We start from the raw sequence: 57,671 nt of genomic DNA, 5'->3' as shown, positions 1-57,671 counted from the left end.
ATCTGACCAAAGGGAAAATCCATATCATGGTGGATTCCACCGGACATCCGAATTATAACGTATATAAAGCGGCTCCCGCCAACCCGGCCAGTAAACCGGATAGCAGCAGCGCATCCATGAAGATCGAGCGGATACAAATTGAACACTGCCACCTCATCTACGATGATCAGTCACTACCCATGTTCGTACAGGCGAAGGAAGTGAATTATGTAGGTAAGGGCGATCTCTCCAAAGCCATCTTCGATCTTTACTCTAAAATCAATATCGGTTCACTGGACTTCACCTATAACAACACTTCCTATATCCTGTCCAAAAAATTAAATGGAGAACTGGTCACAAAAATCAATACCAACTCCCTGGATTTTGTCTTTGAAAGAAATGACCTGAAAATAAATGAACTGCCGGTAAGACTGAAAGGCGCTTTCACCTTCATGAAGAATGGCTATAAAATGGACTTCCGGCTCAGCTCCAGGGAATCGGGCCTGCATGCCATTTTTGGCGCCCTGCCGCCTGAATACCTTACCTGGATGCAGCATACCAATGTGGAAGGCACCGCAGATGTTAATGCCAGTTTAATCGGTGAATATATTGCTGAAACCAATACCCAGCCTGACCTTACGTTTAATATGCAGGTGCGCGATGGTATTATCACCAATCCCAAAGCACCAGCCCCGATTAAAAACCTGTTCCTGAATTTTCAATCCAGGCTTGCCCGGTTGAATACTGATAGCCTATACGTTAACGTAGACTCCATCTTCTTTAACATTGATAAAGATTATTTCAGCTCCGTGATACGGGTAAAAGGACTTAAAACACCAGACATCCATCTCAAACTAAATACAGACCTGGACCTGGCAAAATGGAGCAAGGCGATGGGCTGGCAGTCCTTTGACATTAAAGGCCGCCTGCAGGCGCATATGCTGGCAGATGGCCCCTATGCTGTCAGCGTTGTGAATCGTGGCCCCAGGCACCATCCGGACACCGTCATCAGCAACATTCCTTCCTTTGACCTTCAGGCCAGCTTCCGTGATGGCTACTTCAAACTGGCGTCACAGCCGGAAGCACTTAAAAACATCAGCTTCCAGGTGGCTGCTAACTGCCCGGATAACAACCTCGCACATACGCACTTTAACATTGACAATATCAACGCCAACCTGCTCAGCAACTACATCAAAGGTTACCTGCGCTTCAGCAACGCCCAGGCCCCCGTTGTAGATGCACAGCTTACGTCTGTCCTGCAACTGAGTGACATCAAACAATTCTATCCGATGGATAGTCTTGATGTGAAGGGCGCATTGCATATTGATGTCAACACCAAAGGCAGCTATGTGCCGGCAAAAAGACTATTCCCGGTAACAACTGCCAGGCTGACTATGAATGATGGTGTCCTCCAAACAAAGTATTATCCTAAGCCCATTCAGAAGATCAATGTTGATGCTACCGTTACCAACACTACCGGTACACTCAGTTCTATGAACGTAAACGTAAAGCCCGTAGCGTTTGAATTTGAAGGAAAACCATTTCTGCTAAAGGCCGGTATCAGCAATTTCGATAACATCCGGTATAATATCACGTCCAACGGTACCCTTGATCTGGGCGCCATCTATAAGGTATTTGCGATACAGGGATATAACCTGACAGGCTTCATCAAAACCAACCTGGCACTCAGCGGTACCCAGGCTGACGCCGTTGCCGGACGCTATAATAAACTAAACAACCGGGGTACCATGACCGTCAAAGATATTGTACTCCACTCAGATATGTTCCCGCTTCCTTTTTATATCAGCAACGGTATATTCCGGTTCGATCAGGATAAAATGTGGTTTGATACCTTCGTTGCCACCTACGGGAAATCTGCAGTCACCATGAATGGTTATCTATACAACGTGATCGGCTATCTTACCCAAAAGAATCAAACACTGCATGGCAACTTCGATTTCAAAAGTAAGTATGTACTCGCCGATGAGCTGATGCTGACCAATACCAATACTGCCAGTGCTACCGCCACCAAAACCACTGCTTCTTCCGGTGTTATCAGGCTCCCTTCCAACCTGGCGCTGACACTCAATGCAGCGGCAGACAGAATCCGTTTCAAAGGCATGAATATCGATAGTTTCCACGGACAAGTGGTGTTGGACAGCGGCAAAGTAGCGCTTAATAAAACCGGGTTCAATATTATCGGCGCACCTGTGGAAATGGACGCCACCTATGCCTCAATACAGCCGCAGCGGGCTACCTTCGATTATCATATCACCGCAAATGAATTTGATATCCGGCGTGCCTATAATGAAATCAAAATCTTCCATGATATGGCCAGTTCCGCTGCCAGCGCCAGCGGCATAGTTGGCATTGACTACCACCTTAGTGGAAAACTGGACGCTAATATGAATCCCATTTACCCTTCCTTGAAAGGTGGCGGCATACTATCCGTTAAGAAAATTAAACTGAAAGGCTTCAAGCTGATGAATGCAGTAAGCCAGTCCACCGGCAAATCAGACATCAAAGATCCGGATGTTTCCAAAGTGGACATTAAGTCCAGCATCAGCAATAATATTATTACCATAGAAAGAACCAAACTCCGTGTAGCTGGCTTCCGCCCCCGTTTTGAAGGACAGGTGAGCATGGATGGCAGATTAAACCTGAAAGGCCGGCTTGGCCTGCCTCCGTTCGGTATCCTGGGCATACCTTTCAACGTAACAGGAACACAGAGCAATCCGAAAGTACAACTACGCAGAGGTACGAATAAGGATCAACTGGACGAAACACCGGATACGGAAGAATAGGTCTAAAAGGAAATGTAAAAATTTCTATTTTTGAGCAGCCAAACGAAATGCGGGTGAGGATAAAATCAATACTCACTCCAAACGTCACATTGATCTAAAAATATTATTCTGCATGAACGGGCAATTAACTACACTGATTGGACAACTAAAAGACAATACCATCCAGTTCAAAGACGTGATTGAATTGATAGAAAGTTTGTATCGCCACCAGCCTGCCGCCTTTAAAAATGGAGATGCACACAACGAAGCAACACAAAATCAGGGTAGCGCGAAAGTCTTTGCTTTCGCCCAATTAAATAATCTTTCCAAGGAAGATACACTCTATCTATTTGCGGAGCACTATCAGTCAGTTCTCAATCATCCCGATGGACAGGACCACCAGAATATCAGGCAATTTATGACGCATGGATGGCTAGGAGTGGTATTTGAAGGTCAGGCGCTGGTGGAAAAACATTAAGCGCCGAAATATCCACGCAACAGGAAGTACCCGCCGCCAATTATCAAAAGATCCACCGCCACAGCCATCAGGCACAGGGGCCACCAAAAAATCCCCCAGTAGTTAAGGACCCTTACTGTATCCGGCTTACCAGGCTCGAATATAAAGGCTGTTGTCTCACCTATCTGCCATGCTGTTGCAGAAGAAGATCCCACGGAATGCCCGTATGTAATTGTCTCATGCTGGCGGGTAGGGATATCGAAAACCGGGTAGTAAAATGTACCGTCATCATCTTTTTCTTTAACAAGCCGGACAACAGTCCCCACAACCCGTTCTCCATTTTTTACAAATGCCAGCTTGCCCTTCAGACTCACTAAAGCACCGGCCAGCAATAAACCGCCAACAACTATAAAAATGAGGTATATGATCATCTGATTAGCTTTAAATAGTTCTGTGTAATTACCCAAAACGCCTGTTCACTTTTCAGGCATAGCTTTCATCCGGCACTTTTGTGAATGGACGAAGAAGATAATAACCGGCACCCACAATAATCAGTGGAATAGCAATAGCCATTAAAACGATCGCCCAGCTGAAAAGCCAGAAGTAACTCATCATTGTGGCGGAACTTGGGTTTGCAGGATCATACAAAAAGATGGCTTCTTCTCCTACAGCCCAGCTTGATGGTTTGCTCGCAGACGCATGATGGTAAATGATGTGACCATTCTCTCTTGTCTTTACCTCAAAAACCGGTGCATAGGCGCCATCAACGTCTTCCAGCGAAGTAACCGTGCCAATAGCCCGTTCACTCCTGCTGATGAAAGCAACAGACTGCTTCAATTGGTATAATGAAACGGCAAATAATATGAGACCGGTTAACAGATATAGCATGTATCGCATAGGACGAATATAAGTCCACTACAAGATAGCAACAAATTTTGGAAAGTCATGGAATAGAAAAAGCCTCCGGATCCTGCGATCTGAAGGCCGATAAATTGAACAAGTCTTTTTCTTAATTCCAGTTGTCGATCTTAATGTCAATAGGATCAGGATTGCCTTTCCCTGTTTCTACCAGCGACTTCAGGCTCATCAGAAATATGGCCCACTTGGTACTGCAATGATGCATGAACTCTATAGGCTCCTTCCAGTTCAGGTGCTTAAACAGTAGGATTACATAATCGCCCTCCTGTTTCAGCTCAAAATTGATGGTGGTACCTAACCATTCTTCAGGCCCCTCTGCTACTTCCCATTCTACCTGATGCGGAGCATTGAGCTTTTTTACTTTCATATCGAACCCTCCTGCGCCAAATCTGAATGCTATGATATTCCCAACCTGGTCACCTTCTCCCTTAGTATTGGTTGTCCACCAGCCAGCGAGACCATCCCTTGTAGTCAATACACGGTAAACGTCATCTATCGATGAAGTTTTGACTCCTATTCGGTGTAAGATATCTGCCATATGAAATTGTTTCTTCAAAAATACTTGTTAACGCAAACTTTCACAGGGTGTAAAATGGACAATATTCAGTGGTGATTTGGGCAACCGGATGAATTACCATTGGACCCCATATACCCGACCGCGCAAAGCTGTATGTAAGCATTATGGTAACAATCTTAAATTCTGCTTTTAATTACTTATATTGGAGTATTACCATAAAATATGACTAAATCCCTGACACCAAGGTTACAAGAACCCAATACCAGGTCAGAAACAAAGCTGATTGCGGGACTCACAGATAGCGGTAAATAACGTATTCGGAATACCGCACACATTAAACCATTTTGTTTATTTCATCATACAACAATGAATACTATTGCCAATAAAATCGTTGACCTGAGCAGACAAGATTTACAACTCAGAAATGAGCTTATTACCAAGGGAAAGCTTTCGAACGGATATGATAAAGCAATGGAGGAGTTGCATAACAGGAATGCGAAAATACTAAATGACATCATAGACGTCATTGGTTATCCTACCATTGACAAAGTAGGTAAAGAAGCCAGCGAAGCCGCCTGGTTGGTTATCCAGCATGCAATCGGGCAACCTGGCTTTATGAAAAGATGCAGGGAGCTTTTGGAGAAAGCTGTACAAGAAAATAATGCAGACGGTATAAATTTAGCCTACCTGACTGACCGGATAGCAGTACTTGAAGGAAACCCACAACTTTACGGAACTCAATTTGACTGGGACGAAAACGGAGAATTATCTCCCAATCCCTTTGACGATCTGGCCAAAGTCAATCAAAGACGAAAATCCATCGGACTAAATACGCTGGAAGAACAAACAGCCGTTATCCGGCGCCGGGTAAAATCAGAAAATCAAACGCCACCCAAAGATTTCGACAAAAGGCAATATGAATTTGAGGAATGGAGGAAAAAAGCGGGCTGGATAAAATAACTCCCCGTTAGGTGTGGTAAAGTGAGACTACGCACTAAAAAGGCATAATAATTACAAAATCGCGTACCTTTGCGCCTTTTTAAGCCATCCTTTCAAGGCTGGCAATGTATGCCACAAGCGTGTATATGACCGATGTAGAAGACGATTATTCATCTGTAACAGAACAGGAACAACAAACTGCCGCTGCCTTCTGTCGTTTTAAGAACCAGGAAACTGCCAGATTAATGGCCGGACCCCTTGCCTTTAACCTGGATGGCGACCTTCATCCGCTTTGTGAAATTGCCGTTGCAGAGCTTCAGCAACATCTTGGCTCGCAAAATGAGTGGAAACACAATTTTGGTTTGAGCAACAATGGCAATGGCGCCGTTATTGGTAAAATGTTTGGAGTACTTGTAGTACGAACCCGCTATGGAACATTGGGCTATTTGTCAGCATTTTCCGGTAAGCTGGCAAATGGAAATCATCACAGCAGGTTCGTAGAACCAATATTCGACGGACTTAAGACAGGCAGCTTTCTAAATGCGGGTATGATCCGCTTATCAGAAATCAACAGTGAAATTGCGTCTCTCTCCCGGGAAGATACCATCCTTCATCAACCGGCCATTGCACAATTAAAGGAACTGCGTAAAACCCATTCCAATAGGTTACAACGAAGACTCCTGGAGCAATATAACTTCATAAATAAGGCAGGCCACACTAAGAACATGGTAGATATCTTTACCGCTCAGGGTTACAAACAACCTCCTGCCGGCGCCGGAGAGTGTGCTGGTCCCAAATTACTGCAATACGCCTTTCGTCATCAGATGGAGCCCCTGGCTTTAGCGGAATTCTGGTGGGGATTATCACCCAAGTCTGCTACATGGAAACATGGCGCCTATTACAAGCCATGCAAGGAAAAATGTGCGCCTATCCTGGATTATATGATAAGCGGGTAGTGTATTTGCGTCACCGTTAGTTGTCAGACAACTCGTTCGGGCTTTCTCCTGCCATCATGGCCAGTATTTTATTTCCTTTTAGAATCATCATGATTCCATAGCCAGAGGTGGCAAATGCACACCCGATACTTATAACCGACGTTGTTACATATGCCGGATATCCGTTGCCGGCTAACACAAAGCCTGCTATAGCAATCATACAGACAAAGGCGCCCATATAATAATCAAACTTACGGTTAAACACTTTTGCCAAAGGGAAAAAATGTATACCTACAATCAATGCAACGGCAGGAATGAACAAGTTATCATGACCGGTATTCGCCAACACATTTTTCACTACTAATATTCCAACACCCTCGGCTATAAAAATAGTAGTAAACCGCTTACTCTTTGCCTTTTCGTCGGCGCTGCCAACAACTGATTCTTTGGGTAATTTCTTAGCTGTGGAATAAAACTTTACATAAAAAACTAAAAAAGATAAAACTATAAGGGCAAACGTAACTCCTATAAGCCAATGATCGCGACCATGCAATGTTACTTCGCCGATTATCATCCACGCTGCAGTAAATATGATCATGAATGACAATCCTCCCAAAACACTTTCCAGTTGATTCCTTGGACTACTTGCCGTTGTTGGATAACTCATAGATAATAGGTACTTAAATTATTAACAATGCAGTAAATATAATGAGAAAGTAGATAAAATAGTATTGTCTTGCAGATTCCGGCCAAAGGAACTGCCTCGTACCATTTTTCCACTATTTCTATCAGATAAAATAATTATGGTCTGAATTATCATAGCAGTTGTATATGGTAATTTCATACCTCAACCTATAACCATTTTACAGAGCACTGGTCTCACTTTAAACCTCATTTTTAAATTCCCTTAAGACAAAGTTATGAGCATTAATTCCATCTACGTTGCGGGCGGGGCTGCTGTACTCCTGCTACTTGGCGCATGTACCAAGCAAATGAAAAATGATCTTTCTGATTCTCCAAAAGAAAAGCTTGCTGCCAGCGCGGCAGCAACACCTGATCCTGACGGATTAAAACTCCACACCTTCCTGAGAGACAATGGTCCGGCATTTGAAACATACACTGTTACCCTCCAGGAGAGCGCTTCCTTTACCACTAAAAGTGGCAGGAAGTATACTATTTATCGTAACGCACTGGTAAGACCTGATGGTAGCCCTGCTGTCGGCCCCATCACCTTCACCGTAAAAGAAATCAGTGATGCAGCTGGTATGATCTTCGCAGACCGGCCTACCGCTACCAACACAGGCGCGCCACTGGAATCCTACGGCGAATTCTTTGTTTCAGTCAAACAGGGTTCAACACCGCTCCAATTACGTAAAGACAGCGCCATCAATGTTCAGGCGCCAGCCAAACCCAAAGACCAGCGCATCCCTATGTGGGGAGGTGATAGTAGTATCACTGTAACTACCTCTGGTTACAACTACGTAAATCAGCTCATCACGCTATCTACAACCGTTAGCGTAAACAAAGGCATAGACTGGCAGCCAGTAGCCAATCCGGCTTCTGCATATGCACTGTTTAATGGCGCCAATGGCACCCTCAACTTCAGGCTGGACAGCCTGATCAAATGGACCAACTGCGACAGGTTAATGAGTCTGCCAAACCCTAAAACCACTGTACTTGCCTACTTCAGCTCCAATTACAATCCGGCTACCACTACCAGCTTTGGCGGCGAAGAACCAACTATGCTGTATTTCAAACCTACCGGCATCAATAGCATCATCAAATTCTATAACACCATCTTCACTCCGCCGGCCGGTTTCGAAGGTTTCCTGAGCTATCAGAACGCCATTCCAGTAGGGCAGAGCGGCACTTTCCTTGCCATCTCTTCTATTGGTGGTCAATTCTATGCCGAGCAGAAAACGGTAACTATCACGGCTCCTGCTCCAGGTAATAATTACACCACCGTAACATTCAATCCGGTTCCTGTTAGTGCAGCTACGCTGGTTTCACTGATCACCAGCATGAACACCAAGTGATCTGGTATCATAAAACAATCGTTAAAAAGGTTGATTAACGGTTATTCTTTCTGTCATCATTTATCTTTTATGTTAAAGACAGTAAAGCCACATAAATCATATGATTTATGTGGCTTTACTGTTGAGGGTTCGTATATGAAAGCCCCCCTGCTATGACTATCGCGAATACCCTATTTACTTAGTAACCGCTTGTTCACTACCTGCATCAGTAATTCACGTTGGCTGCGGCTCACTGGAAGCGTATGCCCTCCTGCCTGTACCATATTACTGTCTAGTTTACTCACCTGATGGAGATTGACGATATAGGATTTATGTATTCTCAGAAAGCTATCTGCCGGTAATTGTTGTTCCACATTCTTAAACGTCAGATAGGCGATAATTTTAGTGTGAATAGTTTGAATGATGACATAGTTCTGCATGCTCTCCACGAAAAGAATGTCAGCTAACATCACCTTTTCGTATAGCTGTTTATGTTTTACAAAGATGTAATCCACGGCGGGAGAATTAGCAGTAACAGCAGGCTGTTGACGCAGACAAAAATATTCCTGTGCTTTCAGCACCGATTGGGTAAACCGTTGCAGGGAAAGCGGTTTTAGCAGATAGTCCAGTACATTGAGCCGGAAACCATCCAGTGCATAGTCCGGATAGGCCGTAACGAGGATCGTCATCGGAGGAGTAGACAATGTTTCCAGCAGGTGCAGCCCGCTCATTCTGGGCATATTTATATCCAGGAACATCAGGTCTACAGGGGTTGTCTCCAATGTTTCCCTCGCCGAAGCCCCATTATTGCAGGCGGCAATCAGTGACAGGAAGTCAAATGTTTTGATATACTTTTTTAATCCTTCCCGGGCCAGTGCTTCGTCGTCTACGATGATACATTTAATTTCCATGCTGCAGTTTTTATCAGATAACATTGATTTTTATTTCCAGGTAAACAACAAACTGATCTGCTGTTTCTGCTATTGTCAGGAGGTGCCGGTCCGGATAGAGAAGGGCCAGTCGTTTCCGCACGTTGGCCAGTCCGATTCCTTTGGAAGAGGAAGGTACTTCAGTGGCAGATGGACCGCGTTCCTTACTGTTTTTGACTATAAAGAACAGCGTACCATCTTCCATGGAAAGATCTATACGGATAAAGTTAGATTGATCGGTAAACTGAGACACATGTTTGTACGCATTTTCCACAAAAGGTGTAAGGATCAGCGGCGGGATATAACAAAGCGGCAGATGCGAATCCCAGTTGCAGGCTACTTTCAGCTCGTTGCAGCGCCGTTTATTTTCCACATTAACATAATTCTGTAGATAAAGCACCTCCTGTTGCAACGGTATGGCGGATTTAGAGGCATCATAGAGCTGATACCGCAACATATCGGAGAACTCCAGCACCATATCGGCCGCCTGACTGGCATCTCTTTCTATCATTACATGAATGCTGTTCATCATATTGAACATAAAATGTGGATTCAGCTGGTCACGCAGTTGTGTCAGTTCTGCTTCCAGGTGGGTAGTGCGGAGCTTTTCATGATCAATCATGGTTTTAGCATATTCCTGATAAAAACGGATGCCGCAGATCGTTCCACTGGTGAAAAGTATCCCGATAAAGTAGCCGGGGAACATGGTTTGTAAACCGCACATCTGTGGAGCGGCCATTACTTTTCTGACACTGTTGCAGAACACCGGCAAACTTAAATACACCATAATCAGGCTGGTGAGGAGACAAATGAACACCACCAGCAATGCAAACAGGAACATCTTCCGGCGCTTGATAAAGAATGGGAGCAGCCAGTAACAGAGTAAAAAAGTACATAGCGTACCAGGAATTGATTCTATCAGCCCCAACTGAAGCGCTTCCCCGTCGGGAAGCCCCTGTACACGGACCTGCAAAAAGGTAAGTACCATATCCACTGCCCATATAATGAGGATGACAGGCCAGGTTTTCATCAAAAAGAATGGCTTAGGCATCAGTCAATTTTAATGCAAAAAAATAAAAAAAAACAAATTAACCACGATACCGGAGATACATTGCACACTCATTTACGGCAGATCGTATAGCATTTTTGCACATTAGTCAGCAATTCCGGTGTGATGATCAAAATTCATTTATCCGGGTAAGTATTCTCTTTTTCTTTGCACCTGTAAACCGGAAACCAGTAGCAGAGAAAGGGAAAGCAGCGCTTTCTGTATTATACCGGGCCTTGGTACCTGTGTTCTGTTAACAAACCATTTGTCTAAGTAAAAACCTAAACTACAATTTTATGAAAGACCGCAAAATGAAGCGAAGAATTAATCAGTTCAGATTATCTACGGCGCTGTTGGGAGTCGCCCTATTGGCAGGATCCGCCTGTAACAAACAATCGCTACGTGAAGGCGGCAGCGACACCGGCATCAACATCGGTGCCAGCGGGAGAAATCCGGTAACCATACCAGCTCCGGCTCCAGGCCTGCTGACCCGCATCAATCTTGGCGGCGCCAACGGACTTATTCAGCTGATCAGTTACAACAAGCTGCTGCAGCCGGCTGTTATTATCCAATATGTCGGTAATATGCTGACAGAAAAAGATTCTGTTGTGTATGATGCCAACGGTAAACTGCAAAAGGTATTGATCTACTCTCCCGATTTCCTGTCAGCTGGAAAATTCAGCTTGTCTGGTAGTAAAAAATTTGAATGGGATGCAAAAGGAAATATCTCCCGGAAAGCAAGCTATGATCAGGAAACCGGCAAGCTGGAAGAGGATGAACAATATACCTATGATGCCAGTGGTAATTTGATTACAAGCACCGCTGTAACGGGCGGCGGTACCAATCTGAAGTTTGTTACTTCATATGTTTACGAGCAGAAGAACATCAAAAAAGAAACGGTAACTGACGGCGCCAAACTAATTTCTCAATTGTCGGTGACTGGTTTTGATCAACATCCGACCTGCATCACAAATCCTTTACTGCGCTATTTACTCGAAGATTCCGGACATGAATTATTCAGCGATCAAAATCCATTGGAAACAAAGCATATTCAATATGTTACCCTCAATGGCAAACAAGATTCCATTGTAACAGTAAAGAAGAATACTTATGAGTATAACAATGCCAACCGCCCGGTAAAAGTGACCTTCACCAATACAATTTACAATATCGGTAATCAGCAGCCAACTACGAGCAAAGGTAATGTTGGCTACGAGTACAGCAAGTAGATAGAGTAGTATCAGGGACCTACAAATTAACAATATCTATTTGCAATAAGAAGAAAACCTCCTGCAGAACGGGTAAGATGCTATGATTGAACATGCGCCGCCCATTCTGCAGGAATTTTATTTCAATTTATCTGATGCTAACGGTAAAGCGCCCTTAATGCAATAACATCATTGGCGTTAAAAGGCCTGTCACTTCCATCTGAGCAAGCCAGCATCCAACTATTAGGATCTGCCGCAGTAGGGGTACCTGGAATATTGATAGCGCCTACATCAGCCTGTCCTTCATCACCTCCGGACCCGCAACTATATGCACGGTTAAAATAATCTGTATGGCGGAATCCAATAGCATGACCAATCTCATGTGCGATGATCGTAGCAAGATAGCCCTGATCGGGTGTATTTCCGATAGCATTGGAGTTTAATAAAATAGGGCTGGCTGGCTCTCCTCCATTCGAAGGGAATCCGGCAGACTGCCCAAGTACCTCGTCCCCGAGGTCCGCATATTGAATATCAATGTTTCCATTGTTAGCAACCCTCCGGAAGGAAAGACGAAGCCCCAGTACATTGTACCGTGCAATAGCCTCATCTGCAGCTGCCGTATAAGAAGGTGGTAAGCCAGAAACAGAAATGCTGATCACGCGTGGTAAATTAGTGATCAGGTTAAACGTCCGGTATTGTTCAACATTGGCCATTCATTAAATGCCAGAACTTGTAAAACACAGATAACGAAGAAATAGGATAAAAAATAAGACTTAGTATCAACCAGCGCTGTCTGAAATAAACTCGCCTTTCTCCTTAACAGCCTGATTTCCCCATTCAGTGATCGCCTCCAAAACAGGAATGAATGTTTTGCCAAAATCAGTCAGGCTGTAGACAACTTTGATAGGAGGTTTTTTACCATAGACTTTTCTTTCTACTAAACCGTCCTTCTCCAGCTGTTTTAGCTGCAAACTCAATGTCATTTCCGTAACAGAGGGCATTTCTTTACGGAGTTCATTGTATCTTTTTGCTTCCTCCTTTAGATGGTATAAGATAACAGCTTTCCACTTTCCACCCACCAGATCCATTGTCAAACTTACCGTGCAGGGGTATAGCTTGCCGTTCAGTTTTATGTAATCACCAATACATTCTGTTTTCATTTTATACTTTTTTGGCACCTATCTATTTTGATAGTTATTGCAAAAGTATTCTACTAAAAATAGTTTTGCAACTATAATATTTATAGTTCAAAAATTTCAAGTACATGACTATCAATTCAGCAATAAACAGCGCAGCAATACAAGATAAACCGCTTATTACGATCGTTGGCATTTTGGGGAAACAGGGGCTTAGTGCAGCCCGTACGCTATTAGAGTCCGGGAAGTACCGGGTACGAGGAATTACACGCCGTACTGATTCACCGGAAGCGCTTGTGCTATCTCAGCAAGGAGTTGAACTGGTGAATATCCCTCTTGACCTGGGGCACCAGGCAGCGTTTGTAAAGGCATTCCAGGGATCTGATGGTGTTTTCCTGATGACGCCCAACATCGCCCCGCCAGCCACCCATGAATTCGAATTGGGCAAACAGCTGGCAGATGCGGCTGTGGAAGCTCAGGTACCTCATATCGTTTTCAGCAGTTTAGAAAATGTTGATAAGCTTACCGGCGGGAAAAAATTCGCACCGCATTTCACGGACAAGGCAAAAATTGAAGAATATATCCGTACCCTGCCCATCAAAAGCTCCTTTATTTACATGGCATTCTTTTACACGAATCTGATGGAATTCTATACGCCTGCCTTAAATGGCGACACCCTCGTGTTTCCCATCTATTTGCCCCAAGACTTCCGTGCACCCTTTGTGGATCCCCTTACAGCAACAGGACCAGCTGTCTTGGAGATCTTTTCAAATCCGGACCAGTATGCCGGACAATCCCTGCCCGTTGTCGGTGATATTATCTCTCCCCGGGAAATGGTGGATACGTTCATCAAAGTAACCGGTAAGAAAGCCGTGTATAGCTCCGCATTCTCGCGGGAGGAGCTGCTTAGTCACTTCCCGGCATTCAGTTCAAACGAGACGTTAGTACAGGAACTTACAGGTATGGTTGAATACGCAGTGGAATATGGATATTTCAGGGACGATCGCGACTTAACCTGGAGCAGAAAAATAAACCCGGAAAGCCTGAATTGGGAACAATTCCTGCGCAGCACCGGCTGGGAAGGACAGAAACTTTCATATTGAGCTTGTTATCCATTTACCATTCATGTAAGTTTTCGGCCTTTTTTCATTAATGCTTTCGATTGCAAAACCATTTTTATATTTTGGGACAAGCAATTAACAATACACGCGATGAAGCACTACAACTCGAGAAGAGACTTTCTGAAGCAGGCGGCACTGGCAACCCTGGCCACCGCTACTCCAGGCTTGCTGATGGCTGCAGCGAAGCCATATACCCGCAAAATCGGGCCTAACGAAAAAGTAAATATTGCCTTTATTGGTATAGGCAACAGAGGCGGAGAAATCGCCCAGGCGCTCTACAAAACAGGATTGGCAAACGTTGTAGCACTCTGCGACGTAGACATGGGCGCACCGCATACCCTGGAAGTAATGAAAATGTTCCCTAACGTGCCTCATTTCCAGGATTTCCGCCAGATGTTCGATAAAATAGGCAACCAGATCGATGCTGTATCTGTCGGCGTGCCAGACTTCTCGCATTTCCCCATCACAATGATGGCATTAGGCCTTGGCAAACATGTATATGTAGAAAAACCAATGGCACGCACATTCAATGAGGTGGAACTGATGATGAAGGCAGCCCGGAAGCATCCGAAACTGGTGACCCAAATGGGCAACCAGGGACATTCTGAAGCTAATTACTTCCAGTTTAAAGCCTGGACAGAAGCCGGTATCATTAAGGATGTAACAGCCATTACCGCACACATGAACTCTCCGCGGCGCTGGCATGGCTGGAACCCAAATATAACCTCATTCCCGGCCGCGGAACAGGCACCTGCTACCCTCGACTGGAATATCTGGCAGATGGCAACACAGGGGCACTCTTATAATAAAGATTTCGTAAACGGCCAGTGGCGCTGCTGGTTTGACTTTGGTATGGGCGCACTGGGCGACTGGGGCGCACATATCCTCGATACAGCTCACCAATTCCTCGACCTGGGCTTACCATATGAGGTGAATCCGATCAAACTCACCGGTCACAATAACTTCTTCTACCCCATGTCTTCCACGCTGGCATTCAAATTCCCTAAAAGAGAAAATATGCCCGCACTGGATGTCACCTGGTACGATGGAATAGACAACCTGCCTCCAATTCCTGCCGGATACGGTGTATCAGGGCTGGATCCTAATATTCCACCTCCAAGCAATGGTCCTATCGCACCTGCTAAACTGAATCCTGGTAAGATTATCTACAGTAAGGAGCTTACATTTAAAGGAGGCTCGCATGGCAGTACCCTCTCTATCATCCCCCAGGAAAAAGCAAAAGAAATGGCGGGTAAACTACCAGTAGTACCGGAAAGTCCGTCTAACCACTTTAAGAACTTCCTGCTGGCTTGTAAAGGCGAGGAACAAACAAGATCTCCGTTCGCCATTGCCGGTCCGCTCAGTCAGGTATTCTGTCTTGGTGTACTGGCGCAATGGACAAGCGAGAAATTACAGTTTGATAGGGAAAAGAAGATCATTACTAATAATAAACATGCAAATGAATTGCTGATAGGCCCTCCTCCAAGGAAAGGCTGGGAGCAGTACTATAAAGTTTAATGAAAGGGGACTACGGTCCCCTTTTTTTGTGCGCTGCAGGAAATGCTTTTTTGATTTGCACGTGAGATTCGGGGCTGCGCTAATAAAAAGGAACACTTATAAATGGTATGAGGTCATTACTAAATCTCTCCTATTTTGACCAATTCGCATATTTTTTTTGCCCCGCTTATATTTTATTAAATAGCTAATCGATTTATCCATAATTTATTTCAACAATTAAACTATTTCTTTTACCATTCCTCAAAAAAATATTGAATTTGAAGGAATCCATTCATATTTTGTTGATCTATGATACAAAAATCGAGAGACCAATTTCTAAGCCGGTCGTGGATCGGTATTTTATGTGTATGTAGCGCAGGATTCCTACCTGGCCTGCACGCAGCCGGACAGTCCATTCCCGTAGACCTGCAAGATTTTTCAGCATTCAGAAAAGCCGGCAGCTCCTGGCGGATTGCAGGTGAGGTATCCACCCTTCCCGATAAGCCCAATACCTTTAATTTTTCTAAGGGAACAGGCATATTAGTGAACCAGCCGGACCAAAAAAATCCTGGTCAGGACCTCTACACAAGTATGGAGCATGGCGACCTGGATCTGGAGTTAGACTATATGATGGCGGCAGGCTCCAACTCCGGCATTTATTTCCAGGGCAGATACGAACTCCAACTGCTGGATAGCTGGGGAGTACGGTCACCGCGCCCCGGAGATAACGGTGGTATTTATGAACGATGGGACGATAGTAAACCAGAAGGACAAAAAGGTTACCAGGGCTATGCGCCGCGCCAGAATGCCAGCAAAGCGCCCGGCCTGTGGCAGCACCTGAAGGTTATCTTCCAGGCGCCTCGCTTCGATGCTACTGGTCAAAAAACGGAGAATGCCAGGATACTCCGTGCAGAACTGAACGGCGTGCTCATTCACGAAAATGTTGAGCTGCAAGGCCCTACCCGTGGATCCATTGGTGACGGAAATGAAAAGGCTACAGGACCGCTGCGCATTCAGGGAGACCACGGCGCAGTAGCATTCAGGAACATCCAGTTCCGCGAGTATAGCAAACCACGGCCCACCCTTGACAACCTGCAGTTTGTTGAATTTAAAGGCCGTTATCAGCCTTCTGCTGATTATACAGCAATGCAGCCGGAATCAAAAGGCCGTACTACAAGCCTCACTGCCAATGCAGGCGCCCTCTCCAGGGAATATGTGCTTATTTATAAGGGTAACCTTACGGTAAAGGAAGCCGGCGAGTACACCTTTGAGATGAACGCTCAAGGCGGACAGGGCATGATGAAGATCAACAATACTATAGCCGTTCAGCCCGGAAATAATAATCCGAAAGGAAAGATAACATTGCCAACAGGAAGCCTTCCGGTGGAAATCATGTATTCCCGCTCCGGCGACCGGGGTACACCGGCATTAGGGCTGAACATTACGGGTCCGGGTATCCGGACATTTTATACAGGTGATCCCGTTATATCCGCGGCAACTGATCCCATTCTTGTAGATGCAGCATCCAATACCATTCTCCGGAGCTTTATCGACCTTCCCGGAGAGAAGAAAGTAGTACATGCCGTTTCAGTAGGCAGCCCGGAGAATGTGCATTATACCTACGATCTTGATAAAGGCGCCATTGTACAGGTATGGCGTGGCAACTTCCTGGAGACCACGCCCATGTGGCATGATCGGGGCGACGGCACCGCGCGTCCGCTCGGAGCCTTGCAGCGCCTGGGAAAGCCGCTGCTCACACTATGCCGGCTGGCAGCGCCGCAGGCGGCATGGAGCACTGATACCACCGGCAGCGGTTATCGCCCGAAAGGATATATACTGGATGAAAATGATCGTCCCACTTTCCGGTACCTGGCTTACGGATCTACTGTAACAGATGTAATACGTGTACTCGAAGACGGACACGGATTGTTACGCGAGATCAATGTAACAGCGCCGGGAAATGACCTCTATGCACGGATTGCAGAAGGTACGCGTATAACGTTACTGGAAAAGGATATCTATGTGATTGACGACAAAGCCTGGTACCTCCAGTTAAAAGATACAGGCGATGCAAAACCTGTGATACGGAATGCCGGCGACAACCACCAGGAGCTGATCGTACCTGTCCGCAGCAAGTTGAGTTATGTTATCCTTTTCTAATTCTAAACAAATGATTGTTCGATCAGCGAAACAAGGGGCAACAGATTGCTGTATACAGAAAAATACAGCCGCACAGTTCCTTCCGCAGATTGAAAAGACAAAGCACTACCGGATGAAAAATATTATAAAGAAAGTTGCCGTCTGCCTCCTGCCCCTGTGTGCAGCATTTAGCGCATCTGCGCAGGAAACACCCAAGGAAGAAGATTATTTCAGGATAACGAAGGTAACCGCGCCAGAAGGCATTTTGCTGGAAGTAGGTGGCCTCACTGTTTTGCCCAATGGCGACCTCGGTGTATCCACCCGTCGGGGCGATGTATTTATTGTGAAAAATCCCACCAGCCGCCGGCCCTTCTTCAGCAAGTTTGCCACCGGCCTGCACGAGATACTTGGCCTTGCATACAAAGACGGGGCACTCTACTGCGCGCAGCGTGGTGAGTTGACAAAGCTTGTAGATACAAATATGGATGGAAAAGCCGATGTATATGAAACCGTATATGCGTGGCCGTTATCAGGTCATTATCACGAGTACAGCTTCGGTCCCAAAATGGCGCCTGATGGCTCCTTCTTCGTGTCCGGCAACGTTGCCTTTGGCGATGAAGAATGGTGGCGGGGGGAAAGTCGTGTTCCCTGGCGCGGATGGACAATGCATATCGCTGCAGATGGCAGCAGCATGGAACCATGGGCTACAGGCATGCGCTCTCCCTGCGGATTGAGTATGGTCAACGGAGAATTATTCTACACAGAAAACCAGGGCGACTGGGTAGGCTCCGGAGGCGTATGGCAGGTAAAGAAAGGAGACTTTGTAGGTCACCCCGCCGGCCTTCGCTGGACCAACCAACCCAACTCTCCGCTACAACTTACAACCGAGCAGCTATACGCACAGGTAGATCCCCGAAAGGTAAAAAATGCAGAAGGCCGCTACATCAAACCGGAGAATGTGGTAAATGAGCATTTCAAAACCATGTACGATGTAAAAAAAGTAATCCCTGAGCTGCGCCTGCCCGCAGTGTGGCTCCCCCATGGCATATTAGGCATCTCAAATTCGGAAATGGTCGCTATTCCTGAAGGAGTATTTGGTCCCTTTGCCGGACAAACACTGGTAGGCGATCAGGGACAGAGCAAGATCATGCGCGTGGTGATGGAAAAAGTAAAAGGCGAATACCAGGGTGTGGCTTTTGATTTCCGCACCGGTTTCCAGTCTGGAGTACTCCGCCTGGCATGGGGACAAGACGGCTCACTCTTCGTAGGTGAAACGAACCGCGGCTGGGGCTCTGCAGGTGATGCAAACGAAGGCCTGCAACGCCTCGTGTGGAGCAATCGCGTGCCTTTTGAAATGCAAACAATAAAAGCCATGCCTGATGGATTCGAGATCGAATTCACCCTGCCGGTAGATAAAAAATCAGCAGAAGATATTGCATCTTATTCAGTGGAAAGTTTTATCTATAAATATCATCCCGTATACGGCAGCCCTACCGTCAACATGGCTAAATGCGCAGTGAAAGGCGTAAAGGTTTCGGAAGATGGACTGAAGGCCCGCATCATTGTAGAAAATATGCGCCAGTATTACATTCACAACATCACGCTGGAAGGCGTCCGCTCAAGGGATAATTTCTATTCGCTGGTACACCCTTCCGGCTACTACACATTGAATAATTTCCCTGACGGCCCAAAGCTATCCCTGAGCGAAGTGAGTACGCGTAATTCTACCATGAAAGCAGCAGCGGCAAAAGTTGCAGCGATTGGATCAAAAGCCAGTCCTGGTGCAAAAAATGAAGCAAAGCCCACCACCCCGGCTACGAAGCCGGCCGTATCGAAGGCTGTTACCTATGAGGAAGTAAAACCGCTGCTGGTAAAGTACACCTGTGCGGCTTGTCATAATCCGGAAAAGAAACAGGTAGGTCCTGCATTCAAAGACATCGCGAAAAGACGCTACAGCAACGATCGTATAGTAAGCCTGATCTACAACCCCAAACCGGAAAACTGGCCTGGATACGCTACGGAAATGCCGCCGCTGCCTCAGGTACCTAAAACAGAAGCGTTGAAAATTGCCGGATGGATCAATTCCCTCCGCTGATTATTATATTATGCCATATGAACAGGGCATCCATTTTAATATCGGTATTACCGCGTTAAAGTGGATGCCTTGTCTGTCAATGAGTAAGTTAAAGGCGAAAAAGGATTTCAATTGCTTCAAAATGAGAACTATCTATCCATATTGTCAATCGATTAAACTAAAATTTTTTCAAGAAATACCATCGTCTTGTAACTTTTTGTAAATTTATAATTCCAATGCTATATCAACCGCTTTCCAAGCCAGACAAGTAGCCCAAAGACCGGCACAGGCGACCCTCATTTTTAACCCGATGCGATTGGAGTAACAAGGATATTAAACTAATAATCATTCCCCCTCAACATAACCCGGATTTCTATGAATACAGAGATAACTTCAACCCTTTCTCAAGACCAAATTCACATTAATCCGAATTTTCCCTCACTTTAAACTAAACATTATATGAATAAGGAATTCAATGTGCCTAAGCCCGTATACCCCTGGACAACCCTTCAAAGCCCCTTCGCCGGCACCTTCTGTGAAGAAGAAAAAAATTGGTATGACCAGGACTATCAATTCTTATCAAAAGAGGCAATGGCAAGATATAGAAAGATGCGATTATTCGATGTTGGGCCATTTATGATACCAGCTGCTACTGAAAGGGACAGAATTCGTCATGCAACACGTTTTGCAATTTATATGACGGTAACTGATGATTTTGTAGAGCTTTTACCGATAAAGGAGATAGCAGCATTCAGAAACCGGATTTTTGAGGTAATGATGGGCGACGATCCCCGGCCGGAGGAAAAAGGAATATTACGTCAGATGCAAACAAACAGAAAGGAGTGGATGGCGCTTGGAATGCCGGACTTCTGGCTGGAGCGGATAGCCACGAATTATAAACATCGCTTTGTTACCGACGGAATCATGGAAGAATCACCATATAAGATCAGTAAGAACATTCCCCCTATTCCCCTCTTTCATTTAATCCGTGCCAATTCAATAGGCATGATTCCATTTGTTGATCTGATTTGTCCCACAACTGGCTTTGCTTTACCGGATTTTATTTATAATCACACCGTTATCCAGCGCATTGTTATGCTACAGGCAATCATTGTAGCGCTTCAGAACGATTTTGCAACTATCGGTAAGGAGCTTGCGATAGAATCAGAGATTTTCAATATCATCACATTACTACAGCATCACCATAAAATATCTTTTGATGAAGCCTGCACAGAAGGAATGAAGATTCATGATGAGTTTGTAAACGAATTGGTAACATTATCAAACCATCTACCGGATTTCAGTCCGTATCAAAAAGAAACAGCGGAGTTTATTTTCTACATAAAACAAATGATCAGCGGTTTAAATAACTGGTATTACCAAAGCGGAACGAAACGGTATGAACCCGGTGGTTTCGCTGTGCCACCAAACGGGAGAGGTGAGACGATGGACAGAATAGAGATTAAGCACTTCTAGCGTATCCAGGGCTGCTCGGGTACCAACAGAAAAAGGTACCCGGACAGCCTCAGGAATTATTACTAAAACTCCCATCTTTCCCTTCCCGTCTCCTTTACAAGCGATAGCTCATCGATGTTCCGCACAGGTGGTTCCACGCCGAGCAGGTATCGTACGAAAAAGTCACGTTTCCGTTTACGGCCGTAAGCCCCGCCATCACTGTGCCCCATGCCGGGTATGGGCAGGAATTCGAAGTCTTTTCCCGCCTTGATCAATGCATCCGCTACACGGTAAGTGGATTCGGGCGGTACGTTGGTATCGGCTTCCCCAACGATCAGGAGCAGGCGCCCCTTGAGTTTGGCGGCATTGGTAACGTTGGATTGCTCTTCATAATGCTTTCCAACAGGATAACCCATCCATTGCTCGTTCCACCATTGTTTGTCTACGCGGTTATCGTGGCATCCACAGGCGGCCACGCCAGCTTTATAGAATTCAGGGTGGAAGAGCAATCCGCCAAGCGTGTTTTGTCCGCCTGCGGAAGTGCCGTACAGGCCCACGCGCGTGGTGTCTACGGAGGGGTATTTAGCTGCCAGGGCTTTTATCCAGAGGATACGATCTGGGAAACCGCCATCGGCAAGGTTCTTCCAGCAAACATCATGGAAGGCCTTGGAGCGGTTGGCCGTTCCCATCCCGTCGATCATCACCACAATAAAACCAAGCTCGGCAAGGCTTTGCATTTCACTATAGTGTGTGAAGGACTTGGGTACATAGGCGCTTTGCGGTCCGGCATAGATATTTTCGAGTACAGGGTATTTTTTATTCGGATCAAAATCGGAAGGCCGGCTTACGATACCCCAGATATCCGTTACGCCGTCTCTACCCTTAGCCACAAAGACTTCCGGTGGCCGCACCCCGGTTTGCTGATAACGTGAAATATCGGCGGTTTCCAGCAACAATACTTCGCTGCCGTCCGCAGTGCGGCGCAGCTTTGTCACTGGCGGTACATTCACCTGTGAGTAATTGTCGATATACCAGGCTTTATCAGGTGAGTAAGTGATATGATGATGTCCTTTTTCTGGTGTCAGATCTACACGTTTTCTACCGTTAAAGCCTATACGGTAATAGTGCAGGTGATAGGGATCTTCGTCTTCATTGATACCACCGGCACTGAACCATACTTCTTTTCTCGTCACATCAATGCTGTCTATATCCCGTACTACCCAATTACCTTTTGTGACCTGCTGTTCCTTACCGGTAACAAGGTCGGTCATGTAAAGATGTCGCCAGCCGTCCTTTTCGGATGTATAAAAGAGATAGTTGGTACCGGATGGATAGAAGGTCCATAGCCTGGATTCGTAAATGAATGTCGTGCTCTTTTCATCTATCACGGTTCTGGTAGCAGCAGTTTGTGCATCCACTTCTATCACCCTAAAGCGCTGGTGTCCGCGGTCTCTCTTCTCATACACGAAGTAACGCGGATCATTGCTGCGCCAGTGAAATTCCGGTGCTTCCAGGAAGTCGATCTCCCCTGTGTTAATCCGGGAGGCTTTCCGCTGGTTAAGGTGGAAGAGGAAAGGCGTATAGGTGGTAAAGGCGTCGCCGGGTTGCTTGTAAGGCTGCGAGCGCAGCTGGCCGCGGGTACTCCCCTGCTCGGAGGTGAGCACATAATATACTTCAGTGTCCTTAACAGGGTGGATGAGGTAACCAGCGAGGTATTTACTATCGGGGCTCCAGGCCAGATAACCATAAGGTTGTGCAGTACTCCCGTCTGTCGTGAATTGTATAGGCAGACTGCTGCTATCAGTAGCTTTTACATACACATTACCATCCTGTATATAGGCTTCCCATTGCTTGTCGGGAGAAATATTCCGGCTGTGGGGTTTCCTGTTGTTTTGTGGTGGCTGATTGCGCACGAGGCGTTGGGTGTCTGTGATAACCTGTCGAGCGCCTTTCACGGCATCTACATACATGTATTCCTTTGCTCCGCCTTGCAGGTCGTTACGATACCAGAAAGACCTGCCGTCCGGCTGCCAGTGTGCATCCACATTGGTTTTAAAGATGGTATTACGGGTAATGCTGTCCAGGCGCGTTGCACGCTGGTACCGCTTCACTATTTCCGCATGCGTAGGCTGAAAGCGCGTGATAGTTTGCGCAATGGCTGATCTGTTGAAAAACGACCAGCAAAGTAGTATGCCGAATAATATTTTCTGCGTCATACTGTAAATGTAATGTCCGCTACCCTGACAGTTTTATCAGTTTTTAGCCGATTCTGATCAGTAATTAACTGCAATTCCAACGTTGAAAGCAGCTCCTCCCCGGCCCAGGAGTAAAAGAAAGGCGTCATAAATGAAAAGACCCGGGCTTCTGGTCAGAAACCCGGGCTTGTATATTCAAACAAGGGACAATAATCAGAACTTATCCCAGAAAAGCCTGGTGGTCAGTATATCGCCACCAATGCTGACAGCTGCCATCTCACAGTTTTGAGCATTCACATTTCTTTCTCCTATCGGGTATATATAGCGTTTGGGAATATCATTGTAGATAAGTCCTGCCGGTGCATTTAAAACGGGATAATCATATCGGCGCCATGTCAGCCAGCCTTCTACTCCACGGTTATAAAATGCCAGGTACTGCTGCGTACCTATCTTCTGTTTAAAATTACCGGGCGCTTTATCATAAGCCACATCATCCCGTTGGATATAAGTGTTGTATTCATCTGCCGTGCATCCCCAGTAAAGCAGGGAGGCTTTAACGGCATTGTTATAATGTTCCGTGGCTGTACCGGATACATTGAAACCTCTTTCCTTCGCTTCTGCCAGTAAAAAGAATACCTCACTGTTATCAAATAAAAGCGCTTCAAAGTCAGGAGCCGTGATCAACGGGTTTATATGTGAGCAGGAGCCGTAAACATTGGAGGAGCCATATTTTCCGCCGGTATAACCATTGTCTTTCAGTGTAAAATAATTTTTCCTTCTCGGGTCCTGTAACTGGTTCATCAGATCAACAATTGTATTGGCCGGCACCCAATCTGTGCGACCGGCCTGAACAAGATCTGCCCATACCGGGTTATTGTTGGGCGGGGTAGCCAGGTACTTCAAGCGTGCGTTGTCCGCAGCTGTTAATATTAAGCCACCGCTATGACTAGCCGCAGATTCTGCCACTGCCCTGGCCCTAATCGGATCAATATCCGCCAATTGTAATCCCAGCCGTAATTTCAGGCTGTTGCCAAACTTAATCCATGCAGCCACAGATCCGTTATATATTATATCATTATTGCCCAGGCTGGAACCACCAGGATCAAGTCCGTTTATATCGGTATCCAGTCTTTTCAGCAGATCGGCAAAGATAATATCCTGTTTATCATATACGGGCAACATATTGCTGTTCTGTAAAGCCTGTGAATAGGGTATATCTCCGAAAGTGCTCACCAGTAATGAATAAGTATACACCTGCAGCAGATCAATGACCAGCAGCCTATTTTTAACCTCTACAGGATCGGGGTTTGCTTCCCGGGAAATCACCGTCTTAGCTTCTTCCAGATCTTTGAGCACATCACGGTACAATCCATCCCAGAAAGCGTCCGGCAATTTCCTTTCCCGCAGCAGATATCTGCTTTCTGTTGGATAAGTTGTCTGCGCCCAGTATTGCGCCATCAGGCGGAATACATTTGTAAAAGCATTGCTGTTAGTAATTACATCTGTGAGGCTTTTCTCAGCCGCTGTAACCAGCGTGGCCCCCGGCACTGTGGCGGCGCCTTTGGTGGGCGTATTCAGCTCTGTTTTGGTACAGGATAAGAGCATCATCATGTAAAGCCCTGAAAATATTATTGCTTTCTTCATGTTATTGTTTTTTAGAATCTGCACTTCAGGTTAAAACCATATGTCCGGGCTGTCGGATAGCCGCCCCCCATGTTTCCCTGCAGGTTGCCGCTACCCAGGTTATCTTCTGGGTCAGCATAAGGCAGTTTTTTATGAATGATCCACAGGTTGCGACCTATAACAGCAATATCAATTGCTTTAATCCAGCCAATCTTTGAAATCAATGCCGGTGGCAGCGAGTAACTCAACGCTATCTCCCTCAGCTTTATATAACTGGCATCATAAATAAACTCCGCATGTGGACTGGAATTAGAGCCTAGGCCCCGCTGGCCTGTATAAGGCACTCTTTTGGTGTTGGGATGCCTTTTGCCATCTGCATCAATGACAATACCGTCATAAATCACACCGCCATCGGGACCGGGATCACGTACAGATTTGCCCAGTTCATTCAGCCCGGTGGTATTGGGATACAGACCGGCGCCTGTGCCATAAAACATGTCCAGTGAAAACAGCTGACCACCTTGGCGCATATCTACAAGGAAGCTGCAGCTGATGTTTTTATATGTAAAGATGTTGGTGATCCCTCCTATCCAATCGGGATTGGGATTACCAATAATTCCATTGCCGCCCGTTTTATAATAACCACTTTCATCAACAATACGTTTTCCTGTTTCAGGATCAATAATAAAGTCCGTCCCTCTGATTACGCCGTATGGCCCGCCCAGAGATGCATTCAGGGAAGTACCACTTTGGAAATTCCCAGCTCCCAGCACTACATTATCTATACCCGCCGGCAGGGAAAGTATTTTATTGCGATTACGGGCCCAGTTCAGGTTGATTGCCCAGGAAAAATCATGCGTCTTTACAGGCGTTGCGTTCACTGTCACTTCTATGCCTCTATTTTCTACATTCCCGGCATTCACCACTTTGGTATTATAACCCGATGCAGTTGATACGGGCGCAGCAAGGATCTGGTTAATGGTATTGGTTTTATAGTACGTAATATCAAAGCCAAGGCGATTACTGAAGAACGACAGCTCAAGTCCGCCTTCAATACTTTTAGTGCGCTCCGGTTTTAAATCAGGGTTATTCAACGCCCCGGCAACAGAAAAACTCACCGCGCTGCCGAAAGGCGTGGGCTTATCATAGGTGGTAAGCACATTCAGCGGAGGCGCATCACTGCCCACTTCAGCATAGTTCAGCCGCAATTTCCCAAAGCTTAACCAGGTTAAACTCTTTAGCAGCTGCGAGAATGCAAAGCCTGCCGATATGGAAGGATAGTAATAAGTATTGTTATGTTGCGGTAAAGTGGAGGAACGATCACGCCGTATCGTCGCATCCAGGAACAACATGTCTTTATACCCCAGGTTTGCATCCGCGAAAATACCATCTACCTGCGTCTCACTGAGAAATTCAGAGGGGGCAATGATCGGGTTCACAGAATTATCGAGAGTATATAACTTAGGAGCGGAAAGTCCTCCGTTAGTAGAGGCGAAAACAGAGCTGACCTTCGTCCGCCGGATATTGGTACCCAGCACACCTTTCAGGACAAGCTGTTCTGTGAGCTTCTTATTCAGGTTCAACAGCAGGTCATAATTGTATTCACTGAAGTTGCGGTTGAAACGCTGGTACCTGGAAACACCTCTGCTGCCAACAGCAATCCTTTCCTCCTGTGCTTCGCTGTAGGAATCGAGGGAAACGCGTCCCAGTAAATCCAGCCAGTCCGTAAGCTTGTAGTTTAAAGAAACATTCCCAAAATAACGGTAGCGTTCATCATTCTCATAATTTTCGTAGCGGTTCCAGTAAGGATTATTTTCGTATAGGGGTGATGGATCGGTAGTGCTCTTCATATTCCAGGTAATATTCCTGCCAGTATTGAAGTAAGCAGCTTTCTGATCCATCATATCAACATTCAAGGCATAGAACTGACGGAAACTTCTCATAACATTATTGGCATCATACCCCGTACCATATCTGCCTTTGCCGCTTGTAAAGGTGTAGTTGATATTACCTGAAGCTGTCAGACGATCTGTTACACGATGAGACGCGCCGAAGTTCACCATATCCTTACCCAGCTTACTATTGGGCAGCAATCCCTTTTCTGTTGTTTTGGTATAGCCCAGTTTGAAGTAACCGTTGTCTCCGCCACCGTCTATCAAAATACTATTGTTGGTTGCCAGCGAATTTTCGAAAAAACTGTTGGGATCATGTTTCGGCGCAACAAAGGGGAATGCTTTACCATAAGTTGGAGAACCCTTGTAGAAAGACCGCCAGTCATAAACCATCAGATCAGGATTGTACGGCGCTCCATAAGAAGCATCTTCTGTTAAAGGCGAAATCAGGTCTTTAATACCATCACCATTCACATCTTTATAAAAGAAATACCCATCGGGAGAATCATACACATTACTGACAGGATCATAGTAACCTTCTCCAAATTGTTTCTGGTAAACAGGCAACGTGCTTTTGTCAGCCTTACCGAACACGAGCCCTGTATTTACAGTAATCCCCAGACCTTTCCGTCCTTTCTTTGTCGTTATCATGATCACGCCGTTTGAAGCACGGGAGCCATAAAGTGCCGCAGCGGCAGCGCCTTTCAACACATTTACTGATTCAACATCATCCTGGTTGATGTCTGCTGCTGCATTACCATAATCATATCCGCCGCGGCCCAGTTTCTGTGTACCGGAATTATTGTTCGTATTATCTACCGGTACGCCATCAATAACAAACAACGCCTGATTATTGAAAGAAATAGATTTGCTACCACGTAGTACGATATTGGAAGAACCGCCCATCATGTTGTTCTGGCTGACCTGCAGCCCCGCTACTTTACCTGAAAGCGCGCTTACAATGTTGCTGCTTCTTGTTCTGTTCAGTTCATCAGCGGTTACCTGCTGGGATGAATAAGCCAGTTCATTTTTTTTCCTTTTGATATTCATAGCCGTCACCACCATCTCCCCCAATGTCTTTGTATCTGGCACGAGTACTACAGTGATGTTGAGCGAATTACCCACAGTGACCTCTCGTGGTTGATAATTAATACTGTGAATCTGTATTACAGCGTCGTTACCAGGTACATTGAGCATAAACCGGCCGTCTTTGTCAGTAAGAGCCCCCGTAGAAGCGTTCTTGAGTTTTACAGTAACAAAGGGTATAGGTACTCCGTCTTCACCTTTAACTATTCCCGAAATCTGTTTCTGTTGGGCATGCGCCAGCTGTATACTTATTAAAAGTATAGTGATAACATGGATAATCCTCTTCATAGCAAATAAGTTTTTGATTTTGGTGATCACAATCTCAAGTGGCAGTAAGCATATTTAAGTTCATGGAGTTGTGGTGTCATTTCGCAATGACAACAAACAGGTCATACATTCATAATATCAAGATGATCTTATGAATATTCATTTAAAATATATTCTTCTCTAGATGCTGATGTTAAAGTGAAAGAGACGTTGGCCTTCATCTCCATTGCAGCTGCATACAGAATCAGTCAGCAGCCTAATTTACACTGAATATTAACAACCTTGCACACTGAAATTGATGACTACTTTGCAGAAATTAACCTCCGAAAAATTACCTGCTACTAATAAATGAAAGCAGAAACACCTGACGCAGTAATAGTGCCGTAACTGGTATTTGCTTTCCAAACGGGGACTCATATGATTTTCATATCAACAAGAAATGTACATATAATTAGAATTCCTTACTCTTTTTTAAAACACAAAATAGATCATATCAAGTATTATAGCAAATAATAAACATTATCACCATAAACAAGACACATACCCTCAATACGGATGTTTCATTTCTTAGTAAAAGTTCGTTAATCTGTATAATGTACAGAAAACAAAAAGAGGCCATACAAAAGGAATTCGGCTAAAAAGGAAAACCCCGCGACTAACGCAGGGTTTAAAAGTTGCTTGTGAACACTATGGTATAAAAACCGATTCTTATTACAATTAAACCGCAAAAATCAGCACGTTATGCAAAGAAAATATGAAACTTTTCCAACATCATTTTCTCTGCCGGACTTTCAATAAAATGAACAGGCTTATCACCCATAAAGCTAGCCCACATAGTAAAAGTACTCGGAGGCCCAATCAGATAATCACATTGCGACATCAGATAATGGTCCGTTTTTACATTATTACGGGAAATGATTACCTCCCCAAAATGCTGATGATAAACGGATTTATTCAGATCTGTATCGTTACTAAATATAATCACTCTACATTTTTTATTCAGTATCGCCAGCAGCTCAGTTATTTTACTAACATACACCTCATCTCCATAAAAATACTTTCCTCCCAGGAATTCCTTATAATCACCCCTCCGTATATGTACCCCTATCAGCAACTGCCCGTCGGTTCTTTCCAGGTAGCGTTGCTGCAGATCCGCCATGTTTACATCCGGTGCAAATAACTGCTGATATACTTTCCGGTACTTTCTCACCAGATCCTCATGCCGGAAATACCAGCCTTCCAGGAACAGCTTTTCTTTGTTACCCTGTAAGATGTAATTAACATAATCGGCCTTCCGTCCCTCATTATCAAAATCAACTGACTTGATTAGTTTAAATTTCAAGCCTTTCTTCACTAACTTCTTCGTCGACCAATCTGCAATCCAGCTTCTGTTATACTCATTGAGTTGCGGATAATCCTTATAATACTTGTGCATAAAAGGATTCACAAACTTTATCTGATGCTCCCGGCAAAAGGAATCGAAATAAACGTGCTGAAAGAAAATATTGCTCGTCTGTCCGTATGGCCTGGCTAAAACTATCGTTTTCATATAATAGTAATCCAAAATAGTGCGCAAAGATATTAAATTTGGTATTGCGCATCACCTATGTTATCGATTAAAAAAACAAAACCCGCACTTATTGTGCAGGTTTCGAAAATTGCCTATGGTCCCTCCGGTGCAAAACCTGAGCCTTTTCGTCTTTATCTATGAAAATTGGCTAAAATCAACTGATTGTGGTTTATTAAAGTAAATATTAGTTAGCATCTATTCTCCCGCACGATCCTGGAGCATAAACCGCCATTTAACATCCTTATATACTACTTTCAATCCATTCTTATTATCTACCACTACTTGTCCCTGCCACTTTCCATGCTTATCCCGTTTTGCTGTAAGCCGGTATTGCACATATTTCCCTTGTTCGTAATCGTATGATTGCCCGTCATCATCATATAGCAGTGAAGTACTTTCAGCTTCTCCATAATGTCGGATTTCCAGTGGAAGTTGTTCGCCAGGCGCCGGCGTATGCAATACCGGTGGTATCATGGTAATAATGCCTCCGTCTTTTACATACAGCGGTATTTTATCCAGGCCGGGGGCAGCAACAATTATATTGCCATTCCCAACATATTCACCGGTGTAAAAGTCGTACCATTTGCCTTGCGGTAGTATTACTTTTCTATTGGTTTGCCCGGCAAACATTGGCGCTACCAGAAGATCATCTCCCAGCATAAACTGGTCTTTTACATCTTCCCGCAGAGCAGTCTGATAAGGGTTATCTGTTCCATCCAGCGTTGCTTTTTGGGCTTGATGTTGAAACGAGAAGCCCTCCACCAGGTTCATAGCTCTGACCGGAGGCTTGCCTTCCAGGTAATACTGGGAGAAAACTGTATAGAGATAGGGGAATAATTGTATTCTCAGCAATGCCACGTCTTTTACTTGTTTCTCCACTTCCGGAAAGCTCCACGGCTTGGTGCCATCTGCCCAGGCGTTCAGCATAGCCATAGGTGAAAAGCAGGCCGATTGCATACGTCTCAACCATTCCTCCGCTGTTTTTGAGGCCCTTACTTCCGGAGTCCAAAGTACGCCGATGAAGCTGCTGTTACACAATGCGGTGATAAAATCGCGATGATTGTAATAGTCATTATAGATAACATATGGAAATGAGGATGCACCTGCATTGGAAGCCCTCACCAATCCGTAGGTCCGTATCCCTTTCTCTCTGAACCATTCTGTTGTGAGACGCTGCATCATAACCCCGTATACCTGTCTCATTTGCTCAGCGGTTGTTCCAGATGGGAATGTAGCTACATCCGGCCATAGCCAGGTGTCAACGCCATCCACTTCATCAATTTTGTACCCGGAAATGCCGATATCCAGGTGCTGTGTCTTGAAAAGATTTTTGTACAGCTGCTGAGCGGATGGCAGGGTAAGATCAGGCACCAGTCCATTCCATACGGTATGGGACCCTGACAACGGTTTAACATTGTTATATAGTGATGAAGCCGGGGATAAATATGGATTCAACCATAAGTTCAGTCGAATACCTTTTGCCTGCATTTCTTTTACAAAACCTGCAGGATCGGGGAACCTGGTTTTATCCCATTCGAATGTGCAAGGATAAGCCTTGGTTTGCCAACCGGGTTCCAATCCAATAAAATCCAGCGGAAATCCATGTTGACTGAACGCGCCAGCTTCCGCTTTTACCTGGTCTGCAGTAGATAGTGTTGGCATACGATGAGTAAAGCCCAGACCCCATTTGGGAGGAAGCACGCCGCCGCCATTGAACAGGTTATAGCGCTGCACTACTTCCATCGGGTTTTTACCGGCAAAAACATATATTTCTGTACCTGTTGTTGGAACAAGCATTTCAACGGCGTCGGAGTAAGGCTGTGCACTCCAGTCGGGATCCGTATTCCGGTCGTAAACCTTTGGCGGATGCTGACTATTGACCTGCACGGCAGTCCCTGCATACACGGTAATATAACGGGCGCTGTTTACCAGCACTCCATACCCATTGCTGGAAATGTAAAACGGAACAGGGGCATGCGAGCGGCCATCATCCCGACCCTCATAGTGATCCATGTGCAGGTTAAGCACTTGCCCTCTGCGGTTAACCGTTTTGAATTGCAGGCCGAGGCCAAATAACTGCTCTTCCTTCTGCAAGGGGAAATGCAGATAAACTTTCCCTTCTTTTATTTCAGCCTTACAGTCTGCCTGCGGGAGCGGGAATTGTACATCCCCTAGTTTTTGCAATGCCCCTTTTCTGGGGCTGCCGCCTGCTGTTCCAAGTAAATCCAGCTTATCGGGCTGTCCTATGGTAGTTTTCCAGACACCCGGTGCAACCTGCTCCCATTTTAAGGGAACAGGTTGCGCTTGTATAAGAGATCCGGAAACTATACCGATCAGAAAAAAAAACCATCTCATCTTCATAAAATTATTGCAGGGGATCAAAAGCACCTCCATCCCACCCGTTTGTTTGTTTAAGATTGCCATTCAACTCCAGGTGCTTGGTGTTGACAGGATAAAAATAATAATTGCCTTTAAAATCTATTTTGAATACCTTATCCACTGCCACCAATGAATCCTTGAAATACTTGCTATAGCCCAGGTCGAGATTAACCGTATCCTGTATTTTGTTGAAATCATTCTGCGGTATCAGTAGTGTGGTTACCAGTCCATGTCTTACCTTTCCATTCAGTTCTTTTTCAAATAGCTTCCATCTTCTCAGATCCCAATAACGCTTTCCTTCATAGGCGAACTCTATTTTTCTTTCCAGCCTGATTGCATCCCGCATCGCTTCCGTATTCATGCCGGATTTCAGTCCGTACATGTTATCACCACCGGCATCTATGCCTGCACGTTTTCGGATGAGTTTAAGTATTTCGTATGTCTCACTGGTATTACCTGTTTCATTGGCGCATTCCGCCAGGTTCATCAGCACCTCCGCAAAACGTATTTCCACCCAATCTGTGCTGCTGTTATAGGTAAAGAACCTGGAATAACTTACATCTACTGCTTTCTTGCAATAAAAACCAGTTTCAGTAAGGAATTGTGTTTCTGCACCAACATAATTCCACTGCCTTCTTCCGGCTTTCCCACTCAGTTCCCAGGGGCATCCGTTATAGGCGATAGTGGCAGCAAAACGGGGATCCCTGTTCCTCCAGTAATGCACCTCATCATAGCCCGCTGCCGGATCAGTGACAGGCCGGCCATTTTTCATAGGAAAAGCATTGACCATTTCCAGGGTAGGATGATTGGCTCCGGTGTTATTTTGCGCCTCACTCAGCGGACGGGTTGCTGCATTCCAGTCATTCACCTTATCAGGGTAGGAATAACGGTTTACAAAAACCACCTCCTTATTCATTTCATCAAACCAGATATTAGCGAACTTATCATAAAGACCTACCCCTGCAGATTCCAGTGATTCCCTGGCCGCCCTATTGGCTTCATAAGCCTTTTGCCATCTTGCAGGATCGTTGGAGGGGTTGAATTGTGGACTCGCATAATACAATAGGATCCTTCCTTTCAGTGCCAGTGCTGCGCCTTTTGTAATCCTGCCCAGGTCGTTACCTGTCCACACAGACGGTAGCAGTTTGGCTGCATTATCCAGGTCAGCCACCATCTGGGCAATACATTCAGATGTTTTGTTCCTGGATACCTGCAGGTTATCTGTAATCTGCTGAGGCTCCAGTACTAATGGTACGCCTCCATACAATCTCACCATACCAAAGTAGCGCCATCCTCTTAAAAATAAAGCCTGTCCTTTCAACAGGTCCTTTGTTGCGGCAGGTAAGGTTCCTCCGTCGATGTTCTTTAAAAGGATATTGATATTCCTGATTTTATCATAAGGCCATAAGTCAAACGAGTTGATTGTAAGCTGGCCATACATAACGGCCTCTCCTCCCGGGGCTTCATCTGAGGTACCGGCATCGGAGGTGTTCCAACCCGGAAGGTTATCTTCATACAACCTATTTACATAAGCAGTTGCAAGTTTATCATCTTTCCATACATCAGATTCGTTGACAGCGCCCAGGTCTTTTTTTTCCAAAGGCTTCTTGCATGCAGTAAAGCAAGCTAGTAAAACCAGAGCATATATAGTAGTATATCCGACTTTCATAACTATTTTTCTTTTCACGTTATAAAGTAATGTTCAGACCAAAGGTGTAGTTCTTCATCAAAGGATAAGAGCGCATGCTTGCTGCTTCCGGATCCCTCACCTTCACATGGTCTTCCAGCAGCAACAGATTGGTACCTGTGAAGAAGAATCGTACAGCAGCGAGGCCACTTCTTTTCACCAGCAACCTGGGCAGGTCGTACGACAAGTTAACATTCTTCAACCGTAAAAAGGATCCGTTCCGCAGCCAGAATGTGGAGGCAGCATCGGCTGTATTCCTTCCGGCACGTGGAAATGAGGCGTTGGGATTTTCAGGCGTCCAGTGATCATTCCAGTAGGCAAAATTTGTTTCTTCTGTTCTCGCTTGCGCGTAACGGACATCAATCATTGTTTTGTTACCTGACAATCCCTGAAAAACCAGATCGAGGCTCAGTCCCTTCCAGGTACACCCCAGGGCTATGCCGTAATTTATTGGAGGATTGCTATAATTGGCGATGTATTGCGCATCATTATCATCAATTTTTCCATCCGGCTTATCATCTACTGCCCCGCGGATATCACGGTAATTGAGCATTCCCAGTTCCGGTTTCTGGCCAAAGATTGTATAGCCGGCAGGTAACGCGTCGAGATCAGCCTGTGTGCGGATGATTCCCGTGGCTTCATATCCCCAGATACGGTTCATATTGTACCCGATAACGGATTTATAAACACGCTGGTTCGCAGGTTGATCCTGTATCTTTACTTCGTTTGTAGCATACCCTAAGTTGCCGGCTATGTAGTAGCTGAAATGTTTGTTAGCACTACCATTATACTTTGCAGATAACTCAAAGCCCCTTGTATTGATAACGCCGTAATTCTCTGCAGGGAGCGTTGCGCCGAAAGTGGATGGCACGCTTTGCTGCCGTGCGCCAAGAATATCATAGGTATGAGTACGGAAGATATCCGCCGAAAAATTCAGTTTACCATTCAGCATATACGCATCTAATCCGCCATTCCAGGATACAGACTTTTCCCAGGTAATATCCGGGTTCGATAATGAGCCAGGCGTGATTCCGCTGGTAATACCACCCAAAACGGCGCCATTGGAAACATTATAACGCTGCATCCACTGCCAGCCGCCAACGGCATCATTACCTATTAAAGCTATTGTACTTCTCAATTTGAGGTCATTCACAAACGTTACATTGTCCTTGAAGAAAGGCTCTTCTGACATGCGCCATATAGCTGACAGAGAAGGGAAAAAGCCCCAGCGCCTTGAAGGCGAGAACTTTACAGAACCATCGTATCTGAAAGCTCCTTCCAGGATGTATTTATCGGCATAATTATAATTTAGCCTGCCTATATAGGAAGAGCGGCCATCTTCCCATCCGCTTCCATTGGCAAACTGACTGGCGGCACTGCCGGCAAATAGCTGGTCTATGGAAGGCGAAACAAAATTGTTCCGCTGACCGTTAAAGTTATTTCCAGTGCTTTCTGCCTGTTCGTAAACCAATAACGCGTTCAGCTTATGCTGCCCGAAAGATCTGTTATAGGAAATATATCCGTCCAGCTGGTAAGCTTCCTGGTTATCATATGCTTCATAAAGGAATTCCCCGTCGTTGCGCGTTTTTATGCTCTCGAATTCATCTGTCACAATATGATTGTGCCCGCCGCTACGTTTAAACACGGACAAGTCATACGGTAAACTGAACTGCTTCACGAAATTGGTCCTGGAGTATTTATTGAACATGACTTTTAACTCCAGGCCAGGTATAAACGGCACCTTATAGCGAAGGGCAGCAATTGTGTTATAGTTCGTAAATTTTTTCTTGTTGTAGCCTGTCTGGCCTTCTGTTATTGCCAATGGCGACCATTCTACATAAGTACCGTTCAGCTTACCGTTTATATACGGTGGGACAGACTGGGTTCTGAACAGGAACGCCTTATAGAGGTCTTCCATATTATCGCCGTCACCATCATATCTCCAATAGGGTTTCTGATCGTTCCTGACATCCATGCTTACATTCAGGGAAGCCGTCAGGTTGTTGGTAATATCTGCATCCACATTTGCCCTTAACGTGTTTTTGCGAAAGTCGAGCTTGTTGAAGGAACCTGTTGCATAAAAGTAGGTACCATTCATAAAATAGCGGACCTTGGGAGAACCTCCGCTTACCGACAACGAATGCCGGGTAGTTACGGGATTTTTCCAGGCCTCGTCAATCCAGTTCCAGTTATGTGTCTTAAAATACGCCAATTCATCAGGCGAATAATACCTGGCATCATTGACAGGAATATTATCGATGCGCAGGGCGTCGTTAATTATGGTGGCCTGGTTGTAGGCATTCTGGGCTTCAGGAATGCGTATGGGTTTATCCACTCCTACTGAGCCGTTGTATGAAATAACAGTTTTGCCTTCTTTGCCTTGCATTGTTGTTACGAGGATAACGCCGTTAGCGGCACGGGAACCATATACAGCTGCAGAAGCCCCATCCTTCAATATGGAGATATTATCCACTTCACTGGGGTCCAGTGCATCAAATGCAAATTTATCCCGCACTACTCCATCAATTACATAAAGGGGATCAGCGTTGTTCCAGGTACTGGCAGCACGTATACTGATAGACGAGGCCATCCCAGGCTTACCACCGGATTGCGTGATACGTACTCCCGGCAATCTTCCCGCAAGGGCATTGGAAAGGTTGGCTACAGGCTGGTCTTTTATTTCTTTACCTGAAACCGTTACTATCGCACCCGAGAGCGTAGCCCTCTTTTCAGTTCCGTATCCAACCACTACAATTTCATTCAATCCATTAGCAGTGCTGCTAAGTGTAACGTCCAGGTGGCTGTTACCTCCAACACTGACCTCCCTGCGATTAAACCCGATGTAAGAAAAAACCAGGACGGCATCAGGTGCTGCATTAATTGCGTAACGTCCATTTTTATCAGTAACTGTTCCTCCTGGAGCATTCTTCACTTGTACCGTAACCCCCACCAGCGGTATTCCGAGTGTGTCCTTTACTGTTCCTGAGATACGGAAGGTATCTGTAGCCGCCTCGCCCCCTCGACGCAGCGCCAGGTCAGTCAACGATCGGGGTGTCTGTTGGGTACGGTTTTGCATATTGCCTCGCTGCGGGTCGCTCTTCACTGTTATGGTATTTCCAAATTTTTTGAACGACCAGTTCAGCTTTTCAGCTAGGCTATCCAATATATTATTAGCTGTTAAGCTATGGGCATTCATTCGAACAACTGTATCGGGATTAATGCTATGGGCATCAAAGACAAAAGTGACAGCAGTTTTCTGGTTGATAACAGAAAATAATTTTCTTACCGAAATACTTTGAAAATTTTCTGTGATAGTGGGATCTACTTGAGCATTTACACTTTTCCCTGACGAGGTATTGAACGCAATCAGTTCTGTCAGGAGGTAAATGATAAGACATCTTACCCACATCAATAATGCCGTGGAAAATCTTTTTTTCATACTTTTAACGTGTTTTGATGAAGCAAACGTCGCCTGTGCGCGGAGAGTTCCTTTTCCGCACAATGACGCATTATTACATTAACAGGCCGGTAGTCCTGTCCGATTACCGGCATTTTATGTTAAATGCGGTTATAGCATATATATGTGTATATGGGGTTTTAAAATTCAGACAGGATTACTTTCCCTCCTTCAATCCTGTATTTAAAATCATAATTGAAAGACAGGCTTTCTAATACTTCCTGTAGTGTTGGATTGCTGTATTCTCCGGTAAGTCGCCACTGCCGCGACTTCAATTGGTTGATATCAAAGTGTACTCCATAAAACCGCTCCAGTTTGGCAAGCACCTCGTTGATGTCCGCATTGTCGAAATAAATAACCATCTGTTTCCAGGCAAAACGTTCCTTGAAATTAAATTTTCCCTTTTCGATACGATCTTCCCTTTTAGTATACAAAACTTCTTCGCCAGGCGCCAATATAATACCCTTTGCACCTCCTTTCTCTACCAACACTTTACCATTTGTCAGGGAAACAATGATCTGCGGATCATTAGCAAAGGCAGCAACGTTAAATGCAGTACCCAAAGCAGTTACGGCCAGCTTTCCTGTATGTACTGTAAAAGCTTGTCCCGGTTGAGAATGGATATCAAAGCAAGCTTCCCCCTGGAGCTGCACATTTCGGTGTTTCCGGCCAAAATCACTACTGACCTTTAATACAGAACATGCATTAAGCGTTACCGTAGTACCATCCGCTAAACGAAAGCTTCTGACCTCACCAAATGAAGTGGAATATTCTTTTTCATAACCGTGGAAATAATTAAGATAGATAAAACTCCCACCCACTAATAAGAATAACACGGCAGCAGCTATCCACCACCTTCCACGAGTAGTATAACTACTTCCCATAGCAGGTACAGTGCTAAGTGCTTCATCAAGCCTGGATAATTGTTCCCATCCCTTTCTCAATTTCCGCTCATGTTTCCTTTTGCTATGTACGTCGGGATACTCGTCCAGATCGTTCTCATCCAACCATCGACATACCAGGCTTTCTTCTTCAGGAGTACATTCGTCGTTAAAGTATTTTTCCAGTAATGCTCTGTCTATAGGCGCCATAGAATTGCACTTGAAGAGGCCGTCAGTTATAATAAGTGTATAAAACACCTTATATACCCTAAACCGATTTAAAAAAAATTAAAATTTTCCGGTGGCTAATTTCCTAAGGGCCAGGGAAACATGATATTCCACTGTCTTTACAGAGATTTCCATCCTGTTCGCTATTTCCAGGTAGCTAAGCCCATTGTAGCGGCTCAGGTAAAAAATCTCCCGTGTTTTCTGTGAAACGGATTCCAAAAGGTTATGCAGGTAGGCCTGCATGTCTTTATAGCGGATATGTTCCTCAGGGTTATTTAATACGCGGGGAATAGCCACATGTTCAGTAGCCCGCTTTTTCTTTAGTCTCATTTTGAGATAAAAAAAGGCAGTATATTTAGCACAACGGGTAATATAGTTTTCAAGAGAGCCTTTTAATTCAATCTTTTCACGGCGTAACCAAAGGGAAGTAAACACATCTTGCACTATGTCTTCGGCATCTTGTTCAGAATCAGTGTAATAAAATGCAATATTATATATCCGCCGTTCATATGATTGATATATTAAGCGAAATACTATAGGGTCACCCTGTGCCAGCCCTGTTAACAAATAAACATCGTGATTGGAGGGGCGCGAAAACTCAGGTGCCATTTATTATTGAATTTGGGGAAAGATAGAGAAGCTCGCAGACAGTTTATTGTAGCATTTAAGCTAATCATGAAAGAATTTTAGCAAATAACGGGCTGGGAAAGGCACACCATTAAACACTGTAACGTACGGCTGTAACCATGCAAAAATGAAAAAACACTTAAATCCCGGTACAGATATTTTCGTATTAGTAATAGCGGGATTACCCCTTTTTATTACCATAACTTGTAACAAAATATTAAAAGTACGGTTACTGCCATTTTCGAAAAAGCGGTGGTACGACAGCAAGCAAAATGGTGCACACAAAAGCAGGAATAAGAATTATCTTCGAGGCTGATTTATTGAGCAAGGCTGTTACAAATTACAATAACCATGTTCAGAAGTACCAAATCAATCTTGACAACAAACATCATTAACCCGCACCATGCATTCAGGAAAGATTCTTTTGAAGAGAGAGACGAAAAATTATAACGCAGGATTTTGTATACTCAACTGTACTATACCTGACATATTCAAAAATGTACCACTACTGCACCCTGAAGAGAAAGCCTATTTCGATACCTTACAATTCGACAGGAGAAGGGAGAGCTACCTTCAGGGGAGAATAGCCGCCAAAAAAGCAGTGAATGTGCTGTTCCCCCATGCAGATCTGTCATCCATCCTGATCGACCAGGGCATCTTCCAGTTCCCCGTCGTAAAAACAGCCGCAACTCACAACATACAAGTAAGTATCACCCATTGCGATGCGATCGGCATAGGGATAGCATTCCCTGAAGAGCATCCACTGGGTATTGACGTAGAGAAGATAGACGATAGTAAAACGTTAGCAATAAAGAGTCAGGCCAGCGATAAAGAGCTTTCCCTGCTTCCAGGCGGCGGGTTGTCCATTACAAATGGCTGCGCCCTTTTATGGACTGTGAAGGAAAGCTTGTCAAAAATACTCAGAACTGGATTGATGATAAACTTCCACTCACTTGAAATCCAGACCCTGGAAAGAGAAGGAGTGCTGTACATCAGTACTTTTTCAAATTTCGCGCAATATAAAGCTATCACATACCTGACAGCAACACATGCTTGTTCCCTCGTGCTGCCAAGGAAAACTACGGTGGAACTAAATGCCTTCCTGGACGTACTGTCGGGCGTTATTTGACTCAGTCTTTTGCCGACTTTTCTTCCTCCCTCCAGAATACACTCTTTCCCATAGCGTCTTTTTGGGTCTTTCACAGTCGTAAATTTCCCTGTAGCCTTTCCAGTTGTTCCAGCTCTCTTTTATAAGGCGTCATAATCTGAAAAGTATGAGATGTAGATGAGTGGTTTAAATTATACTTAACAAAAGTAGCTCCTGTACCCGAAGGGCCAACGTCAATATAACAACAGGCGCCTCTATTTTCAAGATATGCTACCGTTGCGGGGAAATTCATGTAGCAACTTATGGCTTTCCAGAAATAATCATCCGGTAGCAGGCTTAGTTCTTTGCTATATACTCCCGAAATAAATCCTGCATTAGGGGCGGCCAGAGAGGATGCACTGCCTGTATTATACATAAAACTATGCCGGCCATATTCAATTTGCGGAGAATGAAAGGGATAATTGACAGGTAGCCGTAAAAACTGTATATCCAGTTTGTTCAATTCAGCCTGAAATGCATCCAGGTGCTGCGCAAGACCGGCGAGTGTAAAATGTCCCTCAAAATTGTCGGCAGCCAGATAGAGCTGATGTTTTAGGTAAAGTGGCTCCAGGTATTTATTTTCATGTATAACTGCTAACATTCCACCTGACACGTCATTACTCACAATTGATTTAGCTTGTTCAATAGCAGCTTCTATAGCACTCTCAGCGGCCCATACCCCGCTCGCTACTCCTGCCGCAAATTCACCAAGACTACTGCCAGCTACATAATCAGGGGTTATGCCTTTCTCCTGCAGCACCCTATACATGGCTATTTCTACCGCTACAATAGCAGGATGAGTGATCAGCAAATCATCAAACGGATACTCATCCATATAATAGAGTTCTTCGATCAATGACCGGCTTAATTGTTTCTGTACTATTACCTCACTCTGTTCCAGACTATTTCTGAAAATAGCATTCTTTTTAAACAATTTTTCCCCCATACCTCCGTATTGGCTTCCCTGGCCAGAAAAAAGGAATACCATATTGTCTTTACTCTTCATATTCGATTCATTTACCGGCCGAAAAGGGTTTCAATCCGTTCTATTACTTCGGGTTGATGGAAGGTAATATCGTGCATTTTCAATTCCTGCGCTATTGCCTCTGGAAGTTTTTCCCTTATACCGGCAGTTAAATGTTTTTTAAGTGTAATAAGGGATAGCCTGGGCTTTTCAGCCAGACTCCGGGCTAAATCAAGCGCTTCTTTCAGTACCAGGAATTTTGGTACCGTCTTCAACGGAACACCCCGTTCTTTTAGCTCCTCTCCTCTGTAATTCCTGGCTGAGAACAACATTTCCGTTCCTAAAGCACTCCCCAACCTTAAAGGAACCATCAGCGTACCACCCATACCTGGAGTGAATCCATATTTCATAAAATTAGTGGTATAAATATTCTCAATACCGAGAATAGTAAAGTCTGCATAAAGGCCCATTACAAACCCACCACCTATACCGTGCCCCTGCATAGCAGAAATAACGGGTATTTCACAATCCAACGGCAGCGTAAAAAAATTAAGATCATTAAATTTTATTTCTTTTTTAAAGATCCGGAGTAACTCCTCTTTTGCACCTCCGCAGCAGAAGTAATTTTCATATCCTGTAAGAATGACCACCTTATATGCGTTATTCTGCTTTATTCTTTCAAAAACTGCTATCAGGCCACTCATTAGGTCTTTAGAGAAAGTGTTATGGGAAGCCCTGTCTTCCATAGTAATCTGAGCTATATCAGGTGTTATCTCACTTAGTTTCACTACTTGTCCCATGGAAATTTTCCGTTTTGCACAAAGTTCTTAATATTGGTTTGTACCTTTTCAGTGCATACCAAAGCACTGATTTTATCTACAGCCAGTTGTTGCGTGTCCTGGTTAATAATCCACAAACGGGACATATAATCTTTCAGGTTTTTTATGGTATCTGTGTCCAGTCGCTGTAACCGGAGTAAATTTCTGCGGAGCATATCATTTACATTTGTAGTTAGTTCATCTATAAGATTTATCTGGTAAGCCTGCTCAGCAGTTAGGCTTTGTGTGGTCAGGGTCATCCATTGCGCTTTCTGATATCCGATCCGGCGTATTAGAAATGGCATTACACAGGCAGGTAACAACCCAAACAATGCTTCTGAGAGGCTAAATATGGCTTTTTTATCTGCTATCACTATATCGCTGGCGGCTATCAGCCCAATTCCGCCAGCGTTCACCCTCCCCTCTACTTTAGATATTATCACCTGGGGACAGAGAGAAAACCATTTCAGCATTTCATAGAATCCATTGGGATCATCCGCAGCTATCGCATCAGTCATGCCATTACTGATTGCAGTAAAATCCATGCCTGTACAAAAGTTATCGGGAAGTCCCTCCAGCACCACTACTTTAATGGTAGGATCCTTTTCAAGCAGGTGCAGCACCGTCATCATTTCTTCAATGAGTGTACCATTAATGCTGTTTGCAGATTCGGGCCGGTAAATCTGTAGATAACATACACCCCGCTGTTCATGTACCTTGATGGTGTTATATTTATTTTCTACTGTATGCATAATTATACCCATTGATATATTCTGTGGTAATTTTTAACTTCTGAGAAAACAAGCCTGTTCTTACCCTTTACATGTTTAAATGCCATTGGGAACTGACTGGCATCCACTTTATGATTCCTGGTACCAAACTTTAACTGTTCATTGGCTGCAAATGTATTTTCATATTCGTCAATGGATAACATGTAGCGGTCGTCCAGATGTTTGGAAAGATTGAATTGCTTTAGCTTTTGCTGTGAGTTCGCGGTAACAATACCACTATAAAACTCAGAGCAACAACCGGACCCATAGGAGAATACACCTATACGCTTGGGCATATCAAAGTTACCGTTGTCGATTGCGCTGGCTAGTGCCAGATGAGCGGTAGCACCCATAATGTTCCCTACGCGCTGGCAATATATTAATGATGGTACTACTCTTCTCTGAAAATCAGCTTCTATCTGGCTAGGTGTAGCGCGTTTCAGCTTACGCATATTTGTACGATGTGCTCCTTTGACCATTCCCCCAAATGGCGTATGAAAAGCCAGGTATTCAAATGTAGATTCATAGTCTGTTCCCTCTACCCTTTTTTGATACTCCCTGAAAGCATTCTCGCAGCAATCCAGGTAGGACAACAGAGAAACGTCAGCATCTCCGGCTTCCTGATCAGGCACCGGCCGGCAGGTATCCATCACCTCATAACCATAGTAACCGTTAGCGCCTTTATCTATCTGGAATACTACGGGATAGTCACTCACCAGTATGGCCACGGCTCCGGAGCCTGTGCTTGGTTCTGCAAAAGTTCCTTCAAGGGAAGCATCTACCACACTCATTCTTGAAATATCCGTACAAATCACCAGCGCCTTTCTGCCTACCGCTGTTTGTGATAAAATATAATTAACAGCCATTTGAAAACCGGCAGTTCCTGAATAGCAGGCTCCCTTGAGTTCTATCAGCCTGCAATTTCTACCCAGCCCCAGATAATGATGAATATAAGTACTCATTGACTTCCCAAAATCTATTCCTGATTCCGTACAGGTAATAACCATATCAATGCGGTTTCTTTCTTCTTCTGTCAAACCGTCAATGATTGGTCTGGCAGCATTTACGCCATTGGAAATGGGATCTTCATAAGGCATTGGCACCGTTTTCTCTTTCATCAACAGGTTCTCAAACCGATCGTTGTTCAGCTTTCGGGCTCTGGCCAGTTCGGCAACGTCTAATGCTGCTGATCCGCAATAAATATTCATGGCTTCTATTCCTGCTTTCATGTTGCTTAGTTTAATGGATGTACTGATAATTAATTTTTCCTGATAACAATAGATGTATTCATCCCTCCGAAGCCAAAGCTGTTGCTCAGTGTGTAGTCAATAGCTGTTATAGATATGGTATCTTTCACCCAATCAATTTCATCGGAGATCGGGTTTAGCAGATTATGGCTCTTGTGAAGAAAATTGCCTTTCATTTGAATAAGACTGGCGATACATTCAACCAGACCGGCTGCTGTTAAGCCATGTCCGATAAGTGATTTCGTGCTGTTCGCCCGGACGCCGGCCAAACCTGCCGCAAGCATGGCAGCCACCTCCGTCTTATCTCCTGTAGGAGAAGCCGTACCGTGCGTATTTACATAGTTTATGTCCCCGGGAGTAATGCCAGCCGCCTTTATTGCAGCCAACATCGCATTCTTTTCACCTGCAACAGATGGATTGGGTCCCCTGTTAGCATCTATACCAATTCCATATCCAGCAATAGTTCCATACGCCCGCTTCCCTCGTCTGGCAGTATGTATTGCCGACTCCAGTATCAAACATCCGGCAGATTGTCCGTATACAAACCCGCCATGCGCATTATCAAATGGCCGGCAGACCGCATCAGGGACTGCTTCTGCAGGTATGGCCGCCATAGCCCCCATAACAGTAAACCCCTGGTATTCGTATACCGACAGATCCATCAACGGTGCAACCACAAGTACCACATCATATTCTCCGCTGCTGATCAGCCGATACCCCTGAACAATGGCCATATTACCGCTGGCAGAAGCAGCGCCTATCGAATGTCCTTCTCCTGTAATACCTAGTGTTTCGGATATCACGCCCACCACATCGGTATCAAAGAAATTCACCCCGTAGTTGGGGTTCATAAACTGTAGCTTTCCCCGGTATTTATCCTGCGTCATCTGTAAGGTCGCCCGCTGTGTATTGCTTCCGCCGGATACGATAGCGACCCTTGCAACATCAATATCAGCATCATTTAACCCTGCATCTACCCAGGCCTCCAGCGCGCAATACAAGCCATGAAGCGTACTTGCTGAAATATTTCTCATCCGCTTAGCTTTATCAATAACGCTACTGTCCAGGTTTATTGCCGCCACAGATGACTGGAAATCAAAGTCAGCTGCCTTTCCAAGGGGGAACCTGAGCTCCTGATCACTGTATGCAATGGTGATGGCAGAAAAATTTGTTTTCCCTTCTTTCAGTGCAGCGGTAAACTGATGCTGCCCTGCACCAGTTGGTGTAATGACCCCCAATCCAGTAACCTTAATCTCATGTTTTGATACACTCATCCTTGTTTCTCTTCTAATTTTTGACAAAACAGATCCGCCAGTTCGCCCAGATTCGTAGCGGAATGAAATTCAAATCGTGGCACCTGTAACTGAAGATCCTCTAACATTTGTTCAATCAGCTCTGCCCTGGCAATTGAATCGGCGCCTAAAGGCGAAAGCATATCGCTCCGCTCTATCTGCTTGTCCCCCAGCCCGGGAAGTATTTGCCTGAGGTTGCTTGTTATCAGTGTAAAAATCGTTGCAGTATCCATTTCCTTATTTCTTTTCGATTATCAAATCTGCTAATTCATTTATTGTCTGAGCACCCACAAACTCGATCCGCGATATCTCCAAATTCAGGCGTTCAAGCGTTAATGTGATCAATTCTCCACGATCAAGAGAATTTGCACCAAGATCAACAAATGTATCATCCAGTGAAATCTGTGATCCTGATAATTCAGGAATAATTTCCAGCAGGTTTTCCTTAATAACTGCAATAACTTCATTTCTCATGTGTATCGTTTTTATTGTTTTCTTAACTATTCAGCATTACGAGCGTGTCTTTCAATAATTCAGCTGCTTCCCTCATCATTTTAATACCTATTTTATCCGCGTGTCGGTTTCTCCAATTTTCCAATTCAGTGCCTTTTACCCATTGATTAAAAGCACCCAATGCTGGTCCTGTATGCACCTGGAAGTTTACTTTATCATCTATATTCCCTTCAAAAGCCAGTTTATTACTGTAATTAAAATACCAGCGGAATACCAATGCCATTTTGCTTTTTGGATGCTTCTCTGCCTCATCGATTACGCGTTGATCCCCCTTATTCTTCAGATATGTTTTTGTCTCTTCCCATATAGTACCCAGTGGCTTCTTAAAATAATTTTTCTCTAACTGCAATATGATTTTTTCCGGTATCTCCTCCAGCGAGTCATACTGCGTGTACAGCGCAAACAGTTTGTTCGCCCGCGCCGGAAACAATACACCCTTTTTCAGCACCTGTATTTTCCCGCCTATTTCAAACATATCGCCGGCGGGCGCATAGTCAGTATCCTGCACATTAATATCCTGCAACAGATCTTTCACCGCATCACTTGTTCCCGCTTCTACGGTGCATTGGTTAATAGAACCCGTAAGTACAAAGTCAGCCCCCATCATATAGGCACAGGCAACCGCCTGCGGGGTTCCGATACCTCCTGCAAGCCCTACCCTTATGGACATAGGATAACAATATTCCTTTTCAATATCTGTTCTCAACTGCTGAATAGAAGGTAATAGCACCAGGGCCACTCCTCCATCTGTATGGCCACCCGAATCAGCTTCCACACATACATCATAGCTCATGGGCACCATCCGGGAAAGCGCGGCTTGTTCTTCTGTGATAAGCCGCGCCTCCAACAGCTTATTCACTATTTTTTCCGGGGCGGGACGCATGAACAGTTCTGCCGCTTCCGGTCTGGATACTTTTGCTAATATTTTATGATCACAGATAACAGCGCCATTATGACCTTTTCTTAAACCCTTCAGACGGTAATAAACCAGCGACTGCGTCATTTGCATATATGCCGCTGCTTCTATATTTTTAACACCATATTTCAGATAAAGTGCAACTGTTTGCATTTCAAATGCCGGATCAATAATGTTATGAAGCAGATTCATTCCATACGGTTCTCCATTTGTCAGCTCTCGCTGAATATGCACAATGTTCTGCTCGATTTCCTCCAAAGACATTCCTCCTGTACCAATGAACCCAAGCATACCTGATCTTGCCATCCGGATCACCAGTTCCTTAGAACCTATTCCCCTGTACATGGCGCCCGCGAGGTAAGCATATTTAATACTATAATCGTCACGGAATGCTTTGCTTCCGAGGCGGGTAGACAAACATCCCCTATCAGGTACGGGAACGTCTGTTTGTGACATTACCACCTCACTACTTACAGTAGCCATCTGTGCACCATTATCGATCGTCAGGGCTATACATTTTTCCCTGATCTCTTTTACCATTTTCGTAAGTATTCCGCCTCCGATTTCCTCGAACATGGTAATGCCCTTCCCCATCAGGTAACGAACACTATCTGTCCATTGTACCGAGCTTGCAATCTGTGTACTTAGCAAATCTGCTACGCTGTTATCTTCATAAGGTCTTGCCGTAGCATTAGCTATTACCGGAAATTGCAGCCGAGAGAAATTAAAATCCCTGAGGAACGCAGCAAACTCTTCTGCAGCCGGTTTCATATACCTGGAATGAAAGGGGGCGCTCACATTCAGCGGTACAATTTTGATACCCTGTCCATCAAAATCCTTCACTATCCTATTGATTGTTTCCTGTTGGCCTGCAATTACCGTTTGAGTAGGTGTATTGTAATTAGCGACATCAATAGTTGTATAACCGCCATCTGCCAGTTTTTGTCTGAGATCTTCCACCTGTAGCCCCAATACAGCCGCCATACTTCCTCCCAATGCTGCCGCCATTAATACACCCCGTTTTTGTACCAACCGCAAACCTGTCTCAAAATCAAAGGCACGGGCTGCCAGTAATGCATTATACTCACCCAGGCTGTGACCAATCAAATAAGCAGGTTGACTATCCCGGTGCCGCCGGTAATATTCCAGCGCGTTCACAACATATAAAGCAGGTTGTGTAAAGGCTGTTTGGTTCAATTTTCTTTCAGGATCCTTTACACAAAGTTCCTCAAGATCATATCCCAATATATCTGAGGCTCGTTGCACCTCTTTACTGAAAATCTTAAACAACTCTTTACCCATTCCCTTATACTGGGACCCCTGGCCGGGAAACATAATTGTTTTCATCAGTTTATTTTTAGCTTTAATGTTGATGACCACATTGAACAGTGAGGTTCATTTACCAGGGAGAAGTGATTCCCGGTAGTATGAATAACAGTTACATCTTCAAAGAACTTATCCCACCCCAAATCTTCCCCATTTTTCCAGTCACCTCCTGTAAGCAGTGAATTGTCGGCTTGGATAACAGTAACATGATTACTCAGTTTTTTGTCCATATTATATTTTGCAGATACAGATGCATTAAATACATTCCACATTCTACCGATCACTTCCTTTGGCAGGACGTTCACCGTATCATATATAAACCGAAGACCTTCTTCTACTGATCTGTGATTTATTTCTGCCACCAGCTGTTCCCCCTTTTCCTCACTGACCGTTAATCCGCAGAACCTGATTAATCCTTTAAAATAGAACCCCAGCTTTACTATTGTGGGATCGTCAGAGAAAGAAAGCGGATCAGTGTAGCAGTCCAGCAGAACTACCTCCCCCGTTACAATGGCGCCGGCTGTTTGTTTCAGCATCTCGTAAATAACAATCCCGGCATAACTGTGTCCCCATAGGTTTACTTTACCGCTGGCAGATATAGCCGCCATCAGTTTAAGGTTATGTGCCGCCATTTCTTCGATTGAGTCGCAGGGGGTATCGTTGCCGGGAACACCTTTCATCTGCAAACCATAAACGGCCCCTGTTCCGGGTACCTGCTTTGCCATATCCAGGTATGCTTCGGTAGCACCAAGTCCGCCTGGTACTATAAATGTCACCTCTTGATGATCACCGTCGCGGAGTGTAATTATATAAGCATTGGTATTGGGTAGAGATTCTCCGGCTTGCTGCATGTGGGTGATAACAGCACTCAACTTTGCGATCGAGGTATTTTTCATCACATCAATCAGCTGGATAGTTGTGTTTTTAAAAGTGGTATTTATTTTATGGACAAGCTGGATCATCACCAAAGAGTTGCCTCCCAGTTCAAAGAAGTTGTCGTGTATACCTGGCTTTTCTATCTTAAGTAATGTCCCCCATATAGTAGCCAGCTGCATTTCCGTTTCATTTTCGGGAGCAACATACTGCGGACTGCTAAATACCGATACATCAGCCACTGGCAGCGCATGCTTATTCACTTTACCATTTGCCGTTAACGGCACTTTTGCGATTTCCAGTAATAATGAGGGAACCATATATTCCGGTAGATGCTGCCTCAGGTAATTTATGATTTCGTCTTTCTCGAATGTTGCTGCAGGCACTACATAGGCCACTAAGCGCTTATTTCTGCGAGCGTCTTCGATAGTCATCACCACACATTGCTGTACCAATGGCGACTGCTGTAATATAGTTTCTATTTCTCCTAACTCCACCCTGAAACCATTGATCTTCACCTGTCCGTCCTGGCGGCCTAAAAAGATCATATAGCCGTCAGGGTGCTGACAACCCAAATCTCCCGTTTTATATAGCAGCTTTTTCCATTCAGGGTGATAAATAAAACTAGCAGCGGTTTTAACATCATCCTTGTAATAACCTTTGGCAACACCTGTTCCTCCTATGTATATATCTCCCGGTATATTTAATGGCGCTGGTTGCAGATTTTTATCCAGTACATACATTTCCTGGTTGCCAAGCGGATATCCATAAGGAATACTCTTCCATGCAGGATTAACTTTGTCAATAGGATAATAAATAGACCATATAGACCCTTCTGTAGCACCGCCCAGGCTGATTACTTCGCTATGGCTGTTGATTCGTTTAATCCTGTCCGGAAGATCCAGCGGGATCCAGTCACCACTCATGAAATATAAGCGCAAACTCGAAATATCATTACCACCTGCTTCTTCCTGGAAGTCTATTAACAGGTTTACGATTTGCGGTACAGAATTCCATACCGTTACACCTTCTTTCTTTACATAGCGAAGCCATGCTTCAGGAAGCTGTCTTTCCTCTTCTGTCGGTAGTATTAATGTTGCGCCACACGCGAAAGTGCCGAATATGTCATATACAGACAGATCAAAATTAAGATCAGAAATACCAAAGATTTTGTCTGATGCACCAATGCCAAAACGGGCATTCATGTCATAAAGTGTATTTACCGCACCCCGGTGATCAATCATTACGCCCTTTGGCTTCCCGGTGGATCCTGACGTGAATATGATATATGCCAGATCCGTATCTGATGATATGATGGTTTCATTCACGGAACTTTCTGCCGCAAAAACATGCTCCTCCAATAAAACAACATTTACTCCCGCGGGAAGATTGACTTTCCCCAGGTATTCCTGTTGCACCAGGACGATAGGAGATACCGTTTCCAAAATCAGCTCATTCACCCTTCCTGCCGGCAAATTACCTTTTACCGGAACATAATGTCCACCTGCTTTTAATATTCCCAAAACGCCCCATATCTGCTCCAGGCTTTTATGTGATACAATTGACACCGGTGCATTCAGCGGTAAATGAGCTTTCTTCAGATAGTTCGCTAACCGGCTGGCCTTATCATGAAGCGCCTTATAGGTAATCCGTTCTTCCTTAAATACGACTGCAATCTGGTCAGGCGTTCTTGCTACCTGCTCCTCGAAGAGATCTATCAGGGTTTTATGACGAGGATAATCTACCGCCGTACTATTTCGGGTTACCACCAGTTCGTGATATTCCTCTTCCGGCAGGATCTTATAATCTTTCAGTGCTTTTACAGGATTTTCAGCTATACCCTTCAGCAACTCTCTAAAGTATCCAAGATGCCGCTCAATAGTTGCCGCATAAAATATTCCCCTGTTGTATTTCAGGTTAACAATTAATTCTTCTCTCAGATCATTAATTTCCAGGGAGTAGTCGAATGCCGTTTCCTGGTATAACCCATCCAGCAACGTTACTCCGAAATCGCTGCCCTCAAGTACCTTATCGAAGATATTATGGTAGGAATACGCTACCTTAAAAGCAGCCTCCCTTCCGTTCCCCTTATACAGGTTTAATGTTGATACAAGCTGCGGGAAAGGATAAGCCGCATAATCTATTCCATTTACAAATTCTTGCTTTGTTTCCCCGGCCAGTTGTTGAAATTGTTTTCCAGATGAAACATTACTTCTGGTAATCATCATATTTACATAGTAGCCGATACTCTGCTCATATTCCTTCCCAGGTCTGCCTGCAATTGGCGTTAAGACCAGGATATCCTCTTCCCCGGTTAACCGGTTCAGCAACAAGGTAAAAGCGCTTAGAAATAATACAGATAAATTGACATTTAACTTACGGGCCACTAACTTTAACTCATCCAGTTCCTGTTTTTTCAGGTGAACTACCCCACAGCCAACACCAGCTGTATTTATTTCCTTCAATGTTGTATCGTATGGCAATGACAACAACGGTAAGTTACCGGATAATTTTTCGCGCCAGTAAGACAAGGATGCCGCTCCACGGCTGCTTGCTATATATTCCTGCTCCCATGTTACAAAATTGAAATATGCCAGATTTGGTTGTTTCTCCGTTTTATTTTCTCTTTTCAAGCGTTGTTTGCTTTTCTCAAATACAGCAGCCATAAAGAGCGCACTGGATGTTCCGTCAAACACGATATGATGGGTAACAAATAAGAGATAGGTTCTGTCAGTATCCGGGTCACGTTTCAGGTACAACCTTAACAAACAATCCGATTCGAGATTAAATGGCTTTCTTAAAAGCTGCCAGAAGGTATTTTTTACATCCTCATTCTTTTCAAGAAGACTGTAGTCAAAAAAAAGTGCGGCGGACGGCGTATTTATTTTATGACAGATCTCTCCGGTAACAATATCTCTGATAAAATTGGATCGCAAAACAGGATGGTCTTCCATCACAGACATCAGTGCCTCCCGCAATTGCACCGTATCCACTTCTCCCTCCAGTATTAAGGCGATGGGCAAATTATACGTTGTATCACCAGGTTCTAAGTGCTGAATGAACCACAATCCCTTTTGCCCTTCGGATAAGGGATATTTTTTTGTCATCCATGCTGATGTAGCTGAAGTACTGCCGCTATGGCTTATTTCCGTTACCTTTTTTTTCCATTCATATATCAGCAGATCGAATAATACACCAAAATTATCAACGCCCAATACTTGTCCCATCTTAATATCCAGGCCAAACACATCATTGATCTCCCTGATAAACCGGATCACCTTAACGGAATCGAAATCATAATCAACCAGAGATAATGCTCTGTCTATTTCAGCCATATCTATTCCAAATATCTCACGGGTAATAGCAGACAGTTGTGTGTTATATTCTATATCATTATCCGCCGGCGATGTATCCTTACCCGCGTCTGCAGTCACTATATCAGTGGTAATAGCGCTTTTCCCCGGTGTTATGGCCCCTTTGTATTCTTCGAGAATAACATGTGCATTTACACCACCTACAGCATAACTATTCAGCGCCGCCCTTCTGGGATAACGACCATTTTTCCAGGGTACCGCACCGGATTGAAGCAGCATTGAATGTCCCGGCGCCAGTTCTGAATTGATGTTTGTAAATCCCGGGATACCAGGAATGGTTTTGTGCTGCAGTGCTTTAATGACCTTTATCAGTGATGCCATTCCTGAAGCCAGTTCCGCATGACCGACAATCGGTTTAATACTGCTGACATACCATTTCTTCGTCGCATCCGTACTCAACTCCCGGTATATATCATTGATGGCCCCCAGCTCTACCGCATCAGCCATGCGGTTTGCAATACCATGTGCTTCCACGTAATCAATGGTTGCAGGATTTACGCCTGCCTGTTCCAGGCTCCTTCTAACCACCTCTTTTATACCTTTAGGGTTAGGCGCTTCCCATGACAGGTTTTTTCCTCCATGTGCAAAATAGGTCCCCTTTATCAGCGCATAAATAGTATTCTTATCCGCTTTTGCTGCTGCCAGTCGTTTTATGATGATAATGCCCACTCCTTCACTACGGACAATTCCGTCTGCGTCGTCTTCAAAGCTTCTCATCTCCCCTTCTCTGCTCAACAGTTTTCCTAAGTCGGTCAAACCTTCATAGTTGGCAGTTTCACTAGATATCACATTTATACCACCTACGATTGCCTGATCGCATTCTCCCATCCTGATGCTCTGTACCGCTTTGTGGAGGGTCAAATACGAACTGGTACAGGCGGCGTTAATCACTTCACAGGGACCTGTTAAATTATATTCGTAGGAGATTTTTGCAGGCAGCATAGCTGCTACATTTTCTGAAGAATATTCCACGTTGGAGTTACTTGTATCGTTTACCTGTGAAATGGCAATAAATACACCTGTCCTGCTGCCTGATAGCGCTTTCCTGGTTATCCCCGCAGTATCCATTAATCTACCCAATACACCAAACACCAGCTGATACTGGCGGCTCATTACCTGGGAGCTTTTGGTCTTTTGCGCATATGTTGCAGCATATGTCTCCACCGCAGCAGCATCTATACTATGCCAGTCTGCGGCATTTTCTCCGGCAGATAAAGAGATCCTTTTATTCAATAAAACCTGCGCCCATAGTTTTTCGGGGGTGTCTGAACCTGGGAATAAACCATCCATTCCTACAACAGCAATATCCTCCCTCTCTTCTGATCCATTTTCAGGGAAATGTTCTACTCCGGTTGTTTCGGTAACGGTATGCATGACAGGCGGCGACAAGGAAATAGCTGACAATACCCGTTGTTCTGCGGAAAATGCAGTGGCAAAGGGTGTGACTGCCGTAGTCTCGGCCTGGCCTGATAACCAATCTGTTTCCGCCGATATTTTTCCGGCCAGTTGTTGCAGTGTTGGATTATCGTATAATGTAGGTCCCTGCAGCGCAATACTGAAGGTGTTATTGATCTTTTGTAATATCTCAACGCCGCTGATGGAATCCAGGCCAAGATCTATAAAGGTAGCGTCATCCACCAGTTCTGCCGCCGGCACATGCAATACATCTTCAAATATTTTTTTCAGCGTTTTGATAATGGTACTCATGTCCGGACCCTGCCGTGCTGGCACAACAACTGTATTCTCCTTTTTTGCTGGTGCATTTAGTGGCGTTTCCTTGTACGTTGTTACGGTTGCCGCAGCATCTGACACATCTTCTATTACGGGCTGTAATACGACCTTCTCAAATGCAGTCAGAGATACGCTGACTGCCGTATGCATGGGCGTTGTTATCAGCACCTGGTCTGAAAACCAGCCTGACTCCTCTGATATTTTTGCAGCCAGCTGTTGCAGCGTTGGATTATCGTACAACATTGGGCCTTGCAAAGTAACACCAAAAGTATTATTGATCTTCTGCAAGATTTCAACACCGCTGATTGAATCCAATCCAAGATCTATAAAGGTGGCATCTTCCACCAATTCAGTTACAGGTACGTGTAGTACATCTTCAAATATTTCTTTCAGTGATTTGATGATAGCCGTATTTGCAGGATGCCCTGTTGGGATGCCCACCGGGGATAACTGTTCTTCTTTTGTATGCACCTCAATTGCATCCAGGGCAAGCAATGATATTTTAGCAGCTGATGGCCCTGGTATTTCCTGCACTGCCCGGTCTGCTACCGCAGAAGTCTGTACAGATGTTTTATTAAAGTGACTGGAAATAAGTGCTTCTACTTCCTTTGTATGAAAGGTGAGGTCATGCATTTTTTGCTCCTCCCCAACATGATAGTCTAATACATTCAGGATATCTGACGATAATTTTTTCTTCAATGCCTCCAGCGCATTTTTGGGTTTTTCACTTAATTCTCGGGCAATCTGGAGTGCTTCCTTCATCACATCCCCGGTTACAATAACGGAGGCTCCTCTCCTTTTAATTTCTTCCCCGCTTACCAGCCTGGCGGTATACATCATTTCGGTAGCCAGCTGTTTACCAAGCTTCTCCCCTAATATGTAAGTGGCTCCCATCCCTGGTGTAAAACCATATTTCATGAAGTTGGCGGAGTAAGTGCTGCTTTCTGACAATAAAACAATATCGCCATACATACCCAGAATCAGTCCTCCCCCAAAGGCATGTCCCTGAATAGCGCTGATTACCGGAACATTAAACTCCAGCAATCCTTTATACAGGAAAGGGAAATAAGTAACACTGCTTTCGCTTTGAGCTATACTTTCCAATCCCTGCTGGTCCCCGCCCATTGAAAACACTTTCTGACTACCCGTCAAAACAAGTACTTTAAGCGCGCTGTTTGTTCTTAATTCATCCAGCGTTTTTTTCAGGCTGATCATGAGCTGAACATTCAGCATATTGCTGGTGGCTATTGCTTCCATTGAAACAATGGCAATCCCCTCTTTTAAAAACCTGACCTTTATTTCATCACCCGTAGTGTGCTTACTAAACAGATCCTCATAAGTAAATGTCTTTACCAGTGCTTTATCAAGCGGTTTGTTTTGCGGCGTATTGTTTACTACCGGCTTTACTGCTGCCTCGTAGCTATCAAACCAGTACCTGTCTCTGGCAAACGGATAAACAGGCAAACTGATCTTAGCCGGTTTTTGATGCCCGTACAATAAAGTCCAGTCAATATCCCCTCCTTTTACCCATAACTGGGCAATAGAAGCGAGTTCTCTATTAGTGATTGCATAATTAATATATGCATGGCCTGCACCTCCTTTAAGTAAAAGGTCTGATTTATCTTTCTTTATACTGCCGGAAAATACATACGCTGGCGAAGTAGCAGTTATACCAGCAAGATAATCTGTGAGCAATCCATCCAATACCTCCTTGTCCTCTGCTATCAGTGCTATCCGTTCTTCCATCGGCTCCCGGCCCATTTGCAGAGAGTAGGCAATGTCATGTAAGCAGGCGGCAGGATTAGCCTCGATATAGCGCTTCAGATTAACCACCTGTTCTTTAATCCGGTGCTCATTCCGTGCCGACAACACAATAATAGCCGGCTCCTTACTTTTGCAGGCTGCATTTATAGCCGGTTGATATTCTTCTATGATAATATGTGCATTTGCACCACCAAATCCAAAACTACTGATACCGGCTATTCTCGGCTGGTTATTGACGGAAGTCCATTCTTCTGTCTCTTTTTGCAGGCGGAAGGGGCTGTCCTCCAGTTTAAGGTATGCGTTAGGGGTTTTGAGATGTGGATTACCAGGCAGTATGCGGTGTCGCAATGATAGCAATACTTTAATTACACTAGCCATACCGGCTGCCGCTTCCAGGTGGCCTATATTTGTTTTTACGCTTCCTATACCGCAGTGAGGCGCTTCCGGCTGCGGTATATTCCACTCCTTATATAACTCCCTAAATGCCAGCTTTAAGCCTTCCGTCTCTATCGGATCTCCCAGCGGCGTGCCTGTACCATGCGCTTCTATATAACTGACGCTGCTGGGATTAATATTGGCTGAACGGTACGCTTTCAGCAACAAATTCTTCTGTGCCGATGGGTTGGGTGAAGTTAAGGTATTGGCTTTACCTCCATGATTCTCTGCCGTACCACGGATTACACCATAAATATGATCACCATCCGCTTCTGCCTTACTTAATGATTTTAATATTACAATACCCACCCCTTCACCTCTTACATAACCATTCGCCGTCTGATCAAAGGTCTTACACCTCCCATCTTCACTTAACATTCCTGCCTGACTAAGCGGCAACAGTGTTTCAGGTATAAGATCAAGACTAACTCCTCCTGTTATTACTATATCGCAGTCCCCATTGCGGATATGTTCAACAGCCCGGTGCATCGCTACTAGGGAACTGGAACATGCTGTATCTACCGGCTCACTCGGACCATGCAGATTAAATAGGTAAGATATCCTGTTCGTTAGTATAGAATGGGAAATACCGGTTGCCAGCTGCGCATCATGAACTACATAACTATGCTGAATAAGAGAAGCATAATCATTGAAGTAAGCACCTATAAAAACACCTGTATTGGATCCCGACAGATCCTTTACATTGATACAGGCATCTTCCAACGCATGATACACTGCTTCCAGTGTTATCCGCTGTTGCGGGTCCATCAATTCAGCTTCCTTCGGAGATATGCCAAAAAACAGGGGATCAAACTTATCGGCATCATTGATGAACCCACCCCACTTAGCGCGGGTCTTATTCTTGTCTGTTTTCGGATCGCCATCATACTCTTTCCAATCCCATCTTTCTGCCGGTATTTCAACAATAAGATCTTTATTGTCCCGGAGATTATTCCAAAAAGTAGTCAGATCAGGTGATCCGGGGAAACGCCCACTCATACCGATAATTGCTACCGGCCCCGCAGTATTATGCGCTACTTTATCCTGACGGGCAGCCATTTGCGGAAGGGGGCCCTGGGATTGCAGAATATTGCCACCGACCGCCTTTCCGGTTTGTTCCGGCCGGATAACAGCCGGATGCTTTTTCACCAGGTTATCCATATACTCTTCTGTCAGGAATATGGCCAACCCTTCTACTGTTGGATAATTATAAAATACAGTAGGTTTTAAATCCAGGTCGTAATGATTATTGAGATCATTGGAAAACCTGATCATCAGCATAGAATCAAAGCCATAATCCCCTAATGCGGTATCCGGTTCTATATCTGTGATAGACAACTTCAGAAGTTGCGCTGCAATCTCCAGTATTCTCCTCGTTACAGCCAGTTGCAGATCAGCTGTATCTGTAGTGAGCTTCTCTTTGGCGGCTACGGCAAAAGACTTCACCAATCTATCGTGT

The 57,671-nt window shown here is 44.7% G+C and carries 38 protein-coding genes (1 of these 38 running past the window's edge); 12 read left to right on the top strand and 26 right to left on the bottom strand.

Annotation, left to right across the window (positions count from 1 at the left end; translation table 11 throughout):
* Both VM802_RS10850 and VM802_RS10845 read left to right on the top strand, forming a co-directional pair.
* A protein-coding gene (locus tag VM802_RS10850) for an AsmA family protein (RefSeq protein WP_325530236.1) crosses the window boundary here: on the top strand, nt 1-2,783 show its 3' portion. It extends 349 nt beyond the left edge of the window; only the last 2,783 of its 3,132 coding nucleotides appear in the window; its start codon lies beyond the left edge, outside the window; its stop codon occupies nt 2,781-2,783.
* A 112-nt stretch (nt 2,784-2,895) separates the two neighbouring features.
* On the top strand, nt 2,896-3,240 hold the full coding sequence (locus VM802_RS10845) for a HopJ type III effector protein (RefSeq protein ID WP_325530234.1): 345 nt from the start codon (nt 2,896-2,898) through the stop codon (nt 3,238-3,240).
* On the opposite strand, the gene VM802_RS10840 is transcribed toward VM802_RS10845, so the two are convergent.
* The 3 genes from VM802_RS10840 to VM802_RS10830 all read right to left on the bottom strand — a co-directional run bounded on the left by VM802_RS10840 (nt 3,237) and on the right by VM802_RS10830 (nt 4,675).
* Nucleotides 3,237-3,650, bottom strand: coding sequence for a DUF3592 domain-containing protein (locus VM802_RS10840; RefSeq protein WP_325530232.1), 414 nt, complete (start codon nt 3,648-3,650; stop codon nt 3,237-3,239). The two genes, VM802_RS10845 and VM802_RS10840, sit on opposite strands and share 4 nt — an antisense overlap.
* Before the next feature lie 52 nt (nt 3,651-3,702).
* Nucleotides 3,703-4,116 carry a DUF3592 domain-containing protein gene (locus VM802_RS10835; RefSeq protein WP_325530230.1) on the bottom strand — a complete coding sequence of 138 codons (414 nt, stop codon included), beginning with the start codon at nt 4,114-4,116 and terminating at the stop codon, nt 3,703-3,705.
* 112 nt (nt 4,117-4,228) lie between these two features.
* A complete protein-coding gene (locus VM802_RS10830) occupies nt 4,229-4,675 on the bottom strand; it encodes an SRPBCC family protein (RefSeq protein WP_325530228.1) in 447 nt (148 codons plus the stop codon).
* 345 nt (nt 4,676-5,020) lie between these two features.
* Here VM802_RS10830 and VM802_RS10825 point away from each other — a divergent pair, with 345 nt between their 5' ends.
* Both VM802_RS10825 and VM802_RS10820 read left to right on the top strand, forming a co-directional pair.
* On the top strand, nt 5,021-5,614 hold the full coding sequence (locus VM802_RS10825) for a DUF6624 domain-containing protein (RefSeq protein ID WP_325530226.1): 594 nt from the start codon (nt 5,021-5,023) through the stop codon (nt 5,612-5,614).
* 125 nt (nt 5,615-5,739) lie between these two features.
* Nucleotides 5,740-6,549, top strand: a complete 810-nt coding sequence (locus VM802_RS10820; protein WP_325530224.1) for a pseudouridylate synthase — start codon at nt 5,740-5,742, stop codon at nt 6,547-6,549.
* A gap of 16 nt (nt 6,550-6,565) precedes the next feature.
* Here VM802_RS10820 and VM802_RS10815 read toward each other — a convergent pair whose 3' ends face one another.
* Nucleotides 6,566-7,195: a hypothetical protein gene (locus VM802_RS10815; RefSeq protein ID WP_325530222.1), complete on the bottom strand. Its 630-nt coding sequence runs from the start codon at nt 7,193-7,195 to the stop codon at nt 6,566-6,568.
* A 253-nt stretch (nt 7,196-7,448) separates the two neighbouring features.
* On the opposite strand from VM802_RS10815, the gene VM802_RS10810 reads away from it, so the two are divergent.
* Nucleotides 7,449-8,564 carry a hypothetical protein gene (locus VM802_RS10810; RefSeq protein ID WP_325530220.1) on the top strand — a complete coding sequence of 372 codons (1,116 nt, stop codon included), beginning with the start codon at nt 7,449-7,451 and terminating at the stop codon, nt 8,562-8,564.
* A gap of 170 nt (nt 8,565-8,734) precedes the next feature.
* Here VM802_RS10810 and VM802_RS10805 read toward each other — a convergent pair whose 3' ends face one another.
* Nucleotides 8,735-9,454 carry a LytR/AlgR family response regulator transcription factor gene (locus VM802_RS10805; protein ID WP_325530218.1) on the bottom strand — a complete coding sequence of 240 codons (720 nt, stop codon included), beginning with the start codon at nt 9,452-9,454 and terminating at the stop codon, nt 8,735-8,737.
* Nucleotides 9,455-9,467: 13 nt separating this feature from the next.
* Nucleotides 9,468-10,502 (bottom strand): sensor histidine kinase, encoded by a 1,035-nt coding sequence (locus VM802_RS10800; protein ID WP_325530216.1) that lies wholly within the window; start codon nt 10,500-10,502, stop codon nt 9,468-9,470.
* Nucleotides 10,503-10,816: 314 nt separating this feature from the next.
* Here VM802_RS10800 and VM802_RS10795 point away from each other — a divergent pair, with 314 nt between their 5' ends.
* Nucleotides 10,817-11,749, top strand: a complete 933-nt coding sequence (locus tag VM802_RS10795) for a hypothetical protein (protein WP_325530214.1) — start codon at nt 10,817-10,819, stop codon at nt 11,747-11,749.
* A 137-nt stretch (nt 11,750-11,886) separates the two neighbouring features.
* On the opposite strand, the gene VM802_RS10790 is transcribed toward VM802_RS10795, so the two are convergent.
* Nucleotides 11,887-12,441 carry a M57 family metalloprotease gene (locus VM802_RS10790; protein ID WP_325530212.1) on the bottom strand — a complete coding sequence of 185 codons (555 nt, stop codon included), beginning with the start codon at nt 12,439-12,441 and terminating at the stop codon, nt 11,887-11,889.
* A gap of 66 nt (nt 12,442-12,507) precedes the next feature.
* Nucleotides 12,508-12,888: a winged helix-turn-helix transcriptional regulator gene (locus VM802_RS10785; RefSeq protein WP_325530210.1), complete on the bottom strand. Its 381-nt coding sequence runs from the start codon at nt 12,886-12,888 to the stop codon at nt 12,508-12,510.
* Between the two features lie 104 nt (nt 12,889-12,992).
* On the opposite strand from VM802_RS10785, the gene VM802_RS10780 reads away from it, so the two are divergent.
* The 5 genes from VM802_RS10780 (at nt 12,993) to VM802_RS10760 (ending at nt 21,171) form a co-directional block, all read left to right on the top strand.
* Nucleotides 12,993-13,967 (top strand): NmrA/HSCARG family protein, encoded by a 975-nt coding sequence (locus VM802_RS10780; protein ID WP_325530208.1) that lies wholly within the window; start codon nt 12,993-12,995, stop codon nt 13,965-13,967.
* A gap of 108 nt (nt 13,968-14,075) precedes the next feature.
* A complete protein-coding gene (locus VM802_RS10775) occupies nt 14,076-15,503 on the top strand; it encodes a Gfo/Idh/MocA family protein (RefSeq protein WP_325530206.1) in 1,428 nt (475 codons plus the stop codon).
* A gap of 288 nt (nt 15,504-15,791) precedes the next feature.
* Nucleotides 15,792-17,642, top strand: coding sequence for a 3-keto-disaccharide hydrolase (locus VM802_RS10770; protein ID WP_325530204.1), 1,851 nt, complete (start codon nt 15,792-15,794; stop codon nt 17,640-17,642).
* A 112-nt stretch (nt 17,643-17,754) separates the two neighbouring features.
* Complete coding sequence (locus tag VM802_RS10765) at nt 17,755-19,716, top strand: hypothetical protein (protein WP_325530202.1); 1,962 nt, start codon at nt 17,755-17,757, stop codon at nt 19,714-19,716.
* Between the two features lie 438 nt (nt 19,717-20,154).
* A complete protein-coding gene (locus VM802_RS10760) occupies nt 20,155-21,171 on the top strand; it encodes a terpene synthase family protein (protein ID WP_325530200.1) in 1,017 nt (338 codons plus the stop codon).
* A 62-nt stretch (nt 21,172-21,233) separates the two neighbouring features.
* Here the strand turns inward: VM802_RS10760 and VM802_RS10755 are convergent, their stop codons facing one another.
* From VM802_RS10755 to VM802_RS10715, 9 genes are all read right to left on the bottom strand, one after another.
* Nucleotides 21,234-23,366 (bottom strand): S9 family peptidase, encoded by a 2,133-nt coding sequence (locus VM802_RS10755; protein ID WP_325530198.1) that lies wholly within the window; start codon nt 23,364-23,366, stop codon nt 21,234-21,236.
* Between the two features lie 192 nt (nt 23,367-23,558).
* Nucleotides 23,559-24,989, bottom strand: a complete 1,431-nt coding sequence (locus tag VM802_RS10750; protein ID WP_325530196.1) for a SusD/RagB family nutrient-binding outer membrane lipoprotein — start codon at nt 24,987-24,989, stop codon at nt 23,559-23,561.
* Between the two features lie 11 nt (nt 24,990-25,000).
* Nucleotides 25,001-28,234: a SusC/RagA family TonB-linked outer membrane protein gene (locus VM802_RS10745; RefSeq protein WP_325530194.1), complete on the bottom strand. Its 3,234-nt coding sequence runs from the start codon at nt 28,232-28,234 to the stop codon at nt 25,001-25,003.
* Between the two features lie 718 nt (nt 28,235-28,952).
* A complete protein-coding gene (locus VM802_RS10740) occupies nt 28,953-29,762 on the bottom strand; it encodes an alpha-1,2-fucosyltransferase (RefSeq protein WP_325530192.1) in 810 nt (269 codons plus the stop codon).
* A gap of 216 nt (nt 29,763-29,978) precedes the next feature.
* A complete protein-coding gene (locus tag VM802_RS10735) occupies nt 29,979-32,138 on the bottom strand; it encodes a glycoside hydrolase family 31 protein (RefSeq protein WP_325530190.1) in 2,160 nt (719 codons plus the stop codon).
* Between the two features lie 10 nt (nt 32,139-32,148).
* The gene (locus tag VM802_RS10730) at nt 32,149-33,762 is read right to left on the bottom strand and encodes a RagB/SusD family nutrient uptake outer membrane protein (protein ID WP_325530188.1); all 1,614 of its coding nucleotides are present in this window, start codon (nt 33,760-33,762) and stop codon (nt 32,149-32,151) included.
* An 88-nt stretch (nt 33,763-33,850) separates the two neighbouring features.
* Nucleotides 33,851-37,288 (bottom strand): SusC/RagA family TonB-linked outer membrane protein, encoded by a 3,438-nt coding sequence (locus tag VM802_RS10725; RefSeq protein ID WP_325530186.1) that lies wholly within the window; start codon nt 37,286-37,288, stop codon nt 33,851-33,853.
* Between the two features lie 158 nt (nt 37,289-37,446).
* Nucleotides 37,447-38,397 carry a FecR family protein gene (locus VM802_RS10720; protein WP_325530184.1) on the bottom strand — a complete coding sequence of 317 codons (951 nt, stop codon included), beginning with the start codon at nt 38,395-38,397 and terminating at the stop codon, nt 37,447-37,449.
* Nucleotides 38,398-38,475: 78 nt separating this feature from the next.
* Nucleotides 38,476-39,024 carry an RNA polymerase sigma-70 factor gene (locus tag VM802_RS10715; RefSeq protein WP_325530182.1) on the bottom strand — a complete coding sequence of 183 codons (549 nt, stop codon included), beginning with the start codon at nt 39,022-39,024 and terminating at the stop codon, nt 38,476-38,478.
* Nucleotides 39,025-39,445: 421 nt separating this feature from the next.
* Between VM802_RS10715 and VM802_RS10710 the strand changes: the two genes are divergently transcribed.
* The gene (locus VM802_RS10710) at nt 39,446-40,171 is read left to right on the top strand and encodes a 4'-phosphopantetheinyl transferase superfamily protein (RefSeq protein ID WP_325530180.1); all 726 of its coding nucleotides are present in this window, start codon (nt 39,446-39,448) and stop codon (nt 40,169-40,171) included.
* A 70-nt stretch (nt 40,172-40,241) separates the two neighbouring features.
* Here the strand turns inward: VM802_RS10710 and VM802_RS10705 are convergent, their stop codons facing one another.
* Genes VM802_RS10705 through VM802_RS10665 form a run of 9 tightly spaced genes read right to left on the bottom strand, consistent with a single transcriptional unit; the run spans nt 40,242 to nt 57,658 of the window.
* Nucleotides 40,242-41,195 carry an acyltransferase domain-containing protein gene (locus VM802_RS10705; RefSeq protein WP_325530178.1) on the bottom strand — a complete coding sequence of 318 codons (954 nt, stop codon included), beginning with the start codon at nt 41,193-41,195 and terminating at the stop codon, nt 40,242-40,244.
* Nucleotides 41,196-41,206: 11 nt separating this feature from the next.
* Entirely contained in the window at nt 41,207-41,953 is a 747-nt protein-coding gene (locus tag VM802_RS10700) for a polyketide synthase (RefSeq protein ID WP_325530176.1), read from the bottom strand.
* Nucleotides 41,941-42,723: an enoyl-CoA hydratase/isomerase gene (locus VM802_RS10695; protein WP_325530174.1), complete on the bottom strand. Its 783-nt coding sequence runs from the start codon at nt 42,721-42,723 to the stop codon at nt 41,941-41,943. The genes VM802_RS10700 and VM802_RS10695 overlap by 13 nt, the downstream gene beginning before the upstream one ends.
* A 2-nt stretch (nt 42,724-42,725) precedes the next feature.
* Nucleotides 42,726-43,970, bottom strand: a complete 1,245-nt coding sequence (locus tag VM802_RS10690; protein ID WP_325530172.1) for a hydroxymethylglutaryl-CoA synthase family protein — start codon at nt 43,968-43,970, stop codon at nt 42,726-42,728.
* Nucleotides 43,971-43,999: 29 nt separating this feature from the next.
* Nucleotides 44,000-45,262 carry a beta-ketoacyl synthase N-terminal-like domain-containing protein gene (locus VM802_RS10685; protein ID WP_325530170.1) on the bottom strand — a complete coding sequence of 421 codons (1,263 nt, stop codon included), beginning with the start codon at nt 45,260-45,262 and terminating at the stop codon, nt 44,000-44,002.
* A complete protein-coding gene (locus VM802_RS10680; RefSeq protein ID WP_325530168.1) occupies nt 45,259-45,513 on the bottom strand; it encodes an acyl carrier protein in 255 nt (84 codons plus the stop codon). The genes VM802_RS10685 and VM802_RS10680 overlap by 4 nt, the downstream gene beginning before the upstream one ends.
* Before the next feature lie 4 nt (nt 45,514-45,517).
* Complete coding sequence (locus VM802_RS10675; RefSeq protein ID WP_325530166.1) at nt 45,518-45,754, bottom strand: acyl carrier protein; 237 nt, start codon at nt 45,752-45,754, stop codon at nt 45,518-45,520.
* Between the two features lie 22 nt (nt 45,755-45,776).
* The gene (gene fabD / locus VM802_RS10670) at nt 45,777-48,056 is read right to left on the bottom strand and encodes an ACP S-malonyltransferase (RefSeq protein WP_325530164.1); all 2,280 of its coding nucleotides are present in this window, start codon (nt 48,054-48,056) and stop codon (nt 45,777-45,779) included.
* A complete protein-coding gene (locus tag VM802_RS10665; protein WP_325530162.1) occupies nt 48,056-57,658 on the bottom strand; it encodes a non-ribosomal peptide synthetase in 9,603 nt (3,200 codons plus the stop codon). Before VM802_RS10665 ends, fabD begins: the two co-directional genes overlap by 1 nt.
* Nucleotides 57,659-57,671: the final 13 nt, after the last annotated feature.

It is taken from the genome of Chitinophaga sp. (assembly GCF_035538455.1).
Lineage (GTDB): Bacteria > Bacteroidota > Bacteroidia > Chitinophagales > Chitinophagaceae > Chitinophaga.
Note: the sequence above shows the minus strand (reverse complement) of the source record. Positions and strands in the feature narration are given on the sequence as shown.

What these genes read in the sequence shown, in the direction of transcription:
- VM802_RS10845 (WP_325530234.1), top strand. Translation starts at nt 2,896, where the DNA reads ATGAACGGGCAATTAACTACACTGATTGGACAACTAAAAGACAATACC.
- VM802_RS10795 (WP_325530214.1), top strand. Translation starts at nt 10,817, where the DNA reads ATGAAAGACCGCAAAATGAAGCGAAGAATTAATCAGTTCAGATTATCT.
- VM802_RS10745 (WP_325530194.1), bottom strand. Translation starts at nt 28,234, where the DNA reads ATGAAGAGGATTATCCATGTTATCACTATACTTTTAATAAGTATACAG.
- VM802_RS10675 (WP_325530166.1), bottom strand. Translation starts at nt 45,754, where the DNA reads ATGAGAAATGAAGTTATTGCAGTTATTAAGGAAAACCTGCTGGAAATT.
- VM802_RS10710 (WP_325530180.1), top strand. Translation starts at nt 39,446, where the DNA reads ATGCATTCAGGAAAGATTCTTTTGAAGAGAGAGACGAAAAATTATAAC.
- VM802_RS10800 (WP_325530216.1), bottom strand. Translation starts at nt 10,502, where the DNA reads ATGAAAACCTGGCCTGTCATCCTCATTATATGGGCAGTGGATATGGTA.
- fabD (WP_325530164.1), bottom strand. Translation starts at nt 48,056, where the DNA reads ATGAAAACAATTATGTTTCCCGGCCAGGGGTCCCAGTATAAGGGAATG.
- VM802_RS10750 (WP_325530196.1), bottom strand. Translation starts at nt 24,989, where the DNA reads ATGAAGAAAGCAATAATATTTTCAGGGCTTTACATGATGATGCTCTTA.
- VM802_RS10780 (WP_325530208.1), top strand. Translation starts at nt 12,993, where the DNA reads ATGACTATCAATTCAGCAATAAACAGCGCAGCAATACAAGATAAACCG.
- VM802_RS10775 (WP_325530206.1), top strand. Translation starts at nt 14,076, where the DNA reads ATGAAGCACTACAACTCGAGAAGAGACTTTCTGAAGCAGGCGGCACTG.
- VM802_RS10690 (WP_325530172.1), bottom strand. Translation starts at nt 43,970, where the DNA reads ATGAAAGCAGGAATAGAAGCCATGAATATTTATTGCGGATCAGCAGCA.
- VM802_RS10705 (WP_325530178.1), bottom strand. Translation starts at nt 41,195, where the DNA reads ATGAAGAGTAAAGACAATATGGTATTCCTTTTTTCTGGCCAGGGAAGC.
- VM802_RS10695 (WP_325530174.1), bottom strand. Translation starts at nt 42,723, where the DNA reads ATGCATACAGTAGAAAATAAATATAACACCATCAAGGTACATGAACAG.
- VM802_RS10840 (WP_325530232.1), bottom strand. Translation starts at nt 3,650, where the DNA reads ATGATCATATACCTCATTTTTATAGTTGTTGGCGGTTTATTGCTGGCC.
- VM802_RS10835 (WP_325530230.1), bottom strand. Translation starts at nt 4,116, where the DNA reads ATGCGATACATGCTATATCTGTTAACCGGTCTCATATTATTTGCCGTT.
- VM802_RS10790 (WP_325530212.1), bottom strand. Translation starts at nt 12,441, where the DNA reads ATGGCCAATGTTGAACAATACCGGACGTTTAACCTGATCACTAATTTA.
- VM802_RS10825 (WP_325530226.1), top strand. Translation starts at nt 5,021, where the DNA reads ATGAATACTATTGCCAATAAAATCGTTGACCTGAGCAGACAAGATTTA.
- VM802_RS10810 (WP_325530220.1), top strand. Translation starts at nt 7,449, where the DNA reads ATGAGCATTAATTCCATCTACGTTGCGGGCGGGGCTGCTGTACTCCTG.
- VM802_RS10785 (WP_325530210.1), bottom strand. Translation starts at nt 12,888, where the DNA reads ATGAAAACAGAATGTATTGGTGATTACATAAAACTGAACGGCAAGCTA.
- VM802_RS10700 (WP_325530176.1), bottom strand. Translation starts at nt 41,953, where the DNA reads ATGGGACAAGTAGTGAAACTAAGTGAGATAACACCTGATATAGCTCAG.
- VM802_RS10765 (WP_325530202.1), top strand. Translation starts at nt 17,755, where the DNA reads ATGAAAAATATTATAAAGAAAGTTGCCGTCTGCCTCCTGCCCCTGTGT.
- VM802_RS10740 (WP_325530192.1), bottom strand. Translation starts at nt 29,762, where the DNA reads ATGAAAACGATAGTTTTAGCCAGGCCATACGGACAGACGAGCAATATT.
- VM802_RS10755 (WP_325530198.1), bottom strand. Translation starts at nt 23,366, where the DNA reads ATGACGCAGAAAATATTATTCGGCATACTACTTTGCTGGTCGTTTTTC.
- VM802_RS10770 (WP_325530204.1), top strand. Translation starts at nt 15,792, where the DNA reads ATGATACAAAAATCGAGAGACCAATTTCTAAGCCGGTCGTGGATCGGT.
- VM802_RS10830 (WP_325530228.1), bottom strand. Translation starts at nt 4,675, where the DNA reads ATGGCAGATATCTTACACCGAATAGGAGTCAAAACTTCATCGATAGAT.
- VM802_RS10680 (WP_325530168.1), bottom strand. Translation starts at nt 45,513, where the DNA reads ATGGATACTGCAACGATTTTTACACTGATAACAAGCAACCTCAGGCAA.
- VM802_RS10805 (WP_325530218.1), bottom strand. Translation starts at nt 9,454, where the DNA reads ATGGAAATTAAATGTATCATCGTAGACGACGAAGCACTGGCCCGGGAA.
- VM802_RS10760 (WP_325530200.1), top strand. Translation starts at nt 20,155, where the DNA reads ATGAATAAGGAATTCAATGTGCCTAAGCCCGTATACCCCTGGACAACC.
- VM802_RS10815 (WP_325530222.1), bottom strand. Translation starts at nt 7,195, where the DNA reads ATGAGTTATCCAACAACGGCAAGTAGTCCAAGGAATCAACTGGAAAGT.
- VM802_RS10720 (WP_325530184.1), bottom strand. Translation starts at nt 38,397, where the DNA reads ATGGCGCCTATAGACAGAGCATTACTGGAAAAATACTTTAACGACGAA.
- VM802_RS10715 (WP_325530182.1), bottom strand. Translation starts at nt 39,024, where the DNA reads ATGGCACCTGAGTTTTCGCGCCCCTCCAATCACGATGTTTATTTGTTA.
- VM802_RS10725 (WP_325530186.1), bottom strand. Translation starts at nt 37,288, where the DNA reads ATGAAAAAAAGATTTTCCACGGCATTATTGATGTGGGTAAGATGTCTT.
- VM802_RS10820 (WP_325530224.1), top strand. Translation starts at nt 5,740, where the DNA reads ATGACCGATGTAGAAGACGATTATTCATCTGTAACAGAACAGGAACAA.
- VM802_RS10685 (WP_325530170.1), bottom strand. Translation starts at nt 45,262, where the DNA reads ATGAGTGTATCAAAACATGAGATTAAGGTTACTGGATTGGGGGTCATT.
- VM802_RS10735 (WP_325530190.1), bottom strand. Translation starts at nt 32,138, where the DNA reads ATGAGATGGTTTTTTTTTCTGATCGGTATAGTTTCCGGATCTCTTATA.